The sequence below is a fragment of the Bacillus sp. 3103sda1 genome, from assembly GCF_024159135.1.
Taxonomy (GTDB): Bacteria; Bacillota; Bacilli; order Bacillales; family Bacillaceae_G; genus Bacillus_A; species Bacillus_A rhizoplanae.
The window spans coordinates 32,501-90,000 of sequence record NZ_JAMYWS010000001.1 but is presented as its reverse complement, the minus strand read 5'-3'; the positions used below and the strand labels follow the sequence as shown (position 1 = coordinate 90,000).

The following is a 57,500-nucleotide window of genomic DNA, read 5'->3' as shown; positions in this document are numbered from 1 at the left end:
CGGCGTTGCTCCGTCAGACTTTCGTCCATTGCGGAAGATTCCCTACTGCTGCCTCCCGTAGGAGTCTGGGCCGTGTCTCAGTCCCAGTGTGGCCGATCACCCTCTCAGGTCGGCTACGCATCGTCGCCTTGGTGAGCCGTTACCTCACCAACTAGCTAATGCGCCGCAGGTCCATCTATAAGTGACAGCCGAAGCCGCCTTTCAATTTCGCACCATGCGGTGCAAAATGTTATCCGGTATTAGCCCCGGTTTCCCGGAGTTATCCCAGTCTTATAGGCAGGTTACCTACGTGTTACTCACCCGTCCGCCGCTAACTTCTTAAGAGCAAGCTCTTAATTGGTTCGCTCGACTTGCATGTATTAGGCACGCCGCCAGCGTTCATCCTGAGCCAGGATCAAACTCTCCAATAAAGTGTTTGTCTAGCATCATAAATAAAAATTGACGTTTCACGTTGTTTGTTTCGTTCAGTTTTCAAAGAACTTTGGTGGAGCCTAGCGGGATCGAACCGCTGACCTCCTGCGTGCAAGGCAGGCGCTCTCCCAGCTGAGCTAAGGCCCCATTATTTTAAAACTATCGGGAAGACAGGATTCGAACCTGCGACCCCCTGGTCCCAAACCAGGTGCTCTACCAAGCTGAGCCACTTCCCGAAAAGAACGCGCCCGAGAGGACTCGAACCCCTAACCTTTTGATCCGTAGTCAAACGCTCTATCCAATTGAGCTACGGGCGCATATGGTGCCGAGGGCGGGGGTCGAACCCGCACGGTGGTCACCCACCGCAGGATTTTAAGTCCTGTGCGTCTGCCTGTTCCGCCACCCCGGCATGTCATATTGAAAATTGGAGCGGAAGACGGGATTCGAACCCGCGACCCCAACCTTGGCAAGGTTGTATTCTACCACTGAACTACTTCCGCAAGACATATATGACTTATTCAATTTAAAGTGCGGGTGAAGGGAGTCGAACCCCCACGCCAAAGGCGCCAGATCCTAAGTCTGGTGCGTCTGCCAATTCCGCCACACCCGCATACTATATTTTTAAAATGGTGAGCCATGAAGGACTCGAACCTTCGACCCTCTGATTAAAAGTCAGATGCTCTACCAACTGAGCTAATGGCTCTTACTAAAGTGGTGCCGGCTAGAGGACTTGAACCCCCAACCTACTGATTACAAGTCAGTTGCTCTACCAATTGAGCTAAGCCGGCATATGGTGGAGGATGACGGGATCGAACCGCCGACCCCCTGCTTGTAAGGCAGGTGCTCTCCCAGCTGAGCTAATCCTCCATTTGCCTGGCAACGTCCTACTCTCACAGGGACAAAGTCCCAACTACCATCGGCGCTAGAGAGCTTAACTTCCGTGTTCGGTATGGGAACGGGTGTGACCTCTCTGCCATCATTACCAGACTTTTATTATTATACACATTCTTTTCAGAATGTCAACAGGAATTTTTAAAAATATATTCCTTCAAAACTAGATAACATTTGCTTCATATTATATGGTTAAGTCCTCGATCTATTAGTATTCGTCAGCTCCACATGTCACCATGCTTCCACCTCGAACCTATCAACCTGATCATCTTTCAGGGATCTTACTAGCTTACGCTATGGGAAATCTCATCTTGAGGGGGGCTTCATGCTTAGATGCTTTCAGCACTTATCCCTTCCGCACATAGCTACCCAGCTATGCCCTTGGCAGAACAACTGGTACACCAGCGGTGCGTCCATCCCGGTCCTCTCGTACTAAGGACAGCTCCTCTCAAATTTCCTACGCCCACGACGGATAGGGACCGAACTGTCTCACGACGTTCTGAACCCAGCTCGCGTACCGCTTTAATGGGCGAACAGCCCAACCCTTGGGACCGACTACAGCCCCAGGATGCGATGAGCCGACATCGAGGTGCCAAACCTCCCCGTCGATGTGGACTCTTGGGGGAGATAAGCCTGTTATCCCCGGGGTAGCTTTTATCCGTTGAGCGATGGCCCTTCCATGCGGAACCACCGGATCACTAAGCCCGACTTTCGTCCCTGCTCGACTTGTAGGTCTCGCAGTCAAGCTCCCTTATGCCTTTGCACTCTACGAATGATTTCCAACCATTCTGAGGGAACCTTTGGGCGCCTCCGTTACTTTTTAGGAGGCGACCGCCCCAGTCAAACTGCCCACCTGACACTGTCTCCCGGGTCGATAAGACCCGTAGGTTAGAATTTCAATACAGCCAGGGCGGTATCCCACCAGCGCCTCCACCGAAGCTAGCGCTCCGGCTTCAAAGGCTCCCGCCTATCCTGTACAAGCTGTACCAAAATTCAATATCAGGCTACAGTAAAGCTCCACGGGGTCTTTCCGTCCTGTCGCGGGTAACCTGCATCTTCACAGGTACTATAATTTCACCGAGTCTCTGGTTGAGACAGTGCCCAAATCGTTACACCTTTCGTGCGGGTCGGAACTTACCCGACAAGGAATTTCGCTACCTTAGGACCGTTATAGTTACGGCCGCCGTTTACTGGGGCTTCAGTTCAGAGCTTCGCTTGCGCTAACCCCTCTCCTTAACCTTCCAGCACCGGGCAGGTGTCAGCCCCTATACTTCGCCTTACGGCTTCGCAGAGACCTGTGTTTTTGCTAAACAGTCGCTTGGGCCTATTCACTGCGGCTTTCCGTTAAGAAAGCACCCCTTCTCCCGAAGTTACGGGGTCATTTTGCCGAGTTCCTTAACCAGAGTTCTCTCGCACACCTTAGGATTCTCTCCTCGCCTACCTGTGTCGGTTTGCGGTACAGGCACCTTTTATCTCGCTAGAAGCTTTTCTTGGCAGCGGGGAATCAAAGACTTCGCTCCATAAGGAGCTTCCCCATCACAGCTCAGCCTTTGCGGTAAGCGGATTTGCCTACTTACCAGCCTAACTGCTTGGACGTGCACAACCAATCGCACGCTTCTTCTATCCTTCTGCGTCCCTCCATTGCTCAAACGATAAAGAGGTGGTACAGGAATATCAACCTGTTGTCCATCGCCTACGCCTGTCGGCCTCGGCTTAGGTCCTGACTAACCCTGAGCGGACGAGCCTTCCTCAGGAAACCTTAGGCATTCGGTGGACGGGATTCTCACCCGTCTTTCGCTACTCATACCGGCATTCTCACTTCTAAGCGCTCCACCAGTCCTTACGATCTGACTTCACAGCACTTAGAACGCTCCCCTACCACTGATACCATAGGTATCAATCCGCAGCTTCGGTGGTGTATTTAGCCCCGGTACATTTTCGGCGCAGAGTCACTCGACTAGTGAGCTATTACGCACTCTTTAAATGGTGGCTGCTTCTAAGCCAACATCCTAGTTGTCTAAGCAACTCCACATCCTTTTCCACTTAATACACACTTTGGGACCTTAGCTGGCGGTCTGGGCTGTTTCCCTTTTGACTACGGATCTTATCACTCGCAGTCTGACTCCCAAGGATAAGTCATTGGCATTCGGAGTTTGACTGAATTCGGTAATCCGATGAGGACCCCTAGTTCAATCAGTGCTCTACCTCCAAGACTCTCACACTTGAGGCTAGCCCTAAAGCTATTTCGGGGAGAACCAGCTATCTCCAGGTTCGATTGGAATTTCTCCGCTACCCACACCTCATCCCCGCACTTTTCAACGTGCGTGGGTTCGGGCCTCCATTCAGTGTTACCTGAACTTCACCCTGGACATGGGTAGATCACCTGGTTTCGGGTCTACGACCACGTACTAAACGCCCTATTCAGACTCGCTTTCGCTACGGCTCCGCCTCTTCAGCTTAACCTCGCACGGGATCGTAACTCGCCGGTTCATTCTACAAAAGGCACGCCATCACCCGTTAACGGGCTCTGACTATTTGTAGGCACACGGTTTCAGGATCTCTTTCACTCCCCTTCCGGGGTGCTTTTCACCTTTCCCTCACGGTACTGGTTCACTATCGATCACTAGGTAGTATTTAGCCTTGGGAGATGGTCCTCCCGGATTCCGACGGAATTTCACGTGTTCCGCCGTACTCAGGATACATTCAAGAGGGAACGAAGTTTCAACTACAGGGTTGTTACCTTCTATGACGAGCCTTTCCAGGCTGCTTCGTCTACCTCGTTCCTTTGTAACTCCGTATAGAATGTCCTACAACCCCAAGAGGCAAGCCTCTTGGTTTGGGCTAGATTCCGTTTCGCTCGCCGCTACTCAGGAAATCGCATTTGCTTTCTCTTCCTCCAGGTACTTAGATGTTTCAGTTCCCTGGGTCTGTCTTCTTTACCCTATGTATTCAGATAAAGATACCATACCATTACGTATGGTGGGTTTCCCCATTCGGAAATCTCCGGATCAAAGCTTACTTACAGCTCCCCGAAGCATATCGGTGTTAGTCCCGTCCTTCATCGACTCCTAGTGTCAAGGCATCCACCGTGCGCCCTTTCTAACTTAACCAAAATTAAAAAAATATGAGCTACACTGTTATCTAGTTTTCAAAGAACATATATTTTCGAGAGATAGTTCTCTCAAAACTGAACAAAACGAAACACGGAAACTTATATTGATGAACAGCGTTCATCAATTCTCCATAGAAAGGAGGTGATCCAGCCGCACCTTCCGATACGGCTACCTTGTTACGACTTCACCCCAATCATCTGTCCCACCTTAGGCGGCTGGCTCCAAAAAGGTTACCCCACCGACTTCGGGTGTTACAAACTCTCGTGGTGTGACGGGCGGTGTGTACAAGGCCCGGGAACGTATTCACCGCGGCATGCTGATCCGCGATTACTAGCGATTCCAGCTTCATGTAGGCGAGTTGCAGCCTACAATCCGAACTGAGAACGGTTTTATGAGATTAGCTCCACCTCGCGGTCTTGCGACTCTTTGTACCGTCCATTGTAGCACGTGTGTAGCCCAGGTCATAAGGGGCATGATGATTTGACGTCATCCCCACCTTCCTCCGGTTTGTCACCGGCAGTCACCTTAGAGTGCCCAACTTAATGATGGCAACTAAGATCAAGGGTTGCGCTCGTTGCGGGACTTAACCCAACATCTCACGACACGAGCTGACGACAACCATGCACCACCTGTCACTCTGCTCCCGAAGGAGAAGCCCTATCTCTAGGGTTGTCAGAGGATGTCAAGACCTGGTAAGGTTCTTCGCGTTGCTTCGAATTAAACCACATGCTCCACCGCTTGTGCGGGCCCCCGTCAATTCCTTTGAGTTTCAGCCTTGCGGCCGTACTCCCCAGGCGGAGTGCTTAATGCGTTAACTTCAGCACTAAAGGGCGGAAACCCTCTAACACTTAGCACTCATCGTTTACGGCGTGGACTACCAGGGTATCTAATCCTGTTTGCTCCCCACGCTTTCGCGCCTCAGTGTCAGTTGCAGACCAGAAAGTCGCCTTCGCCACTGGTGTTCCTCCATATCTCTACGCATTTCACCGCTACACATGGAATTCCACTTTCCTCTTCTGCACTCAAGTCTCCCAGTTTCCAATGACCCTCCACGGTTGAGCCGTGGGCTTTCACATCAGACTTAAGAAACCACCTGCGCGCGCTTTACGCCCAATAATTCCGGATAACGCTTGCCACCTACGTATTACCGCGGCTGCTGGCACGTAGTTAGCCGTGGCTTTCTGGTTAGGTACCGTCAAGGTGCCAGCTTATTCAACTAGCACTTGTTCTTCCCTAACAACAGAGCTTTACGACCCGAAGGCCTTCATCGCTCACGCGGCGTTGCTCCGTCAGACTTTCGTCCATTGCGGAAGATTCCCTACTGCTGCCTCCCGTAGGAGTCTGGGCCGTGTCTCAGTCCCAGTGTGGCCGATCACCCTCTCAGGTCGGCTACGCATCGTCGCCTTGGTGAGCCGTTACCTCACCAACTAGCTAATGCGCCGCAGGTCCATCTATAAGTGACAGCCGAAGCCGCCTTTCAATTTCGCACCATGCGGTGCAAAATGTTATCCGGTATTAGCCCCGGTTTCCCGGAGTTATCCCAGTCTTATAGGCAGGTTACCTACGTGTTACTCACCCGTCCGCCGCTAACTTCTTAAGAGCAAGCTCTTAATTGGTTCGCTCGACTTGCATGTATTAGGCACGCCGCCAGCGTTCATCCTGAGCCAGGATCAAACTCTCCAATAAAGTGTTTGTCTAGCATCATAAATAAAAATTGACGTTTCACGTTGTTTGTTTCGTTCAGTTTTCAAAGAACTTATCTGCCGCTCGAAGCGACTTTAATAATATAACATTTCGTTTCTTTTCTGTCAACAACTTTTTTCTTTCGAAGTTGTTTTCCTTGTTGCCGTTCGTGACAACGAATATAAATATATCAGTTCACAAATTAAATTGCAATAGTTTTTTTAATAAAATTTTTCACCTTATAAAATAATATAAAAATACAATAAAAAGAAAAGCTTTGGAGAAAACTCCAAAGCTTAGTCTTGTTTATGTCTCATTGCCGGGAATAGTAATACATCACGAATAGAAGGTGAATTTGTTAATAACATAACAAGACGATCAATACCGATCCCTAACCCACCTGTAGGAGGCATACCATACTCAAGCGCTTCAATATAATCATCATCCATCATGTGCGCTTCATCATTACCTTGTTCACGCTCTTTTAACTGCGCTTCGAAGCGTTCTTTTTGATCAATTGGATCATTTAACTCTGTAAATGCATTCGCATGTTCACGAGCGACAATAAATAACTCGAAACGATCTGTAAAGCGCGGATCTTCTTCATTCTTTTTCGCAAGAGGAGAAATCTCCACTGGATGACCATAAATAAATGTAGGTTGAATTAAATGTTCTTCTACTTTTTGCTCGAAGAACTCATTAATAATATGACCAACTTCCATTGTATCCTTAATTTCTACATCATGCTCTTTCGCTAATGCACGAGCTTCTTCTACGCCCATTGGGCTCCAGAAATCTGCTCCAGAATATTGTTTGATTGCATCTACCATGTGTAGTCTTGTCCACTCTGGCTCTAAATTAATTTCATATTCACCATATTGAACTGTCGTTGTACCTAAAACTTCTTTCGCAATATGAGCAACCATGTTTTCTGTTAGTTTCATGATATCCTTATAATCCGCATATGCTTCATATAATTCAATCATTGTAAATTCTGGATTATGACGAGTTGATACACCTTCGTTACGGAATACACGCCCAATTTCATACACTTTCTCTAATCCACCCACAATTAGACGTTTTAAATGCAGCTCAATTGCAATACGCATATAGAATTCCATATCTAACGCATTGTGATGTGTAATAAACGGACGCGCAGATGCTCCGCCTGCAATAGCATGCAACATCGGTGTTTCTACTTCAAGATAACCATTGTTATCTAAATATCTTCTCATCTCACGAATAATTTTACTGCGAGTTACAAACGTTTCGCGACTTTCCATACTCGTAATTAAATCTAAATAACGTTGACGATAGCGCTGTTCAACATCTTTTAGGCCATGATATTTGTCAGGAAGCGGACGAAGAGATTTTGTTAATAATGTAAAGCTAGTCACTTTAATTGAAAGTTCTCCAACTTTTGTCTTAAATACTTTACCTTCAATCCCTACTAAGTCACCTAAATCTGCCGCATTAAATAGTTCGTACTGCTCATCACCAACCGCATCTTTACGAACGTAAATTTGAACTTGTCCATGTAAATCTTGAATATGTGCAAAACCAGCTTTTCCTTTACCGCGTTTTGTCATAATACGACCAGCTATAGAAACAGGAATTTCTTTCTCTTCTAATTCTTCTTTAGAAAGTTCTCCGTACAAGCTGAATAATTCTTTTGTTGAATGTGTACGTTCAAAACGTTTACCAAATGGGTCCATTCCTTGTTCTCGTAAGTTATGTAGCTTCTCGCGACGAACGAGCAATTGATCATTTAATTCTTCGTGGTTCATGTTATCCATGGTATTGATATCACTCCAGCTCTATTAAATTTTACAATATATATAGTATAGCATTTTCTATCCAACTAGAAAAACTGCCAGCAACGCGCTGGCAGTTCTTATTTCTTAGACGTAATTATAGGTAGTAAGAACAGGAATGTCAAACACCCCTTCTATTTCCTTCTATTATCCAACTTGAATAGATTTTTGTTTCGCTTCTACCTCTTCTACAAATGTTGTCAATAAAGAAGCAAGATCTGCACGTGTATTACAACTATTAATTCCATTACGCACTCTTGCATTACCGCGAACACTCTTTAAATACCATGCAGCATGTTTGCGCATTTCTCGAACTGCAATGTCTTCATTCTTTAGATCAATAAGACGATCTAAATGCAACATACATACATCAATCTTTTCACGCACAGATGGCTCCGGCATTAATTCACCAGTTTCTAAATATTTTACTGTACGGTAAATCATCCACGGATTACCAAGCGCTGCACGGCCAATCATTACACCATCTACGCCAACTTCATCTAACATGTGCTTTGCATCTTGCGGCGTTTCTACATCACCATTTCCGATAACCGGAATATTGACAGCTTGTTTTACTTGCTTAATGATATTCCAGTCTGCTTTCCCTTCATACATTTGAACACGAGTACGTCCGTGAACTGCAACCGCCTGACCTCCCGCACGTTCAACTGCCTGAGCATTTTCAATTGCAAAAATGTGGTCTTCATCCCAACCGATACGCATTTTTACTGTAACTGGCTTCTCGACCGCATCTACCACCGCGGCTACCATTTCGTACACCTTGTTCGGATCAAGCAACCACTTTGCACCTGCATCACATTTTGTGATTTTCGGTACTGGGCATCCCATATTAATATCAATAATGTCTGCTGTTGTATTTTTATCTACATATTTTGCCGCTTCTACAAGCGTTTCTTTTTCCCCACCAAAAATTTGCAGACTTAATGGCTTCTCTCTCTCATCAATATATAACATGTCTAGCGTTTTTTGATTGTTAAATAAAATCGCCTTATCACTTACCATTTCCGCACATACTAATCCTGCACCAAATTCTTTTACCGTTAAACGGAATGCAGAGTTACATACTCCTGCCATTGGCGCTAGTACAACCGGATTTTTCATTTCAATGTTTGCAATCTTTAACACTCGATTACCTTCCTTCGTTATTCCTACTTCGGCATTAATTCTTCTATTGAAACTTTTAATGTCTTCGCAACTTCTATAACAAAATCGTGAGACGGAACTCGATTCCCTCTCTCCACTTCACCTAAAACAGATACAGATACCCCTAATTCTTTCGCAAACCCTTCTTGTGTATAGCCTTTTAATTTGCGAAAAGCGCGAATGCGTCTTCCCCATTTCTCTGCTTCCATACCGTTACTCCCTCTCGCCTTTTCATTTCTTCTACTTGTGAACGTGAAATGTTTCGGTTAATTTCTTGATTAATTTCCATCAACGGAACGATAACAAAAGCTCTTTCAAACATCCGCGGATGCGGAACAATAAGATTCTCTGCTTCAATATTTTCGTGATTATAGAGCAAAATGTCAAGGTCAATGGTACGAGGCCCCCATTTGATTTTCCTTTTTCTTCCTAGCTCATTCTCCACTTTTTGTGTCACCATTAATAATTCTTGAGGAAATAAATTGGTAGAAATTTTTATAACTAAGTTTAAAAATTGCTCTTGATCTGTATATCCAACTGGATCCGTTTCATAAACAGATGATACATCCTCAACCTCAATAGCCGGATGCTTACGCAACAATTCTATCGCTTGTGATAAATACGTATAGCGATCATCCATATTCGAACCCAAAGCAATATAAACTACATTATTCATGAGCGCCCTCTCTCAATCTCAACCGCCACCGCACGGTAATGTCCCGGAATTGGCGGATCTGGTTTAATAACTTTTACAATACAATTCATAATGCAATCGTACCGCCCTAATATATCCCTTGCAATATTTTCTGCAATACTTTCCAAAAGCTTATATGTTTTCTCTTCTACAACACTTCTACATAACTCGTATAATTCTCCATAATTTACAGAGTGCTCTAAGTTATCAGTTGTTCCCGCTCGCTTTAAATCTAACTCTACAGTTAAATCCACCTTAAATCGCTGCCCTAACTTATTTTCTTCAGGAAATACACCATGATAACCGTAGAACTCCATATCATGAACAAAAATTTTATCCAAATCTTTTACCCCCTTAACATAGCATCCATCATCTTCGCCATGCGGGACATCTCTTTCACATCATGCACGCGTACGATTTCACAACCTTTTTGAATACCAAGACAAACCGTCGCACCAGTCCCTTCTAAGCGTTCTTCTACCGGCAAATCTAATGCATGGCCAATAAACGATTTTCGAGAAGTTGCGAGAAGGAGCGGATACCCCAAAACTTTCAACTGTTCTAGATTTCGCATTACTTCTAAATTTTGCTCAAACGTTTTCGCAAACCCAATACCCGGATCTAAAATAATATTCTCATCGCGCACACCTGCATGTTTCGCAATTGTAATACTTTCATACAGATCAGCAATCATATCCGCCATGAGATTTCGGTAGTTTGTATTATCACGATTATGCATCAGAATAATTGGCACGTCGTAATGTGCTGCTACTTTTGCAATTTCCGGTTCTGCTTTCGCACCCCAAATATCATTAATAATATGTGCTCCGGCTTCAATAGCTTGTTTTGCAACCTCCGCTTTGTACGTATCAATAGATATAGGTATATCTACCGCTTCCGATACAGCTCGAATCATTGGTAAAACACGTCGCAATTCTTCTTCCTCTGACACTTTAGCAAAACCAGGACGAGTAGACTCTCCGCCAATATCAATAATATGCGCTCCGTCAATTACCATCTCTTTTGCATGACGGACAGCTGCTTCCACCTCATTGTAATTACCACCATCAGAGAAAGAGTCAGGCGTAACATTCAAAATCCCCATAATGAATGTCTTTTCATTTAAATTCAAGGCATATTCACCACACTGTATCTCATAACTCCATTGCATATTAGCCCTCTCCTCTTAACAATTCATTTCGACTCCATAGCTTTTCACGGTATGTTTCATATACACGTATAAGCTGATTTGTAACAAATCCTTCTTTACCTGGAAAATGCACTTCTCCGATGCAACAAAGCGGCACAATTTCCTGAATGGAATTCGTAACAAACACCTCATCAGCCGCAAACAGCTCTTCTTTTAAAAATAACCCTTCTCTCACCTCAAGCCCTAACATTTCAGCGGCTACCAATATAAAAGCACGAGTAATCCCATTTAAAATTCCAGTCTGTAATGACGGTGTATGCAATATGCCATTTTTCACGAAAAAAATGTTCGAAACAATCCCTTCCGCAACATACCCTTCTTTCGTAAGAAAAATTCCTTCTTTCGTAGTTGTATTCCCAATCTCACGTTTTCCTAAAATATTATTTAAATAATGATGTGACTTTAAACGAAACTCTCCCTCTGGCGTATTACGGGTTTGCCTTAAAACCACTCCTTCTTTTTCAATTACATCTTCAGGAGCTTGTAAAGGCTTTATAAAAATAATAATAGAAGGCTCTTCGTAAATCTCCGTCTGCAAACCGATTTCACCAACACCAGCAGACACATTCAAACGAACATACGCATTTTGCAAATGATTCCTTACCATTAACTCTTTTAAAATGCTTTTCACATCATCTTTTGTCATTTCCCATGCAATATGCAGCGACGAAAGAGCGGTAATAAGCCGCTCATAATGATCATCTAATAAGAACGGATGTCCGTTGTAAATACGAAACGTCTCAAACACACCAAGACCATATAAATATCCGTGATCATACGGAGATATTTTAGCTTCACTCGCCTCTACAAATGAACCATTCACATAAATTAGCATGTAGAAGCACTCCGGCTATAATGACGAATGAAATTTTGCAGCAATTCCTTACCATGGGAAGTCATAATGGATTCCGGATGGAACTGCACACCTTCAATTGGTAATGTTTTATGACGAAGCGCCATAATTTCTCCTTCCTCTGTCCAAGACGTTACTTCCAAGCACTCTGGTAATGTTTCTTTTTTGACAATTAGAGAATGGTAACGCGTCGCTGTAAACGGATTTGGAATATCAGTAAAAATCGTTTTCTCATTGTGATGCATCAAGGACGTTTTCCCATGCATTAAACGATCGGCACGAACAACATCTCCCCCAAATACTTGAGCAATCGATTGATGCCCTAAACAAACACCAAAAATCGGGATTTCTCCTGCGAAATGTCGAATTACATCCATACTCACCCCGGCTTCATTCGGGCTGCACGGCCCCGGAGAAATCATTAAGAAATCGGGCTGCATTTGTTCAATATCGTCAATTGTAATTTCATCATTACGCTTGACGATAAGTTCTTGTCCTAACTCTCCAAGAAATTGTACTAAATTAAACGTAAAGGAATCATAATTATCAATCATTAATATCATTTCGCTCACCTAACCGTTTCTTCGCTACTTTCTTTCGCACTCCATAAAGCTATTGCTTTCTTTAACGACTCTTTATACTCATTTTTCGGATTAGAATCAATAACAATTCCCGCACCTGCTTGTACATACGCTTGTCCATCTTTTGCAAGTAATGTGCGAATAACAATGTTTAATTCCATATCCCCCGAATAACCAATCCACCCAATCGAACCTGTATAAATACCACGGCGAACCGGTTCTAACTCTTCAATAATTTCCATCGTACGAATTTTCGGCGCCCCGGTAATCGTCCCACCTGGAAATACAGCCTTTACACCATCAAAAGCATCTTTTCCTTGCTGTAATTCTCCGCGTACATTTGAAACGATGTGCATAACATGGGAATATTTCTCAATCACCATGAATTCATCTACTTCTACCGTTCCATACTCACAAACACGCCCTAAATCATTTCGCTCTAAATCAACAAGCATAACGTGTTCTGCACGCTCTTTTTCATTTTCAATTAACTCTTTTGCAAGTTCTTGATCTTCTTGCTCATCTTTCCCACGAGAGCGCGTACCCGCAATTGGACGCGTACTCATTTCATTTCCTTGCTTTTTAATCAACAACTCTGGTGAAGCACTTACAATTTGGAAATCTCCAAGTTCTAAATACCCCATGTATGGTGATGGATTAATTTCACGAAGCTTCGTATAAACTTCCAGCGGATGCGTTTGCAATGTTTTTTCTTGTCTTGTAGACAAGTTCACTTGAAACACATCTCCCGCTCCAATATACTCTTGAATTCTTTGAACAGCTTCCATAAACTCTTTTTCTGTAAATGAAACTGCTTCTTTATTTGTTTCAGGACGAGTAAACGACATCGTCACTTCTGGCACTTCTTGTAACCAAAGCCCTTTTAATTCATTCAGATGTTGTTCAGCTTGTTTCTTATCATTTGTATAATGGGTAATAATCCATAACATTTGTTCTTTCTGATCATAAACAAACACATCATCAAACAATAAGAAAAATATATCCGGTACATTCACATCATCTTTTGCAAGAGAAGGAATTTTCTCAATATAGCGGATGCAATCATAACTAAAATAACCAATCGCACCACCTTGAAATGGCGGATACGCATCATTATGTTCCGTTTTCCATTGTTCCATATATCTTTGCATAAGGTGCAATGGATTCCCCTTTTCTATTGTTTCCTCTCCACTTTCCCATATATATAATGTGTCATCTTTCCCACGAACGATTGCTACAGGATCAAATCCAGCAATACTATAACGCCCTCCACGACCACTTTCTAAAATGATATGATGAGGTTTATTTTGTGAAAGAAATTTATATTGTTTAAAAAAGTCTAACCGATACGGAACTGAAATAGCTAAAGATTTTCGTCGCTGCATATAAACACCTCGTTTTATTTTATCCCGCATTAACAGGCAGTAAGACCCCCACCTCAAGATTCAGAGACAAGCGAAAAAGATAGGCGGGGGATAACTGTCCGTAAAAGCCCATTTAGTTTAACTAATACTTATTTTACATGAAGTTTTCTAGTCATTCACTCTTTTCCTATTTTCAAACGAAAAAAGAAAAGCATCCCTTTTTCGAGGAATGCTTTTCATACATTAAGCTTATGATTCAAATTGATAAAGCGGTGTACTTAAGTAACGCTCACCATTACTTGGAATGATAACAAGTACTTTCTTTCCTTTTCCAAGTTTTTTTGCAACTTCTGTCGCTGCATAAATAACCGCTCCAGAAGAGATACCTACTAAAATACCTTCTTCGCGAGCTACTCTTCTTGCATATTCAAATGCTTGTTCTGTTTTTACCTGAATCACTTCATCATACACATCTGTATCTAACGTTCCAGGAACAAATCCAGCACCGATACCTTGAATTTTATGAGGACCCGGTTTTCCACCTGATAGTACCGGAGAATCAGCAGGCTCTACTGCATAAATTTTGATATCTTTATACCTCTCTTTTAACACTTCACCAGCACCCGTAATCGTTCCGCCTGTACCAACTCCTGAAATGAATGCATCTAATTGATCACCCATTTGTTCAACAATTTCCGGACCTGTAGTTAAACGATGAATTTCTGGATTTGCATCGTTTTGAAACTGTTGAGGTATAAAGTAGCCATGTTCTTTTGATAACTCTGTTGCCTTGCGAATTGCACCGCCCATTCCTTCCGATCCTGGCGTTAACACTAATTCTGCTCCATAAGCACGCAATAAATTACGACGTTCAACACTCATCGTTTCCGGCATAACCAGAATTGCCTTATATCCTTTGGCCGCCGCTACCATCGCTAAACCAATCCCAGTGTTTCCACTTGTCGGTTCAATAATTGTATCGCCTTCTTTTAATAGCCCTTTTTTCTCAGCATCTTCAATCATCGCTAATGCAATTCGATCTTTTACACTGCTTCCAGGATTCATGAACTCTAGTTTTAAATAAATCTCTGCACTACCTTCTTCTACGATGCGGTTCAATTTAACAATTGGCGTTTTTCCGATTAAATCTGAAACTGATTGTGCCACTCGCATCTCCGTCACTCCCAACACCAAGTATTTTTATTGGATTTATATACATATTGTCAAAGAAAAGGTTATTTGTCAACCTATTTAGATGATTCGAAATAGACAAATAACCCTTTTCTTCCTTACAAACTTTCTATTAAGTTTGTTATGTCTTCTTTAGAGAACTTGTATCGTTCGTTACAAAAATGACAATGTACTTCTGTCTCTTCTTCCTCATCACGCACTTGCATTAATTCTGTTTTCCCTAAACTCATTAATACGCCTTCAATACGCTCACGAGAACATGTACAGTTAAATTGTACATCCATCGTCTCTAAAATCTTCACATTATCTTTCCCTAATAACTCATATAGCAACTCTTCTGGAGTTAGACCTTGTTCAACAAGCTTAGAAACAGGCGGAATTTTTTGTAGGCGCTCTTCAAGAATTGAAATTGTCTCTTCTTGCGCATCAGGCATGATTTGTAAAATAAATCCACCCGCAGCTAAAATACTATCATCACCATTAACAAGAACTCCAACACCAACAGAAGAAGGCGTTTGTTCAGAAGCAGCGAAATAGTATGTGAAATCTTCTCCTAATTCACCAGAAACAAGCGGAACTTGACCAATAAATGGTTCACGCATACCAATATCTTTAATAACTGTTAAAAAACCTTCTGTTCCTACAGCTTGGTATACACGTAGTTTCCCTTGCTCTGTCGCTTCAAAATCAACATGCGGATTCGTTACATAACCACGTACATCTCCATTTGCATGTGCGTCTACTAAAACCGGACCAAGAGGACCATTGCCTTCTACTTTAATTGTAAGTTTCTGATCACCTTTAAGCATTGCACCCATCATTGTACCTGCCGTTAAAGAACGACCGAGTGCCGCAGAAGCAGTTCTCCATGTATCGTGACGTCTTTGCGCTTCACTCACCGTATTTGTTGTGTGCACACTATAAGCACGAACTTCTCCATTAAACGCTAGCGCCTTTACTAAATAATCTTTCATTCGCATTTATTCACCTTTCTCGTGTTGTAAATTGGCATTACGCTCATATAACATATATAGACCTTTAAGCGTTAAAAATGGATCGACAATATCAATAACATTCGATTCCTCTGCAATTAATTTTGCTAATCCACCTGTCGCGATAACAGTCGGTTCTTGTTTAGCTTCCTCTTTCATTCGCTTTACAATACCTTCTACTTGTCCCACATAACCATATAAGATACCAGCTTGCATTGCACTTACTGTATTCTTTCCAATGATGCTACTTGGTCTTGTAATTTCAATACGCGGAAGTTTCGCTGCCCTATTATATAAAGCTTCAGCTGAAATCATAATACCTGGTGTAATGACACCACCCATATACTGTTTATGTTCGTCGATATAACAATATGTTGTCGCCGTTCCAAAATCGACTATAATAAGCGGGCTTCCATACATTTGAATACCAGCTACCGCATTTACAATGCGGTCAGCCCCTACTTCGCGCGGATTTTCATACTTAATATTTAAACCTGTTTTAATCCCAGGCCCCACCACAAGAGGCTTAATTTTAAAATACTTCTCACACATACGCTCTAAAGCAAACATAATAGGCGGTACAACAGAAGAAATAATAATTCCTTTTATATCATGAAAAGCAATTCCTTCGTGTTCAAGTAATTGTTTCACGAGCATTCCATATTCATCTTCTGTTTTATGACGATCTGTTTCCATACGCCAATGTTGAAGAAGCTTACCATTTTCAAACACACCAAGCACTGCATTTGTATTCCCTACATCCAATACGAAAATCATATTCTCACCACTTATCTTATTTAATGTATATTTGCGCAATATGTACAGAACTTATCCTTCTACTTTTAGGCAGTAAGATCCACACCTCAAAGTTTAGAGAAAGCTAAGAGGATAACTGCCCGTAAGAGCCCGATTAGTTCCACTAACCATCAGCCAGACATGAAGAACCTTCCACTGATAGAAGTTTCACTTTATAACCTCATCATACCATATTTATACACATGTTCAGCTTTTCCATCCTCACCATTTTACAAAAATCCATTTCCCTTTTTCAATGTTTAAGTCCAGTTATATCGCAAAGAAAAAAAGGAGTGACAATTGTCACTCCTTCGGTTCTTCTTTATCCCCTGACGCTTCATCTTCTTTTTTCATTGTGATGTTTACCTTTACATCACTGTCAGAAGATGTTTTACGCTCTGGTAATGTACCGTGTTCATATAAATGGTTGATTTGCTCTGCATCTAACGTTTCCACTTCAAGTAACGTTTTTGCGATAATATCAAGCTTATCACGGTTTTCAGTAAGAATTTGTTTTGCACGAGCATAACATTCTTTCATAATGCTTTGCATTTCCATATCAATTTCATGCGCAATTGCATCACTGTAGTTTTGCTCAGAATGGAAGTCTCTTCCTAAGAATACTTGACCACCCTGTGAGCTACCAAATTGCATCGGTCCAAGCTTATCACTCATACCGAACTCTGTTACCATGCGTCTAGCTATTCCTGTCGCACGTTGGAAGTCATTATGAGCACCTGTACTTACTTCTCCAAATACAATTTCCTCAGCCACTCGTCCACCAAGTAGACCAGTAATTTTATCAAGTAATTCTGGTTTTGTCATGAAGTAACGATCTTCTTTCGGAAGCATTACTGCATATCCACCAGCTTGACCACGTGGCACAATTGTTACTTTATGAACGATATCTGCTTCGTCAAGTACTACACCAATTACAGTATGCCCTGCTTCATGGAATGCAACGATATTTCGTTCTTTCTCAGAGATAACACGACTTTTCTTAGCTGGACCTGCAATAACGCGGTCAGTCGCTTCATCAATGTCACTCATATCGATCTTCTTCTTATCTTGTCGTGCTGCTACAAGAGCTGCCTCGTTTAATAAGTTTTCAAGATCAGCACCAGAGAAACCTGGTGTACGCGTTGCTATAGCACGTAAGTTAATATTTTCATCAAGCGGTTTGTTGCGGGCATGCACTTTAAGCACCGCTTCACGACCGTTTACATCTGGACGATCTACCGTAATTTGACGGTCAAAGCGTCCTGGGCGTAATAACGCTGGATCAAGAATATCAGGTCGGTTTGTTGCAGCAATGATAATAATACCTTCATTTGCTCCGAAACCATCCATCTCTACAAGCAATTGGTTTAATGTTTGCTCACGCTCATCGTGACCACCACCAAGACCTGCCCCACGTTGACGACCTACCGCATCAATTTCATCAATAAAAATGATACAAGGTGCGTTTTTCTTTGCATTTTCAAATAAGTCACGTACACGAGAAGCACCGACACCGACGAACATCTCTACGAAATCAGAACCACTAATAGAGAAGAACGGAACGCCAGCTTCACCTGCAACAGCACGTGCAAGCAATGTTTTACCTGTCCCTGGAGGTCCAACTAATAAAACACCCTTCGGAATACGAGCACCAACCTCCGCAAACTTACGAGGGTCTTTTAAGAACTCTACAACCTCAACAAGCTCTTGCTTCTCTTCATCCGCTCCAGCTACATCTCTAAAACGGACTTTTTTCTTATCATCATTGTATAACTTCGCCTTACTTTTACCAAAGTTCATAACACGGCTACCGCCGCCTTGTGCTTGGTTAAGTAGGAAGAAGAATAGGATGAAGATAATTACAAAAGGAATGATGGAAGTGAAGAACGTTACCCAAGCACTTGTTTCTTCTGCTGGTTGATATTTCACTTCTGTACCTGGTGCTTTGTCATTAATTTTCTTTTGTAATTCTTCAGTGTTAGGTGCATAAGTTATAAATTGTTGTTCTTGACTATCTGTACTGAATTGTCCTTTTACTTCAAATACACCATTTTTCGGTTGAAGTTGCACATTACGAACTTCACCCTTTTCAAGTTTGGTAATGAATTTATCGTAGCTAATTGGTTTCGTTTTTTGTGTTGAACCATTAAAGTAACTTACAATACCAATTACCACTAAAAATATTAGTAAATAAAAGATGGTATTACGGAAGATCCGATTCATCCCTAACCTCCTCTCACAGCATACAAACTATAATAGTAAATAGTACCATAGAAAAACTTTCCTATCCAATTGTAATGCTTATATTATTAATTTGAATATACGCTCGGTTTTAATACACCAACATAAGGAAGGTTACGATATTGTTCCTTATAGTCTAATCCATATCCCACAACAAATTCATGTGGAACAGTAAATCCAACATAATCCGCTTGAAGATCAACTTTTCGACCAGACGGCTTATCCAATAATGTTACAATCTTCACAGATTTTGCTTTACGATATTTAAACAAATCTACTAAGTAGCTCAATGTAAGACCGCTGTCGATAATATCTTCTACGATTAAAATATCGCGTCCTTCTACAGAAGTATCTAGATCTTTTAAAATTTTCACTTCACCAGTTGAAACAGTAGAATGACCGTAGCTAGATACAGCCATAAAATCCATTTCAAGATATGTATCTGTTCGCTTTAATAAATCTGCCATAAATGGCATTGCACCTTTTAATACCCCGATTGCAAGAGGTACTGTATTTTTATAATCCTCTGCAAGAATTGCACCTAATTCCCTTACCTTGTCTTGTATTTGCTCTTCAGAAATTAATACTTTTTCAATATCTTGATTCATCATTTGATTATCCTCCTGGAAGACTCCTTGCTTTTGTAATGAATAATAATATATGTATCCTTATCTACTGTTTCTTGCGAAATAGCAAATGCAGATCGTTTCAACAATGGAACCCAAATAATATTTCCGCTGGCATCACAAACAATTGGCCAGTCTGCTCTTTTTTCCTTCGGTACTTTCGCCTCAATAAAAATGGACTTTATCTTCTTCGTGCCATTCATACCTTGCATCGACATGCGATCCCCGTTTTCTCTCGAACGAACAATAAGTGGATATGCTATTTCATTATGCTTTGCAATAAACGTCATATCATTCATCATAATAGGCACACAATTGCTAATCTCCACTTCGAGCTCATCACCATTTACTAATGTTACCTTTCCCGGTACTTGTAACACACAAGGAGAAAAAATAACTTTTTCTTCTCTAAATCGGAAACTACATTCTTCATATGTACGAACAATCTCCAATCCACCAGGAAAATGAAGCATACCAGAAGGATGGGTTCGTTTGAAAAACTCAATCACCTTGTCAATATGTACAGAAGAAAGTGAAGATGGAATCTTATATTCATAAAGATAGTTTAATATTAGTTGAATCCCTCTCCTTTGTAAAGGTATAGGCATAGATTCAAATGCAGGAATTGATAAGACCATTCTTTTTGCGTCTTTTTCCTTAATTACTTTATTCATTTTTTCAAAAGCTAATTCCTGCAAATATGCTTCATCCTCTTGCATGGACGTACTAAAAGCTTGAAAACGCTCATGAACATTTGGATTCTCCTGCTTTAAATGAGGAAGAACGTGCTTTCGCAATCGATTCCGTGTATACGTTTCCTTTTTATTACTAGGGTCAATGCGAGGTTCAACATCTTTTCTGTTGCAATAATCAAGAATTTCTTCTTTCGTTACTGCCAGCAAAGGCCGAATCAAAAAGCCTTTATTGAAAGCGCGCTTTGCAAGAATTCCAGCATAACCTTGCGGAGTACTTCCACGTACAAGACGCATTAAAATTGTCTCAACCTGATCATCACCATGATGACCCAGAGCTAAATACTGTGCATTATACTTTCTCATTATTCTTTCCAAAAATGCATATCGACATTCTCTTGCTGCAACTTGTGCACTCATTCGATTTTGTTTTTGATATCGCGTCACATCAATTTGTGTTGTTTCACAGGTAACATTAAGATTGTCACACAACTGTTTCACAAATTGTAAATCTTCCTGTGATTCCTCGCCGCGAAACATATGATCAACGTGAGCGACTACAATTTGCAACTGCTTCTCTTCACGCTTCTCCAACAAATAGAAGAAAAGCGCTAAAGAATCTGGCCCTCCTGATACACCTACAACAACAGTAGAATGTGCCTCTAACAAATCATGCCTTTCTACAAAAGCATCTACCTTTTTAACAAATTCATCTTTCAATGCTGCAATCACCTTTCATTGAGCTAAAACGATAGCATACCTTGATATAATGGTACAACTTTTACAGACTTTCTGCAAAACAAAGATGTATAAATTTCACAATTTATCTTACATATAAATTTTTTCTTCAGACTCGGAAATAAGTAAAATTAAACATGCGAATATATAACAAACAGGCCTCAGGTATATTCCTGAGCCCTGCTCCAACAAACAGTAAGACCCCCACCTCAAGATTAAGGAAGATAGGCAGGAGATCACTGCCGGCATTCGCCCGATTGGTTCAACTAACTATCAACGAAGATAAAACCTCATTAATAGAAGTTTCACTTTATTGTGCTTGTTTACTAACAATAGGAATTGTCGCCCATTTCGGCATATTCTTTTTTATCTTCGCTACCACAATTGTCATATCATCATTAATATATCCATTGTCAGTGCGAATTACATCTTCCATAATAATATCAGCAATCTCTTGTGGATCTTCCGTTTCCAATTCTTTAATCTTCCGCTTCATCCACACTTCATGATTCTCTACATGTTTTGCACCTTCAAAAATCCCATCACTCATCATTACTAAAATATCACCGGATTTCAATTGTTCACCGACAACATCTACTTCAAAATCTTCAATAATTCCCATCGGTAAATTACTTGCTTCTATTTTAAATACCTGATTGCCACGTTTTATAAAACTTGGAGTAGAACCAATCTTTAAAAATTTAGCATTTGCATCACGTAAATCAATCATCGCTAAGTCTAATGTTGTAAACATTTCTTCTGTCGTTCGCAATGAAAGAATGGAATTAATCGATTTAATTGCAATTTCCTCATCAATACCTGATTGCAATATCTTTTGCAGTAACTTAACCGTTTCTTTACTTTCCATATGTGCACGCTTTCCATTCCCCATTCCATCGCTAATAGCAAGCGCATATTTCCCTACACTTAATTCCATCATGGCATAGGAATCACCAGATACAAACCCTCCTCCTTTAGCCGCCGTAGCAAGCCCTGTATCTACAGAAAATGTTTTCGCTGAACCAAACGACACTGTACTGTAACCATTCGGATATGCCGATTGTTCTTCATGTTTCACAACAACTGTTTCTCGTAAAATATCAGACAACATTGGAGCAACAAGTTTTTCGCACTCCCCATGCTGATTACATGCAGCAGGAATCATCATTTCAATGTCAACGCTCCCTCGATCTAAACAATAAATATCAACGTGTTCAATCTCTACTCCAAAGTCACGAAATGCTTGTAAAATTTGTTCCTCTTGTGCTTGATGATTCTCCCTTTCCTTTTGAATCTCTTTAGAAAAATCCGCCATTACTTTCGAAACACCCATAAGTTGTTCTGCAACAATTCTACGATTATCTCGCATTTGTTTCCTTAACTTTTGTCCTTCATAAAAATGCCCTAATTCACCTTCTATTAAACCTGCTACTTTTGTTCCTCTCACACAATATTTTTCAAAATCACGAAGCAGTTTACGATTATGCTGCAATGTACCTTCCTCTGTTTCATCCATAAGTTGCCTCATATAATCGTATGTTTTATCAAAATTCACAACCCAACATTGATCCTTCTTAAAGCATGTTTGGCATGTCTTGGCGGTAATTGTACTTAAAAATAAATCCGTCTCCGTATCCTTATCCTCATCTTCTACATATCCGTATACAGAAAAACTATTAGATAACGCTTCAAACACATTTGCAAACTGATTAATTTTGTTTGCCGTTACATCACGCATTCTTCGCAAATATTGCTGTTGGTCATTAGAATGCTCCTGTGTTCCCGGCATATATTTAGAAAGACGTTCAATGATAAATTTAGGCATCAATAAAAATAAAGCAATTGCTACACCCGATTCTAACAAAGTCGTCACAATACTTGCTTGTTTATCTACGTATAACGTAATTAAACTTGTGCCAATTAACAAACCTAAACTTACACCTATTCGCCTTCCTTCTTTCAATAACCCTCCTAACAGCCCAGAAAACGCCAATAAACTCAATTGATATAAGCTTGCTACATTCGCTAAGCTTAAAATTAAACCTGTTACAACACCCACTGTAGAGCCTGTTGCTGCTCCTGCTACAAAGGCAAACACTAATACTAAATATCTCGTAAAAATATGCTGAACTGATAAATCGTAAATAAACCAATCTGTTGTACCTGTTAGTACAGATGCCAGCAATATAATTAAACAAACAATTTCCTCTGTTTCTAATGATTGTTGTTTTCCTTTTCGCTCTATTAAAAGTGGAACACTTTGCAAGAAAATCATCGTTAGTACGAAGCTTAATCCTGCTTCAATTGTACTAACCAGCAAATCATACATACCAATTGCGCCTTGCGCGAAATAGACAACGATGAGATGAGCCGTTAACGCAGAAATAAATACTTGAAACGGTACAAGCCCAATCGTCTTATTTGTAAAACGACTAAAGAAGATATTATAGACGAAGAATGTAAATATAGATGCAAAGGCAAAGAATAGATTTTCTAATGAAACTGAAAATGCACCAGCCATTACTGCGAGGAATGCAAGAGCCATTTTATCGCGTTTCATCACATATACAGCAGCGAAAAACGGCAAAGCAAAAGGTAAAATGTTCGTTAAAATATATGCTCGTCCTAAAAGAAAACCAACTAACGCAACTACAAATCCCCACCGAAAGAAAATTTGTTCCAGTTTCACTTTTAATTTGCTTATCCACTTTACAGTTGTCATTTGCCCACGACCTATAGCAAGCGTACTAGAATTCGAATTGACAGTATTCCTTCCTGCTCTTGGCATATTTTGAACACCACCCGCATATTTTATTACTTGTAATTATAAAAGGAATTTTACGGAATTTTTGTCAAAATAACAGTTTGTAGTCCAATAATTGTTCGACTTTTTATACAAAATAGCACCATATATATACAGGCTTACACTTAAAGACCTTATTAGGTGATTGAATTTTCAGAAAATAATAGTTGTTTTTGTAGAAGAAACGCATAACATTCACAATTTCTCAACACAAAAAAAGATCATGCATATTTGCATGATCTTTTTCATTTATGACCCGTACGGGATTCGAACCCGTGTTACCGCCGTGAAAGGGCGGTGTCTTAACCACTTGACCAACGGGCCGTTAAAAAATATAGCGGCGGAGGGGATCGAACCCCCGACCTCACGGGTATGAACCGTACGCTCTAGCCAGCTGAGCTACACCGCCATGTCGTATTTAACGGACAATTAGTATGATATCTTAAATAGCATTTAAAGTCAACGTATTTTAAATATTTTTTTATTCTTTTTTCTACACACTGTTTTCACCATAAAAAAGCACCCTGAGTGAACACTAAGGGTGCTTCTCTTTATTTTAAAATAAACAGCAAGTTTTATCCGCGACGAGCGCCACGGCCGCCACGTTTTGACTCCGTATTACGCTTTAAAGAAGTTAAACGGTCTTCACTGTCTTTTAAAAAGCGAGCCATCTTTTGCTCAAATGTTTCTTTTTGGTTGCGGTTATCACTGCCACCACGATTATCTCTGTTAAAAGAGCGATTGCGTTGAGGACGTCCAGCGCGTTGATTATCACGTTGATTATCGCGTTGATTATCGCGTTGTTCACCTTCTGCTCTTTCACGTTCTTTCGCTTTTTTAATAGATAAACCAATTTTACCGTCTTTCTCAACGTTAATAACTTTTACTTCTACTTGATCACCTACTTTTAAGTGATCATTAATATCTTTTACATAATTATCAGCAACTTCACTAATATGAACAAGACCTGTTAAGCCTTCTGGCAGCTCTACAAAAGCCCCAAAATTCGTAATACCTGTTACTTTACCCTGTAACTTGCTGCCTACCTCGATTGACATAAAAAAAACGCTCCTCCTTAGTGGTTAAAAAGTCAAATTTTATTTCATTATATATAATCTTAAAATATAGTGTCAATACGACACCCACTACTTAGAAATAGGAAAAATTATCTCTTCAGGCTTTGAGAAGTAATAATCTCTTCTAGCAATCTCTAAAACATAGTCCTCGTCATGTAACTTTTGGACTTCATCTTTCAGCTTTTTCTCTTTCGTCGTTAACGTATCCATTTCTTTTTTTAACTCTTTTACTTTTGCTTCTTTAGCATTAATCGCACTATTTTGTTTATAAAACGTCACACTGACACTTACAATAATTACAAAAGCAAACACAAAAAACAAAGCTAATCGACGATACAAGCGCTTCTTACTGTCGTTCGATTGTATTATATGTTCGTTGGCGGAGATTGGATTCTGTTCCGATACATATCTTTGCCTTAGTTCCCTCATTTCCGAGGTCCCCCTAACTTCTTTTTTATACGTTCCCAAATTAGGAATATATGCTTCTTCATTTTCTTGACATATTTTAAAAGTCCTGCTTGTCTCTTTATAAAAATTTTAACACGGTTAGGGAGAAGTTTCCATATAACAAAAAAAACAAATCGAACAGGAATAAGAATACTTTTCCATATTAAACGTAATATTGCTATAATAAATCGCCACAATCCCATTCCAAATCCAACCAAAAGACGAAATAAAAATAAAGCAAGCGCTATAATTAAATGAATCAAAACTGTAATTGGCTTAACAATAAATAATTGGAAAACACGAACACAAAAATAAAATGTTTGAACAAAAATGTGAATCAGAAAATTTAACACTTTCATGTACAATGACTTTAACAAACTTTGATATGCAGCAAACCCACAAAGCAATGCTAGAAATACGTACATACGTAACTCTGCTTCATTTACAAGCAATAGCACATAGAATACAAAAAGAGCTTGGACAATCCAAAATAAAATATCATAAATAAATACAAGCCAACGCTTTCGCTCTCCGCGTTTCAAAAAACGATGATACGTATCTAAAGCTGCTCCAAGCGAAGCGCCCATTCCAATCATCGAAAGCATTGTATATAGTTGAATAGTTAGGCTCATTTAAACAACTTGCTAAAGAACCCTTTAGCTTTCTCCCCTTGATGCTCATCAATGTAAGCCATCTCATATATTTTTCCTTTAATGGATACAAGTCCTTTTTCAACATCAAGGTTTTTCATTTGCAGATTTTGACCACGTATTGTTAAAAATCCCATAACTGTTTCTAATAAAAATTCTTCGCTATCAAAACTTTCTACTTGCTTGACTCCTGTAATATCGAGAATGCGTCTTCCTCTCATTACGACATCATGTTCTACAGTAACATTTTGTTGATTAGAAGACGACATTGAATAGCCTTTGTTCACGTCCATCCCCCCATAACTTTATACTAGTACCAATGTATGAGGAGACAAAATTATTTAGAACAAGCTATCCTCTGCTTTTACTTCGACTTTCTCTTCACGAACAACAGTGTATAAATTTGCAGCATCTTCTTTTTTGGTTGTTTCTTTTAGTTCATTAATTTCCACAGTAACAATTTTTTGGCCAAAACGAATTGTTAATTCGTCTTCTACCTTTACAGTTGAACTAGCTTTTGCAGCTTGGCCGTTAATCATAATGCGGCCTTGATCCGCAACTTCTTTTGCTAACGTTCTTCTTTTGATAAGACGAGATACTTTTAGAAATTTATCTAAACGCATGACGGCTCCCCCTTATTCGTTCTCTATTCGTTTTGCCTCTTCCCATAGTGCATCGAGCTCTTTTAAAGAAAGATCTTTCATTTCTTTCTCCATACTAGCAACCTTTGCTTCCATGTATAAAAAACGACTCATAAATTTTTCATTTGTTTTATGAAGCGCTTCTTCTGGATTGATTTTATAGTAGCGGGCAATATTTACAAATGCAAATACTAAGTCACCAAATTCCGCTAACATCTTCTCTTCATCCATAGCTGTCACTTCACGTTGAAATTCTTCCCATTCTTCTCCTACTTTTTCCATCATTGGCTCGACATCATCCCAATCAAAACCAACCTTTGCTGCTTCTTTTTGAATTTCATAAGCGCGCATTAGCTGAGGTAAACTTTTAGGAATGCCTGATAAAATAGACTCTTTTATATTTCCTTTTTCCTGTTTTTTAATTTCTTCCCAATTCACAACAACATCAGCAGCAGTCTCTACACTAACATCTCCGAACACATGAGGATGACGACGTACCATTTTTTCAGACAACGTACGAATTACATCATCAATTGAGAACCAACCTTCATCTTCGCCAATTTGTGCATGAAGCATAACTTGTAAGAGAACATCACCAAGCTCTTCAACAAGATGATCATCATCTTCCTCATCAATAGCCTCTAACACTTCATATGCTTCTTCAATTAAATATTTCTTTAACGATTGATGCGTTTGTTTTTTATCCCACGGACATCCATTTGGTCCACGCAACTCTGCAATAATATTTCGCAATACATCAAATTGTTGGTATAACGATTGGCGATTTAACACAGGCGGCACGTACACACTCGTTAAATTGTTAAGTTCTGCCTCATGATCTAATAAATAAAGCGGTACTTTTTTCACTTGTTCAAATGATGTTCCAGCTGCGGTTACAATATATACTTCATAATCATCTGGAAGCATTTCCATTAACGTTAGTTTGACTTCAGATGCTATAAACGCATCGTACACTTGGCAGAAAATCAAGTGCTGACGAAGTTCTAATTGTCCTCGCTCGAACGACGTTGCATCAATCAACTGAAACCCTTCAATCGGGTCGATTTTCAAACTTGCAAACATTGGATCTAAAAAGCTTTGTCCACCTTCGATACGCACATCAATATTCTCTTTTTCTCCTTTTTGCAGCAAAAGTTGTACAGTACGCTCTGCCACAAGCGGATGCCCTGGAACTGCATATAAAATATCAGTATCCTTAGCTTTTTCAATCAATGTGTTAGAAATTGTTTCATACACTTCATCAAATGTATCATACGCTTCGTATACGGCATCAAAAGATGTATATAATACACCTTCTTTCTCGAGTTCCATTATAACTGGATGCTCTTTTGTTCGAACGTACATATGTGCCGCTTCTTTTACTTTGCGATATACGCCCATTGTAAGCTGATCTAATTCACCAGCCCCTAATCCTAAAATCGTAATTGTTCGTTTCATAAAATCCACCTCTATCCACTCTTCTTCAACGAAGTTTGTACTTTTTCATGTTTCATAACTGATCCAAGTTCCTGCGCTGTAAATACACGGAACTTTAAAATAAGAAATACATATAGTAGGCCACCGACACCGATACCGAGCAGCGCTTGAATCATTGCGATACCTCTATGTTCATCGGTAGCTTGTAACCCCAGCCAATCAAACATATACATAAATCCAGCGAGCACTAACACCATACTTAAAGCTCCAATTGTCATACCTACAATGGACTTTCTCTGCATAAGCGACTCATTAACAACTCGAATCAGCAACATGCTATTCAGTAATGCAATGCACATCAATGCAGCCACAGTTGCAATCGCTGCACCGATTGCACCAAAATGCGGCATGAGTATACAATTGAGTAATAATTTCACACATGCACCAATTACAACAAATAAAGCTGGCTTTACCGTTTGTCCCAATCCTTGCAAAATAGATGCCGTTGTAATTGCGAGCGAACTAAACAAGATAGAGATAGATAAAACCCCTAGCACATCGGAGCCGGCGCTATTCTCAAATAGCATAATATTTGCAGGCCGAATGATACTCGCGAGTCCTAATGATGCAGCAAGTCCAATCACAAATGTAATTTTCATTGCTAGCTGTACTTTTTCGCGAATAAATACATAATCTCCTCTCTCTTTTGCCGCTGTAATCATCGGAATTAAAGAAAGGGAAAACGATGTTGTCACGACTGTCCCGAGCTGCATAAGAGGAATGCCACGATCGTATATACCTTTTAGCATTTTTGCTATTTCTACCGACTCTCCGTTCTGAACAAGTAAACTATAAAATGAAACAGAATCCGCCATTTGCATAAAAATTAAAACTAAATTACTAATACAAATAGCAATTCCTTGCCAAAACAATGTACGAATAATGACCTTTTTATTACGAATCGCTTTAAAACTTTGCAAAAAAATAGCACGAAAATCTTTTCGCAAATAAAAAAACAATACAATTACACCGATCAAGCCACCTGCTATAGAACCAAACATAGCGCCTGCTCCCACCGTATATAAATCAAATCCTTTTGTTATAAGGAATAATGATAGAAATACAATAATGGATACACGAATCGTTTGTTCTATTACTTGCGATACAGCTGTCGGCACCATATTTCCAAATCCTTGAAAATAACCACGTGCTACAGAAAGAAATGGCATTAATAAAAAAGAAAATGCAATCGTACGAATTAACTTGTCCAAATGAGCATCTCCCATTAAAGATGCAATTGTATGTGCCCCAAAAAACAATACAATAAACCCAATGCTTCCGATAGCTAATAAAAACCAAAAAGAAATACATATAATGGACTCTGCTTCTTTTCGTTCTCCTCGTTCTAAACGCTCTGCAATCATTTTTGAAATTATGATTGGGAAACCATATGTCGCTAAAATTAAACAAAACCCGTAAAACGGGTAAATTTGCTGATAAATGTAAAAGCCAATGTCACCAGCTATATTTTGATATGGAATACGGTAAAAAGCGCTTAATACTTTTGTAACAAAGCTCGCAATTGTTAATATAATCGCTCCGCGCCAAAAAGCGTGGTACTTCTTCGTCTCCATGACCATACAATCTCCCTTTTTTCTATACTCATCCTACGTATTATATCACAAAGAAAAAAGCGGTCTTCGACTTTGAATACTATCACGTAAAAAAGGTAGCAAAATGCTACCTTTACACAAATATATAATTTCATTTCAACAGGCGGTATGTTAAGGCGTATCGCAAAGCACGACCGCCTGCACGAGCCCAATTTGCGGGCTAACCATGAGTAAGAAGAACGTCACTTTATTGCTCCATCTGTTTTGCTAAGAAGCTTGCTGCTGTATCAACAGCTTTGTGTTCTACATCACTAATGATGGCTTCTTTTGAAAAAATGATAACAGCTCCAATCGGGTCACCATTTGCGATAATTGGACCAATTGTATAAGATTGTATCTTCTCCGTTACTCCATCGATAATGGAAATTTCGCTTTCATCTGTCATTACGACTGATTTGCGTTCTTCCATTGCTTTCTCAATTAGATCTCCAACACTTTTATTTAAGTATTCTTTTTTTGACACGCCAGCGACAGCAATAATTGAATCACGGTCGCAAACAAGCACGTTATGTCCTAAACTATCATATATAGCATCTGCATATTCTTTAGCAAAATCACTTAATTCGCTAATCGGAGAATATTTCTTTAAAATAACTTCTCCATCGCGATCAACAAAAATTTCTAACGGGTCGCCTTCCCGAATACGGAGAGTTCTGCGAATTTCTTTCGGGATAACAACCCTTCCTAAATCATCAATTCGACGTACAATTCCAGTTGCTTTCATTCTAATGCTGCCTCACTTTCTACTGATGATAAAAGTCGTGATTTTACCTGTTCATGTAAAAATCACCAACTATTAAGCATAGTATTTTACACATTAGTTCTTCTATACACGCCGAATTGTATTTTTTACCCTAATTTAGGCATTTATCTCTTCTTTTTTCACATCTTTTAAGCCTTTTAGTAAATTTTCGGCAATTGTGAGCCACTTCGATGTTTCTATTTCACGAACGTTCATCACAATTTTCAAACGAGAACCTTCCATACCAAGACCAATCATACGTCCAAAACTGCTGCCAAGCATAAATAATTTTCCGCCATCAATATTTTGACTAGCCTTTTCAGAAAATAACATCGTAACTTCTTGTTTCGTTTGTTTAATTAACTCAATTTTCTCTTGCATTGCTAACACTTTAATATTTGCAATTTGCAGTAAGTATCCGACTTCTTGCGGATAATCGCCGAAGCGATCAATCATCTCTTCTTGTAATTCCTCAATATCCTCAATAGTAGAAACGCCCCTAAATTGCTTATACATCATAATTTTTTGTTTACTATCGGAAATATACGCATCCGGTAAGTATGCATCTACTTCAAGGTCAATTTCAATATCAAGCGCTTGCTCTTCCATGTTCGTACCTCTACGCTGCTCGATTGCATCTTTTAACATTTGTGAATATAAATCAAAACCAACAGAATCAATAAAGCCATGCTGCTCTGCACCTAATAGATTACCAGCCCCGCGAATGGATAAATCGCGCATTGCAATTTTAAACCCAGACCCGAGCTCCGTAAATTCTTTAATGGCTTGCAAACGTTTTTCTGCAACCTCAGATAGCACTTTATCGCGTTTATAAGTGAAATATGCATAGGCAACGCGATTTGAGCGTCCTACTCGACCACGCAATTGATACAACTGCGATAAACCCATACGATCTGCATCAAATACGATTAATGTATTTACATTCGGAATATCAACACCTGTTTCAATAATCGTTGTACTTACAAGTACATCATGTTGCCCCTCTAAGAAGGAAAGCATAACAGATTCTAATTCACTTTCATTCATCTTTCCATGCGCAAAGGTTACCCGCGCATCAGGAACAAGCATTGAAATTTCATCTGCTTTTCGCTCAATATCTTCAACACGATTATATAAAAAGTATATTTGACCACCTCGTGCAAGCTCACGTTCAATTGCCTCGCGCATTAACGCCGGATTATATTCCACAACGTACGTCTGCACTGGGAAACGATTTTCTGGCGGTGTTTCAATAACAGATAAATCGCGAACACCTAACATAGACATATGAAGTGTACGTGGAATTGGCGTTGCTGTTAATGTTAGTACATCGATATTGGCTTTTAGTTGCTTAATTTTTTCTTTATGTGTCACACCAAACCGTTGTTCTTCATCAATAATAAGTAGTCCTAAGTCTTTATATATGACATCTTTCGATAAAAGGCGATGTGTGCCGATAACAATATCAACGGTACCGTCTTTTAATCCTTTAATCGTTTCATTTTGCTGTTTTCTCGTACGGAAGCGACTTAATAACCCAATATTAATTGGATAATCTTGAAAACGCTCTCGAATTGTTTCATAATGTTGCTGCGCTAAAATTGTCGTTGGTACTAAAATCGCAACTTGTTTTTCATCCATAATTGCTTTAAAGGCAGCACGAATTGCCACTTCTGTTTTTCCATATCCAACGTCACCGCAAAGTAGGCGATCCATCGGACGACCGCGCTCCATATCCTTTTTAATTTCTGTAATTGAGCGTAGCTGATCTTCTGTTTCTTGATAAGGGAAAGACAATTCAAATTCCTGTTGTTCAGAAGTATCCGGAGTAAAGGCGTATCCTTTTGAAGCCTCACGCTCTGCATACAATTTAATTAAATCATCTGCAATATCTTGGACAGATTTTTCTACCTTTGTCTTAACTTTCTTCCAATCATTTCCACCAAGTTTATAGATTTTCGGATCTTTCCCTTCAGATCCTACATACTTCTGCACTTGGTCAATTTGCTCAATTGGGACGTATAATTTATCGTTTCCTTGATATTTGATATGCAAATAATCTTTATGAACACCATTAATCTCTAGCGTTTCAATCCCTAAAAATTTACCAATACCATGGTTTACGTGAACAACATAATCACCAACTTTTAGTTCAGAGTAGCTTTTAATTCTCTCTGCATTCGAAAGTTTTTGCTTACGCTGTGATTTTTTTACCTTTTTATTAAATAATTCTTTTTCAGTAATAATCGCAAGCTTTTGCATCGGCATTTCAAAACCTGCATGTAGGTCACCCACAGCAATTTGAACACGCCCCGGAAGCAATACATCCGTTCCCTCAATAATATCTGCTTCAATATCATAATCATTTAAAATATGTTGCAATTTCTTCGTTCGCTCTTCATTTGCGCCTAGTACAACCGTTGTAAAATGACTTTTCGTCCATCTATCAATTTCTGTTTTTAATAAATTCATTTGACCATGAAAGTCTTGCATTGTTTTACATGTTAAATTCACAATATTTTGCGGATGTGTATGCGGAATATGGCGTAAAAATAAATTTAAGTATAAGAAACTTCGTTTTTTATGGTGCAAAAATTGTGCAAAATTATGAGAAAAAGATAAATCTTGAACAATTGCACCTTCCCCAAGAAGCGATATATACCATTCTGCTTCTTCTGTTTCTAAATGATCCGCTGTTTCTTGAATTCGAGAAACCTCATCCAGAATAACAACACCATTTTCTGGTAAATATTCTATTAGACTAGCAGGTTCATTATAAAATAAAGATAAATATTTAAACATCTGCTCGATGGTCTGTCCATTTTTTAATAATTCTAGCTCATATGTTACTGTTTCTAATATCGTCGTTTTTAATTTCTCATCGGATACTTTTTTTAATGTATTAGCTAAGCTTGATTCTAACTTCTGCACACCAAGTGCGAGTTCTTCTTTAGAAAATACAAATTCCGTGGCAGGGCCAAATGATACGCTTTCTATCTTCTCTTGCGAACGCTGCTCTTCTACAGTAAAGGAACGAATAGAATCTACTTCTGTATCAAAAAACTCAATACGAATTGGCAGTTCTTCCGTTAATGGATAGATATCTAATATCCCACCGCGAACACTAAATTCTCCAGGTGCCTCTACCATAGATTTACGTTCATATCCCATGGTCGTTAACACACGAAGCAATTCATCAAGATCAATTTCTTGCCCCATGTTTAATTCAATTTGCTGTTTCTTCCACATCTCTTTTGTTGGTAGAAAACGACGTAAACCTGCAACAGGAGCCACAATAATTCCCTTTTCCCCAGCTGCTAAGCGGTTCAATACTTCAATGCGCTGCGCCTTCAGTTCCGGACTTGCAACACCGATTTCTGATGCAATCGATTCATTGACAGGATATAACCAAATATTCTGCTCTCCAATTAATGAAACTAAATCTTCATATACTTTTTGCGCTTGATATAAATTATGTGTTATGACAAGCTGTGACTGCTGTGTTTTTTTATATAAACTAGCCATTAACAATGAACGAGAAGACGTTGCCATCCCCGAGATAAGCTGTTCTTTTAATCCTTCTTGTAACCCATCTATAATCGTTCCTATTTCTTTATTTTCGTAAAACTGCTCTAGTAAACCTATCATTTTTCAAGACTCCTCTCAACATAAAGAGCAAGCTATTATATTTTATGCAAATATTTTGGAAAAAGAAAACAGAAAAATGCTTTGGACAAGCCAAAGCGAAAACATTGCATCCCATCCTCTATAAGCAATAAGCCTTCCATCTCCATATTTAGAAAAAAGGAGGATAGAAGTTTACCTATAATCGTTCAACTAACTATCAGTGGGGAAAACATACTCTGATAGAAATTTCATTTTTATTGTAAGAACAGTTCATATTCATAGTACTCAGGATAGGATGCGAGCGTTTTTTGACACGATTCACAAATTGTTTTTATATATATATTTCCGTTTTCATCAAAATGAATCATTTCTAATCGCTCTTGCTCTGTTAGTTGACCCAATACAAAGCCATATACTTTTTCTGCTGCAATACTACCTATCTTACATCCACAATGTCTGCAGTGATAATGTCCGTCCATAAATTCCTCCTAGCCGTACAATTACTACTATTATGGATATAAGTACAAGAAAATATTCCATTTCCAAAACGTTAGTTATTAAAAGTATTCATAACTTGTAAAAATGGAGTTTTCAGCCATTCTTCACATGCACCTGCACTTTTTTCAATTGCTCGCTCTACCTCTGGCATCTCATCTACTGTAAAACGACCTAAAACATAATCGACTACCTTCATCCCATTTTTAGGACGATCGATCCCCATACGAATACGTTGAAATTCCTGTGTCCCTAAATGTGCAATTGTTGATTTTACACCATTATGACCACCAGCACTACCTTTCATACGAAGACGTAATTTCCCAACCGGAATATCTAAATCATCGTACATCACTACAAAATCTTCAATATCAATTTTATAGTAATCCATAAGTGGACGAATACTTTCTCCAGATAAATTCATATATGTAAGGGGCTTTAATAAAATAACTTTTTCTCCATTCACAAAACCCGCACCAAATAACCCTTTAAATTTCTGTTCATTTAACGGTATATTCCAACGTTTAGACAATTCATCGATAGCCATGAACCCAATGTTATGCCTTGTTAATTCATATTCTCTCCCTGGGTTACCAAGTCCTACTATTAATTTCATTGTAACACCACTTTCTTTTTTCGATACGAAAAGACGTAACCAAAATTGGTTACGTCTCATTCTATCCAATTAATTAAATAGTACACTTACAGATTCTTCTTCGTAAACACGAATAATTGCTTCTCCAATTAATGGAGCAACAGAAAGTTCTTGTACTTTATCAATTTTCTTCTCTTCTGGTAATACGATAGAGTTTGTTACAACTAACTCTTTAATGTTTGAATTTTGAATACGTTCAATTGCTGGACCAGATAAAACTGGATGTGTACAGCAAGCATATACTTCAGAAGCACCGTTCTCTACAAGAGCGTTTGCTGCTAATGTAATTGTACCAGCTGTATCAATGATGTCATCAATTAAAATTGCTGTTTTACCTTCGATATTACCTACGATATTCATTACTTCTGCTACGTTTGGACGCGGACGGCGTTTATCGATAATAGCGATTGGTGCTTTTAAACGATCTGCCATTTTTCTCGCGCGCGTTACACCACCGTGGTCAGGAGATACAATTACGATATCCTTAAGACCTTTCTTCTCAAAATAATCAGAAAGAATAGGTACACCCATTAAATGGTCGATTGGAATATCAAAGAATCCTTGAATTTGTGGAGCATGTAAATCTAGAGTAATTACACGGGTAGCACCCGCTGTTTCAAGTAAGTTTGCAACAAGCTTCGCTGTAATCGGCTCACGAGAACGCGCTTTACGATCTTGACGTGCATAGCCATAGTAAGGAATAACAATGTTAATTGTTTTCGCAGATGCACGTTTTAACGCATCAATCATAATAAGCAATTCCATAATATGCTCGTTTACTGGGAAGCTTGTAGATTGGATGATAAATACATCGCAACCACGAATACTTTCTTCAATGTTAATTTGAATTTCTCCATCACTAAAACGTGCAACAGAACATTTTCCTAATTCTACTCCAATGTGCTTTGCAATTTGCTCAGCGAGCGCCTTGTTAGAGTTTAAAGAAAACACTTTCAAATTAGAATTTAGATATTGATTCGACATCTAGATTAACCCTCCACATTATGATTTTTTCTTGTTCAGCAATTGAGAAACATAGTCTTCTTTGTTAACTTGACGTGCACGTGCAATTGATAATGCTTTTGATGGAACATGCTCTGTAATTGTAGAACCTGCCGCAACATAAGCACCATCTTCAACTGTTACAGGAGCAACAAGGTTTGAATTACAACCAATAAATACGCCATCTCCGATAACCGTTTTAAATTTATTCTTGCCATCGTAGTTCACCGTAATTGAACCGCACCCAAGATTCACGTCTTCTCCAACTTGTGCATCCCCGATATAACTTAAGTGTGAAGCTTTACTTCTATTACCAAAGACAGTCTTTTTAATTTCCACGAAGTTTCCAACACGTACTTCATTACCAATAACAGATTGCGGGCGGATATGAGCGAACGGCCCAATTGCAACATCAATACCAATCTTACTATCATGAACTGTAGATTGGCGAATTGTTGTATTATCCCCCACTTCACTATCACGGATTACTGTATGCGGTCCAACTTCACAATTTGACCCAATAACAGTATAACCTTCAATAATTGTCCCCGGATAAATAACCGTATCATTACCGATTTTTGCATCGACAGAAATATACGTGTTGTTCGGATCAATAATTGTAACACCATTCACCATGTGTTTACGGTTAATACGTTTTTTCATAATGTCTTCCGCTTGCGATAGAGCGACTCTGTCGTTAACTCCTAACGTTTCATCAAAATGCTCCGTTTGATAGGCAGATACAATATGACCTTCATTTTTCAAAATCTCAATTACATCTGGAAGGTAATATTCCCCTTGCACATTTTCATTAGAAACTTTAGAAAGAGAAGCAAATAGCGCTTTATTATCAAAACAATACGTACCTGTATTAATTTCTTTAATAGCTCGCTCTTCTTCGTTTGCATCTTTATGTTCGACAATTTTTTCAACGTGACCATTTTCATTACGAACAATTCGTCCATAACCAGCAGGTTCCCCAATGCAGGCTGTTAGTACCGTTGCCTTTGCACCTGCTTCCTCATGCTGTTTTAACAGAGCTTCCATTGTTTCCGCTGTAATAAGAGGCGTATCACCACAAATTACTAATGTTGTTCCTTCTTCATTACCCAGTGCATCAGCTGCTTGCATAACGGCATGTGCTGTTCCTAGCTGCTCTGTTTGCAATGCAAATTCACTGGCACTTCCTAATTGATCTTGTACCTTTTCAGCGCCGTGTCCAACAACCGTAACAAGCTTCTGCACTTCTAGCTGAGAGACTTGATCAACTACATGCTGTACCATCGGTTTCCCACATACAGGATGAAGCACTTTGTATAGACTTGACTTCATACGCGTACCTTTTCCTGCAGCAAGAATCACTGCAAATCTTTTTGACATATAGACCCTCCATCGCAACCTATTTATCCATTAAAGATATTATCTTAAATAATTATATATTTCAAGAAACACTGCATAACTATTAAATTTTACCATAACTTTTATGTAATGTTTTAGTATTTAGTATCTTTTTTTATGAAATAAGCTATACTATTTCTTTTTAAGAGGAGATTGAAGAAGAAAGTATATAAAGGGAAGCTTCCATCGTCGGGAGTCTTACTGCCCGCGAATAGTGGGATAAACAAAAACAAACTCCCGTAAATACTTACAGGAGTTTGCCAAAATTATAGAGCCCTTATTATAGAGCTCTTCTTCTTCGAATTTTACGAAGCTCCAGCTTCTTCAAACTCAACTTCTTCTAACTCGCCTAAACGATGATACTCAGTTAAAACCGCATCTTGAATTTTAGAACGAGTATTAGAATTAATTGGATGAGCAATATCACGGAACTCTCCATCTGGAGTACGTTTACTTGGCATTGCTACAAATAACCCATTATTGCCATCAATTACACGAATATCATGAACAACAAACTCATGGTCTAGTGTAATAGAAGCAATCGCTCTCATGCGGCCTTCTGTGTTTACGCGGCGTAATCTTACGTCAGTCACTTCCATCTTGTGTTCACCACCCTTTTTCTAAATAAGCGATATATTTCTATAAATTCCACAAATTTTCTATTTTTCCTTCAATTTTTTAAAAATTTTTAAGATAAAAATTTTTATTTTAATTGAATATAAAAATAAACGGACGTTGTCGCTTACAAATTCTTACTTCACAAGGGCAATGACTTCAATTTCAACCGATACATCTTTCGGTAATTTTGCTACCTGTACACAAGAACGTGCTGGTTTATGTACAGAAAAATATGTACTATATACTTCATTTACCGCATCAAAATCATTCATATCTTTTAAAAATACAGTTGTTTTTACAACTGTTTCAAACGATGCTCCAGCTTCTGTTAATACTGCCTGTAAATTTCGAAACACTTGCTCTGTTTGTTCCTTTACATCTCCAGTCAAAAGTTCACCAGCTACTGTTAAAGGAATTTGTCCAGAACTGTAAAACATATTATTTACAATCATACCTTGTGAATATGGGCCGATCGCCTGTGGTGCTTCATTTGTTTGAACTACTTTCATCGTTTTTCACCCTTTAATATTTTTTATCCCACTTTCGTAAACTACTCCCAATAGGGGAACTGCAGTTTTAGCAGGCGGTAAGCCCCCCAGAATTGGGAGCCTACCGTCTACTAAAACCCATCGATTGCAATCGATCAAGAATCCCCAGAATAAAAAAATTAGGTGAGAGCTTATTATCAATAAGAATGAACTATCCTTATTGATAATAGTTTCACTTTACAAAAAAAGATAAAGCAGTTGCTTTATCTTTTCTCTACTCTAGCGAACAACATCTTCGTTAAATCAATCTATTGAGAAGGTTGTTTCTTCCGCTACTCGCAACCCGATTGGTAAGAACTTTTCATCAGTGAGGGCTAAAAACCCTCTACTGATGAAAGTTTCACTTTATCTTACTCAGTTTCTCCAATCATGTCAGCAAACGGACTTAAAGAGTAATTTCCTTTTTCCACTTGAATCGTCTTTTCTTTCACATCTACTTCAGACAAACGAATTAACGAAACAAAGTCATCAACAAGTCTTTCCTCAATATCACTTGATTCCACTAAAACACCAATACCTACTACATTTGCATTAAATTCCTCAAGCATGCTCATCATACCTTGCACAGTTCCGCCAGCTTTCATAAAATCATCGATGATTAATACATTTGCGCCTTCTGGAAGGCTGCGCTTTGCTAATGTCATCGTTTGAATACGCTTAGAAGAACCTGATACATAATTAATACTTACTGTTGGGCCTTCTGTTACTTTATTATCTTTTCTAGCAATCACAACCGGAACATCTAAGTAATTGGCTACTGCATATGCCAAGGGAATCCCTTTCGTTGCAACTGTCATAACAGCATCAATTGGCTGTCTCGCAAATACAGAAGCAAAGAGTCGCCCTGCGCCATTAATATGGCGTGGGTTACTTAAAAGGTCCGTCATATATAAATAACCGCCTGGAAGAATACGATCAGGATTCTCAAATAATTTGCAAAGCTCATTAATAATTTGCGTTGCTTCCTCCTGGCTTATATATGGGATATATTTCACTCCTCCTGCTGCACCTGGTACCGTTTGTAATGTGCCGACTCCTTGTTGTTCAAACGTTTGTTTAATAATGACTAAATCTTCACTAATAGAAGATTTAGCAGATTGATACCGTTCAGCAAAAAAAGTGAGAGAAACTAACTGACGAGGATTCTGAAGCAAATAATAAGTCATATCGACTAACCTTGTACTTCGTCTGATTTTCACGCTCTCACCTCAAATTACGAATATTTTAAACAAATCATAACTTATTATACGTCTTTATTCAAGACTTTCTCGCTCTCCTAATAAACGTACTGCATATACTTGATCACAAAATCCTTTTAATCCGTTATAAATACGGTGCATGCGTGAATCATGACGAACTAGACCAAAAACCGTTGGCCCACTACCACTCATTAAAACTGCATCTGCACCAAAACGTTTCATCTGTGCTTTAATATGTGCAACTTCAGGATGCATTGAAAATGTTACATCTTCTAACACATTACCGACTGTATGACAAATTCCTTCGTAGTCACCATTTTGAATCACTTCCACCATACGATCTACATTTGGGTGTGTTACACGATCTAATCGTAAATTTCCATATACATCCGCTGTTGATACACCAATATGTGGCTTTGCCAAAATAACCCAGAAAGAAGGCGGTGTCTTAATATGTTCAATTTTCTCTCCACGGCCTGTTGCAATGGCAGTCCCACCATATACACAAAATGATACATCTGATCCAATTTCGGCACCTAATTCTGCAAGTTCATCAATTGTAAGTCCAAGATTCCATAATTTATTCAAACCTCGTAATGCTGCAGCCGCATCGCTGCTTCCACCTGCTAGTCCCGCTGCAACTGGAATCGTTTTTTCAATTGCAATGGATACTCCTCTTTTTACTTGAAAGCGTTCCTTTAACAGCTTTGCCGCTTGATAAGCTAAATTTCTTTGGTCGTCTGGGACATAGCGATTATGAGATACGATTTCAATCCGGTCTTCAGATAAATCTGTTAGTTCTAACCGATCTGCTAAATCAATTGTTGTCATAATCATTTTAACTTCATGATAACCGTCCGGCCTTTTTCCTAGTACATCTAACGACAAATTAATTTTTGCTGGTGCTTTAACTAGTAGCTTCAATCTATTCACCTACTCTATGTACTCAATCTTTTATCGTTTATTTTACCATAAATTTATAGTAGAACGATGACACTTCCCTAATTATAACGAAAAGCATCAAGAATGAAACTACTTATACCACTTTTTCGCGTGCAAAAAGCCGAGGAGCATCTCCTCGGCCACCGTAGCATAGAAGTATCTTACCGTTACTGGTTTTGTTTCATCAATTGCTGCTCTGCAATTTCAATTGCACGCTTGACCATGTTACCAGCATCTTTCGCACGAATTCCGCCCCATCCCTCTTTTTGCACAACATCATAAAATCCAAGTTCTTTCGCAAGCTCTTCTTTAAATTGATTTGACATGACTCCTCTTCGTCTACTCAATGCAAGCCCCCCTTTATAGCTACGGTACATTTAGTATGTGACACTGCCACTTTCTTCAATTCCGGAAAATATATGTAATCAAACAAAGACCATTTTTAAACAGACTGTTCCCCTAACATGACCTCATTATCTTGCGCATCATAAAATGTAAGCTCAACTGTTTCTGTTAATACGTCTGCATAACTGTAAGAAACACGCTGAAATGTATCTTCTTGTTGGTCAAGTTGAACTACAAAAACAGAACGGTATGTTTCTGCTAACACACCAGATCGTTCTATCGTTTTTCTTCGTCCACTATTCGCTTTTAGCATAAGCCTCTGACCAAGATGATGGTCCAGTGCACTTTTGATTTCGTCTAAACGTTTCGACATATCGTGCTACACCTCGCTGTAATTGGGATGGAAAGTATAAAAGTATAAATCATATATGTATAGTCTGTACGTTCTTATACTTTTTTATCCAAATTTCCAAAAGCAAGCATATGAAAAGCAAGGCAAATGCTTACCTTGCTCACTCGTCATAATATTGAAAAGGCAATCCCGTTCGCAAAATCCCTTTCGTTTCAATTCCGCCAAGCCCCTTCTCACCAGTTACTGTATTGCGTATGACATCCCATACATTGACCCGTTCCATAAAAGAAGTAAAGCTCACCTTTGCTACAACATATACCGGATCTAACGCATGAATATTAATACGAGACGGCGAACTTGCAAAATTGGCTCCGGCTCGAATAAGGGCTTCAAAATGCGATTGACACGCCCCAGCAAAAATAACAGGATGATCTAATGAGGGGTACTTCTTTCGTACTGTACGTACAGCCTGTACAAAGTGCTTAGAATGACGATAAGCTGCTAAATCTCCCATTTCCCCTTTTGACTTTGTATAGGCATCATGCCCAGTAATTACCAAGATATCAGGACGAACATGTTCAATTAAATCTAGAACCTTCTCGTGCATCTCTGTTTCTTTACAATGAATACCCTGTACTGGCACACCGATTTTCGTATATAAATCTAAACATTTTCTTAAATATAAAGGATCCCCGTCAAGGTGAAGCACTTTTCCTGGCATTTGAAAGTAATTTACTTCATTTGTATAACCACCTGTTGATTGATATTCATTACGTTGCCTCATTAATACGTAATCCTGTTGGAATAAACGATATGTCTTTTCCATTGTTTCTCGTTCCTGCTTTACCCTTTTCGTATAATCCCGTTGATCAACAAGAACTAAATCTTCTATTGGTGCATCTGCTACGAGCCGAAATTCTTCCCCAAACAAAATTGCTATCGTATCTTTTATTTCTGTTACTCGAAAAAGAAGATCGCGCTGATAAGACTTTCTCTCCACTAAATCTCCAACGTGTACAGCCATTCTTCTACCTCCAAACTCGTAGGGACATATAACTCACTACGTTCTTTTGTAGCCTATGAACTTATAGAAAAAAGGGTGACAAAAAAGGCAGCTCAGAACGAGCTACCTTTTACATTTTATATGAAAATAAAGCGTTACTTAGCTTTGCAAACTCTTCAATTGATAATGTTTCTCCTCTTCGTTTCGGATCAATTTCAACTTCTGCTAATATACGCTCAAGTAATATTTTATCCTTTGGAAAACCATTTAAGTTATTAGATAGGTTATTCATTAATGTTTTACGTCGCTGCGCAAAGCTAGCTCTCACCACTTCAAAGAAGAATGCTTCATCCTTTACCTCTACAAGTGGCTTTGGACGTCTTAATAAACGAATAACTGCTGAATCTACATTTGGCTGTGGTACAAATACTGTACGCGGAACCGTCATCACTGTTTCAGGTTCTGTATAATATTGAATGGCAATTGATAATGAACCATAATCTTTTGTTCCTGGCCGAGCTGCTAAACGATCAGCTACTTCTTTTTGCATCATGACCACAAAACCACGCACTGGTAATTGTTCTTCTAATAACTTAAATAAAATTGGCGTTGTTACATAGTATGGCAAGTTTGCTACTACCATTACATCTTGGCCCTCTTCAAAACGCTCTTGAAATACTTCATTTACATCAGCTTTTAAGATATCCTTATTGATTACCGTTACGTTATTATAAGGCGCTAATGTCTCTTCCAAAATAGGTAAAAGACGTTGATCAATTTCAAACGCTACAACTTTCTTAGCGCGTTTTGCCAATTGCTCTGTTAACGCTCCAATACCAGGCCCAATCTCAATTGCCCCACTCTCAGATCCAATTTCTGCGTAATCCACAATACGATTTAACACATTTGTATCAATTAAAAAGTTTTGCCCTAAACTCTTTTTAAATGAAAATCCATACTTTTCAACAATATCTTTCGTACGATTTGGTGTTGCGATATCTTTCATTTCTTTTCCTCCTGTAATACTTGCTCATACGCTTTTGCAAAATCCTGCTTTGAAATCTGGAACATTTGCAAACGTTTATGTAACTGTTTTGCATTTGTATAACCGATCTTTAATAGCTTACCCATTCGTTCTCTGCGACTTTTTGCTTTTTCTCCGCCAACGAGTCCGGCTTCTACTAAGTCAATCCAATCAATTTCGCTCGTGTATGCTTCCATCTCCCCGTGTAAATTTTCTAAAGCACGTCGAATAGATTCATTAGAAGCATGCTCAATTCCCACACCCTTCTTTCGCTTCGCTAATGCTTCTTCTTTCGGTAAGAAGGCGTGTTTACACCCTGGTACTTTCTCAGAAATAATTTTACGAATACGCTCTCCTGGGTAATCGGGATCTGTAAAAATAATTACACCTCGTGTTTGCTGCGCCAATTTCACCTGTTCAATAACATGATCTCCAATCGCTGAACCGTTCGTTTCAATTGTATCTGCATCTACTGCACGCTTAACGGCAACCGTATCATCCTTACCTTCTACAACAATTATTTCTTTAATCTTCATAACTTCCTCCACACTCATTTCACATCTCTAATTAGTAAAACAAAAAAACGCCTACTTTTCCATTATTATTTTCCTATTAATACAATTTAAAAAGCAGAGGAGAAAAAATTCCTCTGCTTACAATATTATTGTAACACTTTAATTTTCACCTGTTTTCTTCCCCAAGAGTATGCTTGTGATTCCGTTGGCATAAGAACATCGATACGATTTCCTTTAATCGCTCCGCCCGTATCACCAGCAACTGCATATCCGTATCCTTCTACCCATACCCTTGTTCCGAGCGGAATAACGCTTGGATCTACTGCAATTAATTTCATATTGGGATTTGCCATATAATTATAGCCTCCTGCACTTACACCTTCGCAGCCCCCACAGTACGGAGAATATGCTGTTGCTTGTACATAAAATTCTTTGACAGCTACACCTTCTTCACCATCTGAAGTATGCTCTTCTTCTTTTTTTGTACCAACAGCTACAATACGATTTTTCACTTCTTGCACCACTTCTTCTTTCTGCAAGTCTCTTGAGACTTCATTTCCGTCCTCTTTTACAACTTCAAATATTTTCTTCTTTTTTCCTTCTATTCCTTCTTGAATCACTTTTTCAGTTCCCGTTAAGAGTGAAGAATCTTCTTGTCTTACTTCCGTAAAGGGAATTGGTTCTTCCACTGCATCGCTGACTTTTTCTACTCGAGTTACCTTGACCTTCATATTTCGTTGCATCACTTCCTGCAAAGCGGGTTCCACTTTATCTATTTCACTTAGTGACACTTGTCGTTCTTTCAAAAAGTCAGCGACAGTAGTCGAAGTTGACCATACTTGCTGCTCTTGACCGCTAACAGTTAACGTAACCGGGAATGCTTTTTGAATCATGACTTTTTTCGTACCCTCTAAATCTGTATGCAAACTAGGGTATATTTTATCATGTTCATTAATTTCGATATGTTCTTCTACTAACAAATCTTTTACTGTCTTTGCTGTTGATTGTACTTGTTTCTCTTTCCCATCGACCATAATCATAAATGGCCTTGCTTTTTCTACATTCACCTTCATTTCACCCTTAATTTTTGTAGAAAGTGCTGGATATATATGATCTTTTTCTGTTACTTGAATCCCTTCGTCTTGTAACAATTCACTTACAGTATTTGCATGCGTATAAATTTCTTGTTTCTTTCCATCTACTTCAATAACTATTTTATCCGTTGTCCCTGCGTAAGCTACGGTCCCAACAGACCCTGAAATGATTAATGCACTCGTAAATTTTACTGCTAATTTTTTGCTCGCTTCTAACCTGGATAATAAATTCCTTGCATTTACAATCACAATAAAGTGCCCCCTTTGTCCCTGTCTAGATCAGAATTACTGAATCTCATTCTCCTACTATTTCAAGTAGTATTACTCATCTGAAGACAAACATAGGTGAAGGAAGAAAAAGTGAGAGGAGGGATTCCTCCTCTACTTCTCATTATTGAATGCCGAATAGTCTTTTTGCATTTTCTGTTGTTTTTACCGCTACTTCTTCATAAGATAATCCTTTTAATTTTGCAATTTCCTCCGCAACAAGCTTTACGTAGCTCGGTTCATTTCGTTTTCCACGAAACGGATGAGGAGTTAAATACGGACAATCTGTTTCGATTAAAAGTTGTTCCATTGGAATTTCCATCGCAACTTCTTTTGGTTTCTTTGCATTTTTAAAAGTTACTGGCCCACCTAATGAAATAAGGAAATTCATATCAATACACTGTTTTGCGACTTCAACACTACCGCTAAAACAATGCATAATTCCTCCTACTTCAAATGCGTTTTCTTCTTTTAAAATATCTACGATGTCTTGCGTTGCGTCGCGATTATGTATGATGATTGGTAATTTCACCTTTCTCGCTAGTCTAATCTGTTTACGAAATACTTCCTTTTGCACATCTTCCGGAGACTTGTCCCAGTGATAATCTAAGCCCATTTCACCAAGTGCAACAACTTTTGGATGATTTGCTAACTCTTCTAACCATTTTAGGTGCTCTTCTGTCATATCAATTGCATCAACAGGATGCCAACCAACAGCTGCATAAATAAAGTCATATGTTTCTGCTAATTCGATTGCCTTTTTGATTGTCACTTCATCAAAACCAACTACAACTGTATAAGAAACACCAGCTTCTTTCATTCTTGCAATTACTTCCTGTAAATCCTCTTCAAATTGCTCTGCATTTAAATGTGAATGTGTATCAAACAACATAACAATAACTCCTTTTATTTGAAATAAATTCTATCATAGGTAAAAATTACTTTCCTAACAACGTAATAACAACCATATTACAATTTTGATACAAAAAAGGAAATTTTAGAAAGATTTTCGACAAGAAAAAAGATGTTTCACGAATGTTACACGTGAAACATCTCTCATTTTGTCGTTATTACTTAATTTTTGTACCATTTGGTAAGTTTTGATCGACTGTTGCTAACGATAATTTTCCATTTTCTTCGCCTGCCAAAATCATACCTTGTGATAATTCACCACGTAGTTTTACCGGTTTTAAGTTGGTAACACAAATGACCTTTTTCCCTTTTAATTCTTCTGGAGAATAAAATTTAGCAATTCCAGATACAACTTGTCGTTTTTCTGTTCCTAAATCAAGTTGTATCTTTAACAGCTTGTCTGCTTTTTTCACAGGTTCTGCATCTAACACTTCTGCTACACGTAGATCTACTTTAAAGAAATCGTCAATTGTAATTTCTTCTGCCTTTGGCTCCGCTTCTTTCTTCTCTTCTACTTTTGGAGCAGCGCCTTTCATTTGTTCTTTAATATACTCTACTTCTACTTCTACTTCTAAACGCGGGAATACAGGCTGCCCTTTCGCAACTTTTGTGCCAGTTGGAATGCAACCAATTGTAGAAAGGCTGTTCCAAGTTTTATATTCTTCATCTGTAATCCCAATTTGTTCAAAGATTTTTCCTGGTGTTTCTGTTAAAAATGGCATTAACATAATCGCTGTTTGTCGAAGTGCTTCTGCAAGATGCGCCATAACAGAAGCGAGTTTCTCACGATCACTTTCATCTTTTGCTAATACCCAAGGTTGTGTTTCATCTATATATTTATTTGTACGGCTAACAAATTGCCAAATTGTGCTTAGTGCTACCGAAAACTCCATGTTTTCCATTGAAGCTTCTACTTTTTGCAATGTATCTTTTGCAAATGTTACTAAAGTTTCATCAAATTCTGTTACATTTGCTTTGTAGGCTGGAATTTCCCCACCAAAATATTTATCAATCATTGCTACTGTGCGATTTAATAAATTTCCTAAATCATTCGCAAGATCGAAGTTAATACGCTCAACAAATCCCTCTGGTGTAAATACACCATCTGATCCAAATGGTACCTCACGAAGTAGGTAGTAACGAAGTGCATCTAAACCGTAACGATTAATTAATGTGACAGGATCTACTACATTTCCTTTTGATTTACTCATTTTTCCATCTTTCATTAAAATCCAACCATGTGCAAATACTTTTTTCGGAAGTGGTAAATCAAGAGCCATTAAAATAATTGGCCAATAAATTGTATGGAAACGAACAATCTCTTTTCCTACTAAATGAACATCTGCTGGCCAATATTTTTTATACTTTTCTTCATTCGCTGTTCCGTAACCTAATGCCGTAATATAGTTAGATAATGCATCTACCCACACGTAAATAACATGCTTCGGATTACCCGGTACACGAACACCCCAGTCAAAAGAAGTACGAGAAACAGCTAAATCTTCTAATCCTGGTTTAATAAAATTATTAATCATTTCATTTTTGCGTGATTCTGGTTGAATGAAGTGTGGATTATCTTCATAGAACTTTAATAGTCGATCTACATATTTCCCCATTCTAAAGAAATATGATTCTTCACGAACAAGTTCTACTGGATGACCACTATCTGGGCTCTTTCCACCAATTACTTTTCCATTTTCCATCACTGGGTCAACAAGTTGATGCTCTGTATAGAATGTTTCATCTTGTACAGAATACCAACCTTCATATTCATCAAGATAAATATCACCTTGATCAACAAGTTGCTTAAAGATTTTTTCTACAACTTCTTTATGACGATCTTCTGTTGTACGGATAAAATCATCATAAGAAATATCCATTTTTCCCCACAACTCTTTAATTCCTGCTACAATGTTATCAACATACGCTTGTGGTGTAACATTTAATTCTTCTGCTTTCTTTTGAATCTTTTGTCCATGTTCATCAGTGCCTGTTAAATAGTAGACATCATATCCTTGCATACGTTTATAGCGTGCCATTGCATCCCCCGCTACCGTCGTATAAGCATGTCCGATGTGAAGTTTTCCACTTGGATAATAAATCGGAGTGGTAATGTAAAAGGTCTTATTTTCCTCTGTCATTGTTTTGAACCTCCCAAATGACCTCATATGTATTTATAAACAGTATATCAAAAACTTAGGTATAAAGACGAGTGAATGCTCTATATCTTTATCATCTATTACTCATATTAAGAAAAAATATACATTTTAACACTTCGGAATTATCAATAAAATTAAGATAATAAAATAAATCTCTCTATACATCTATTATTTTTTAGTATATATAATAAGTAGATGCGAAAATCTACAAAACTTTTATAAATTTTACAATTAAAGAATTGACGGAAATGTCAATGATTGGTATCATATGTGCATAGGGTATTTTGTCGAAAAATGACGAATTCAAATAGATGTACAAACTTGCAAAATATGAGGAGGAGAAACAAATATGAAATCTACTGGTATCGTTCGTAAAGTTGATGAATTAGGCCGCGTTGTAATTCCAATTGAATTACGCCGCACACTAGGTATTGCAGAAAAGGATGCTCTTGAAATCTACGTTGATGACGAGAAAATTATCTTAAAAAAATATAAGCCAAACATGACTTGCCAAGTAACTGGTGAAGTTTCTGATAGTAACCTTTCATTAGCTGAAGGTAAAATCATTTTAAGCCCAGAAGGTGCAGAGCAAATCTTAAAAGAATTACAACAATTTATCGCAGCAGCAAAATAAAGCTTCTCTAATAGAGAAGCTTTTATTTTTTAAACATGGTATGCTTGATATACATCTCGTTTCGACATATTTCGATCTTTTGCAACTATTTTAATTGCTTCTTTAGAAGAAAGACCTTTCTCCTCTATGTAGTATTCAACATGTCCCTCAACAGTTAACGTTTCCCACCACGCTTCTTCATCTACAGCTTCTTCCGTAGAACCTTCTACTAGAACACAAAACTCTCCGCGCACTTCATTTTCCTTTGCCCAATGAATGACTTCCTCTAAGGAACCACGAATAAATTCTTCAAATTTCTTCGTAAGCTCACGACACAATACAACATTTCTATTCCCTAACACATCTTTCATAGAAATTAATGTTTCTCCTAATCGATGTGGCGCTTCGTAAAACATCATTGTATTTGGAATATAGCGTAACTTCTCTAATTCTGCTTTACGCTCTTTTTTATGTCTCTGTAAAAATCCATAGAAATAAAAGTGCTTTGTCTCTAATCCAGAGGCAATTAATGCTGTAAGCGCAGCATTTGGACCAGGAAGGGGCACAACTGAATACTGCTGCTCTACTGCTTGTACAACGATGTCATAACCAGGATCCGAAATACATGGCATACCTGCATCACTGACAATTGCTACCGTTTTTCCTTGTTCTAACATATCTAAAATTTTTCGACCGCTCACTTCTTTATTATGCTCATGATAACTCATTACCGGTGTTTCAATTTCAAAATAATTACATAGTTTTTTCGTTTGCCTTGTATCCTCTGCTGCAATAAAGTCTGCTTCTTTTAATATACGAATCGCGCGAAATGTCATATCTTCTAAATTTCCAATTGGAGTTGGAACTAAATATAATGTTCCTCTCTCATTCATTTGAAAGCTTTTTTGCTGCCACATAATAGTCTCCTTTTTGTATATACTCATCTTTTTGTTTTCGTTTTAACTGCTTAAAACGATATTCTGCCTGCATTGCAGTCCTTTTTTCTTCATAAGTTTCAAAGTATTTTAACCTAACAGGACGCCTTGCTCTTGTATAGCGTGCTCCTTTTCCGCTATTATGAGCTTCAATTCGCTTCTCTAAATGGTTTGTATATCCCGCATAGTAGCTCCCATCGGCACATTCAACAACATAAAAATAATGCTTATTCTGCTCCATATAAAATCGCGTTCATTTCTTTCGTATATTCGTTATTATCTTCATATACAAAAAGAGGCGGCAAAATTTTCAAATCAGCATTCCCATCTTTAATACCTTCAATTAATAACGTATTGGCTTCTTTACCTACTTTTGGATATACAAATTGGAGGCGTTTTGGTTCAATTTTATATTTTCTCATAAGCGTTACAATATCAAGTAAACGGCCAGGACGATGTACAAAGGCCACTTTTCCCCCTTGCTTAACAAGTTGGCTGCTAACACGTACAACGTCTTCTAACGTACACATAATTTCGTGACGAGCAATCGCTAAATGCTCATTAAAATTTTGTTCAGAAGGTTTTGGTGTTTGAAAGTATGGTGGATTGCATGTAACAACATCAAACTGATGTCGCCCTATTTGCTCTGGCATATGCTTTAAATCACCATGAATAAGCTGTATTCTCTCTTCTAAATCATTATATTGAACACTTCTAACACCCATGTTGTAAATACGCTCTTGTATTTCAACTCCCGTAATCTTCCCTTTCGTACGGGAACTTAATAAAAGAGGAATCACTGCATTTCCTGTGCACAAATCTAATATATTCCCTTTCTGAATTGGCATCCACGCAAAGTTTGCTAATAATACTGCATCTAATGAAAAATTAAATACTGACGGACTTTGAATAATTTTCATATCTTTTGATAGTAAATAATCTAAACGTTCATCTCCATACAATTGCATATATTTCTTTCCTTCCTCATCATTCAAGCTTATTTTAACAGACGTTAAGACAATCTATGCTATGTTCATAACAGTCTAATCTGTTTTACTTATATTTTGGTTATATGTACAAAAAATTACCTTTCCAATTTATTGGAAAGGTAATTTTATTTTTTATTTAAAAAGGATAAACAGAATAAACAATCCCCTTCTTTACGTACACTTCCATAATGCAAATTACAAATATGAAAACCCTCTTGATACAGGCGTGCCAAATTATCATATCCTTCACCGATATCTATTTTAGGCTTTATCTCTTTTCGTTTATTCGACTTTTGTTTCTGCTTATTCTGAATTTCTTCAAAACGATTTCGCAAATTTTCATTTTCCATTTTAATATGTTGGTTTTCTTCAAGTAGCTCTGCGAGATGCTGCTTTAGCTCTCCCAACTGTTTATAGAGATATCCAATTTGCTCTTCCATACTAGAAACCGCTGCAAAAATATCTTTTTTCTCCACAAGCACCCACCTCATTAATCTGTGGTTTGACTCGAAACGACCCCTTTATTTATTAATTCATCTAACGTATATTCTACTATCCGTTCCTTGTCTACTAATTCCACTTGAATTAATCTTTCTAAAATATTTAACCCGATTACACGACCAAGACCATGCGGTGTTTGTATTTTTTCATCTAAATCTGGAAGCTGCTCTTTTGCTGCTTCATATTCATCATTTTCATACTTTAAACAACACATCAGTCGACCACATAACCCAGAGATTTTCGCAGGATTTAATGATAAATTTTGATCTTTTGCCATTTTAATGGATACAGGTTCAAAATCCCCTAAAAAAGTAGAACAGCACAGCATTCGACCGCATGGACCAATACCGCCAAGCATTTTTGCTTCATCACGAACACCAATCTGTCTTAACTCGATTCTTGTCCGAAAAATAGCGGCTAAGTCTTTTACAAGCTCACGAAAATCAATACGACCATCCGCTGTAAAATAAAAAATAACCTTATTGCGATCAAATGTATACTCCACGTCAACAAGTTTCATATCAAGATCATGCTCGACTACTTTTTGCTGACAAACTTGATACGCTTCTTTTGCTGCACGTTTATTTTCCTCAACAATTGTACGATCATTTTCATCTGCGATACGAATGACTTTCTTTAATGGGAGTACAACATCATTTTCATCGACTTGTTTCTTCGTGATGACAACTTTCCCATATTCAATTCCCCGTACTGTTTCCACGATCGCAAATTCATTTTCTGAGATATCAAATTGATTTGGGTCAAAGTAATACACTTTTCCGGCCTTCTTAAAACGAACACCTACTACATCATACAAACGGTCATCCCTCCTGCAACCGCAACACTAACTGTTCGAACACAAGCTGCGCATTTACATTAGCGTTGATTCTATTTTTTGCTTCTAATATATTGAAAAGAGCCGATACAATGCGCTTTTGAGAATAGGAAAAAGATTGGAATAACCCTTTTTGGTCTTGAAAAACTAGACGATCTTCTTCTCCCAATTGAACATATAATAAATCCTTATAAATAAGGAGCAACATATCTAATCCTAACTGTAATTGTTCTTTCTCTCCAAAATGCTTCACCCACTTCTCCTGTACAAAAAAAAGAGACGTGGTATCTTTCTCTAGGGCTTCACATAATTTTATCACTAAAGTTCGTGCTTGTGCAAACCATTCATCACCACAAAACGATAACGCCTCATCAAAACTATTTGTAAGTTCAGCCGCAAGATTCCCTAAAGAAAAACTTACTTCTTCCCTTTGTAACCGATTTACCAGAGCATCTTTTGGAAGAGAGCGAAATGTAACAATTTGACATCGTGATAGAATGGTACTTAAAATTTGATGACTTTGCTCCGTTAATAAAATAGCTGTTGTATCACTGCTCGGTTCTTCTAAAAATTTAAGCAATGTATTTGCAGCATTTGTCGTCATCTTATCTGCATGCTCAATAATATATATTTTTTTAGTTGCTTCTAAACCGGTTTTAGAAAATTCTTCTTGCAATTCATGGATTTGCTGCTTCTTAATTGATAACCCATCTGGTGTAACGGTATATACGTTTGGGTGATTGCCCGAATGAATACGCCGGCAATTCGTACATGTATGACAAGGCTCTACTCCATTTCGCTGCAAACAAAGAAAGCTTTTCGCCATTTGTATAGCTGTTTCAAGCTTCCCTGTTCCTTTTGGCCCTTCTAACAAATAAGCGTGGGATATACGCTCTTTTGCAATACTATTCATTAACATTTTTACAACAATGGGTTGTATAAGAGACAGTTGTTCCCACGTCTTCGTCATGTTTCATACCTCACTTTTTATACTTTCTTCTATTATAACAACTTTTGTTCAATAAGCTGAGTAACTTCTTCTACAACGGCTTCCATTGGTTGATCTGCATTTACAACGACGATGCGATCCGCAAATCGATCTACTAATTGTAAATATCCTTCACGAACACGTTTATGAAACTCCATACTTTCTAAATCTAAACGGTTTACTTCTCTATTATCATCTTTTCTAATACGTGCTAAGCCAACCTCTGGATCAATATCTAAATAGATTGTAATATCTGGCATACAATCTTCTGTTGCAAAACGATTAATTTCAAACACCTTGTCGACACCAAGACCTCTTGCATATCCTTGATAAGCAAGGGAGCTATCAATAAAACGATCACATATTACAATATAACTATCTTCTAAGGCTGGCATGACTTTCTCTACTAGATGTTGTCTGCGTGCTGCAGCATATAATAATGCTTCTGTACGTGCTTCCATCATTGTATGCTCTTTTTTATGTAAAATGGTACGAATTTCTTCTGAAATTGTAATACCACCTGGTTCGCGTGTTGCCATTACTTTTTGTTCCTTCTTCTCAAAGTACGGCAATAATTTTGTAATTAATGTAGATTTTCCTGATCCTTCTGGTCCTTCAATTGTTACAAACAATCCCTTCATCTATAAAAACCTCTTTCTCTATATATCATATACAGTAATATTTTTTGTATTTCCTTGAAAACGTGCACTAGTCTCTTCTAAATAAGAAATTTGATTTATATGCTCTAACGTAATTTCTTCTCCATACATAAGCAAAGGAATCCCTGGTGGATACGGTATAATCATCTCGGCCGCAATCATACCTAACGCCTCCTGTAAAGGTACAACTTTTTTCTTATACTTCTCCAACTCCTTATATGTAAACGATAAAGAAGATAACTTTTCTTTATCAGGATAATAAATACACGGCCTAGTATCTTCTACATCATATGAGCATAGTGCACCTTGTAGCCTATCAATTACTTTTATATAATCCTCATTTACTTGGAGTGGTAAGATAAGTAAAACATTATAGGGATCTGCCATTTCAACATACATACCGATCTCTTCAAATACACGTTGTAATTCATATCCAGAGAGCTTACAGCGTGTTTGCACTGTTACTTTTAATGCATCTTGTATTGGATACTCTAAAACAGCAAATTGTGGAATACGATTTAATGCTGTACGAATTTGCTGAGTAAATGTAGCAATCTCCTTACAACCTTCTTCTTTTATCTTCGCTAATGCAAAACGGGCTATATCTAATGAAGCCATTATTGGATAAGACGGACTACTAGATTGCAATATATTTAAATAAGAAGAAACCCTTTCTTCATCAACGAGAGTGCTATTTACATGTAAGTATGATCCCATTGTCATTGCTGGTAATGTTTTATGTGCTGAATGAACAACGATATCAGCTCCGTATGCAAGTGCCGATTTTGGAAAAGGCTCTCCAACACAAAAATGCGCTCCATGTGCCTCATCTACCAAAACAGGAATACGATGTGCATGTGCTAATGCAACACTCTTTTCTAAATCTACACCCATACCATAATAATTGGGATGCGTTAAAATAAGAGCTTTCGCTTGTGGATATTGTTGAATTGCAGCTTCAATCACTTTATAAGGAACACCCACTGGGACACCATATTTTTCATTAATCCATGGCTCTAGAAAGACAGGACGTGCCCCAGCTAATTTAAGACCATTCATAATGGATTTATGAGCATTTCTTTGTACAAGAACCGTATCATGTTCATTACAGCATGCTAACAGCATAGCTAAATTCCCAACGGTTGAACCATTGATTAAAAAATAACTTTTTTGTACTTCATATAACTCTGCTAATAATTGTTGTGCTTCTTCTATACATTCAAATGGACTATGAAGATCATCCAGTCCAGTAAGCTCTGTTACGTCAATAGAAAGTATATCATGAAAATACTCCTGTGCTTCATCTGGAAAATTCGTTCCACTTTTATGACCTGGAACATGAAAGGATACTGGCTTCTTACTTACAAAGGTCTTTAATGCTTCATATAAGGGCATTTTTCTTTGATCCATACTCACTCTTCCTTATTATTCATTCTCTCTACATTATACCGAGATTTGTACAAAAAAAATAATAGGCAAATATGCCTATTTTCTAACGCGATACTTGTATCTTTCGCAATTGCTGTAAATAAAACATATACTTCGGATTATTTGTACTTGTTTCTATCATTTCTCGCTCACATGATTCACATATAAAACTCGTATACAAATGAATTCCACTATCCTTCTTATGTTCACACACAATACAAATCTCTTCTTTTGTTGTAACGTACCCCATATATTCGCTTATTTATCGTAGTCTATCTAACCATCATTATATAAAACTAGACAAACGATAATTAAGCCTTCCTCCCCTCTATACGAAATGAAACAATACATTTATAAGCGTTAACACTTTTTTAAAATATATACGTCCTTTTACACTTTTAGTGTATGAATCATTTCTAGGCAAAGTGTCTGTCTGAGAAATAGTTGAATCAACCTGCCCTTATAGACGGTACCCCATCTATTTCTTAAGAGTGAATCCTACTACTCGAGAATACCGGGGTAAAAATAAAAAGACGAGTCCAATGACTCGTCTTTCGTTTGCCTGGCAACGTCCTACTCTCACAGGGACAAAGTCCCAACTACCATCGGCGCTAGAGAGCTTAACTTCCGTGTTCGGTATGGGAACGGGTGTGACCTCTCTGCCATCATTACCAGACTTATGAAGGTATATTCCTTCAAAACTAGATAACATTTGCTTCATATTATATGGTTAAGTCCTCGATCTATTAGTATTCGTCAGCTCCACATGTCACCATGCTTCCACCTCGAACCTATCAACCTGATCATCTTTCAGGGATCTTACTAGCTTAACGCTATGGGAAATCTCATCTTGAGGGGGGCTTCATGCTTAGATGCTTTCAGCACTTATCCCTTCCGCACATAGCTACCCAGCTATGCCCTTGGCAGAACAACTGGTACACCAGCGGTGCGTCCATCCCGGTCCTCTCGTACTAAGGACAGCTCCTCTCAAATTTCCTACGCCCACGACGGATAGGGACCGAACTGTCTCACGACGTTCTGAACCCAGCTCGCGTACCGCTTTAATGGGCGAACAGCCCAACCCTTGGGACCGACTACAGCCCCAGGATGCGATGAGCCGACATCGAGGTGCCAAACCTCCCCGTCGATGTGGACTCTTGGGGGAGATAAGCCTGTTATCCCCGGGGTAGCTTTTATCCGTTGAGCGATGGCCCTTCCATGCGGAACCACCGGATCACTAAGCCCGACTTTCGTCCCTGCTCGACTTGTAGGTCTCGCAGTCAAGCTCCCTTATGCCTTTGCACTCTACGAATGATTTCCAACCATTCTGAGGGAACCTTTGGGCGCCTCCGTTACTTTTTAGGAGGCGACCGCCCCAGTCAAACTGCCCACCTGACACTGTCTCCCGGGTCGATAAGACCCGTAGGTTAGAATTTCAATACAGCCAGGGCGGTATCCCACCAGCGCCTCCACCGAAGCTAGCGCTCCGGCTTCAAAGGCTCCCGCCTATCCTGTACAAGCTGTACCAAAATTCAATATCAGGCTACAGTAAAGCTCCACGGGGTCTTTCCGTCCTGTCGCGGGTAACCTGCATCTTCACAGGTACTATAATTTCACCGAGTCTCTGGTTGAGACAGTGCCCAAATCGTTACACCTTTCGTGCGGGTCGGAACTTACCCGACAAGGAATTTCGCTACCTTAGGACCGTTATAGTTACGGCCGCCGTTTACTGGGGCTTCAGTTCAGAGCTTCGCTTGCGCTAACCCCTCTCCTTAACCTTCCAGCACCGGGCAGGTGTCAGCCCCTATACTTCGCCTTACGGCTTCGCAGAGACCTGTGTTTTTGCTAAACAGTCGCTTGGGCCTATTCACTGCG

Annotated in this window: 51 protein-coding genes, 11 tRNA genes and 6 rRNA genes (2 of these 68 running past the window's edge); 1 reads left to right on the top strand and 67 read right to left on the bottom strand. The window is 38.7% G+C overall.

Annotation, left to right across the window (positions count from 1 at the left end):
* The 56 genes from NKR74_RS00500 to metG form a co-directional block, all read right to left on the bottom strand.
* Positions 1–410, bottom strand: a 16S ribosomal RNA gene (locus NKR74_RS00500) (it extends 1,142 nt beyond the left edge of the window).
* A 72-nt stretch (positions 411–482) separates the two neighbouring features.
* A tRNA-Ala gene (locus NKR74_RS00495) sits at positions 483–558 on the bottom strand.
* Between the two features lie 15 nt (positions 559–573).
* Positions 574–647, bottom strand: a tRNA-Pro gene (locus NKR74_RS00490).
* Positions 648–654: 7 nt separating this feature from the next.
* Positions 655–728, bottom strand: a tRNA-Arg gene (locus NKR74_RS00485).
* A gap of 3 nt (positions 729–731) precedes the next feature.
* Positions 732–820: transfer RNA gene (locus NKR74_RS00480), tRNA-Leu, on the bottom strand.
* Between the two features lie 16 nt (positions 821–836).
* Positions 837–911 (bottom strand) — tRNA-Gly (locus NKR74_RS00475).
* A gap of 29 nt (positions 912–940) precedes the next feature.
* Positions 941–1,021: transfer RNA gene (locus NKR74_RS00470), tRNA-Leu, on the bottom strand.
* A gap of 17 nt (positions 1,022–1,038) precedes the next feature.
* A tRNA-Lys gene (locus NKR74_RS00465) sits at positions 1,039–1,114 on the bottom strand.
* 9 nt (positions 1,115–1,123) lie between these two features.
* Positions 1,124–1,199 (bottom strand) — tRNA-Thr (locus NKR74_RS00460).
* Between the two features lie 3 nt (positions 1,200–1,202).
* A tRNA-Val gene (locus NKR74_RS00455) sits at positions 1,203–1,278 on the bottom strand.
* Between the two features lie 4 nt (positions 1,279–1,282).
* A 5S ribosomal RNA gene (gene rrf, locus NKR74_RS00450) occupies positions 1,283–1,398 on the bottom strand.
* 92 nt (positions 1,399–1,490) lie between these two features.
* A 23S ribosomal RNA gene (locus NKR74_RS00445) occupies positions 1,491–4,412 on the bottom strand.
* A gap of 137 nt (positions 4,413–4,549) precedes the next feature.
* A 16S ribosomal RNA gene (locus tag NKR74_RS00440) occupies positions 4,550–6,101 on the bottom strand.
* Together the 16S, 23S and 5S rRNA genes with 9 tRNA genes alongside form the textbook arrangement of a ribosomal RNA operon.
* Positions 6,102–6,394: 293 nt before the next feature.
* The gene (gene lysS, locus NKR74_RS00435; RefSeq protein ID WP_253628351.1) at positions 6,395–7,894 is read right to left on the bottom strand and encodes a lysine--tRNA ligase; all 1,500 of its coding nucleotides are present in this window, start codon (positions 7,892–7,894) and stop codon (positions 6,395–6,397) included.
* A 165-nt stretch (positions 7,895–8,059) separates the two neighbouring features.
* Positions 8,060–9,058: a tRNA dihydrouridine synthase DusB gene (dusB, locus tag NKR74_RS00430; protein WP_253628350.1), complete on the bottom strand. Its 999-nt coding sequence runs from the start codon at positions 9,056–9,058 to the stop codon at positions 8,060–8,062.
* A gap of 23 nt (positions 9,059–9,081) precedes the next feature.
* Entirely contained in the window at positions 9,082–9,285 is a 204-nt protein-coding gene (locus NKR74_RS00425; protein WP_098304942.1) for a helix-turn-helix domain-containing protein, read from the bottom strand.
* On the bottom strand, positions 9,237–9,752 hold the full coding sequence (folK, locus tag NKR74_RS00420) for a 2-amino-4-hydroxy-6-hydroxymethyldihydropteridine diphosphokinase (protein WP_253628349.1): 516 nt from the start codon (positions 9,750–9,752) through the stop codon (positions 9,237–9,239). The genes NKR74_RS00425 and folK overlap by 49 nt, the downstream gene beginning before the upstream one ends.
* Positions 9,749–10,111: a dihydroneopterin aldolase gene (gene folB, locus NKR74_RS00415; protein WP_098304946.1), complete on the bottom strand. Its 363-nt coding sequence runs from the start codon at positions 10,109–10,111 to the stop codon at positions 9,749–9,751. The genes folK and folB overlap by 4 nt, the downstream gene beginning before the upstream one ends.
* Positions 10,112–10,116: 5 nt before the next feature.
* Positions 10,117–10,941 (bottom strand): dihydropteroate synthase, encoded by an 825-nt coding sequence (folP, locus tag NKR74_RS00410; protein WP_253628348.1) that lies wholly within the window; start codon positions 10,939–10,941, stop codon positions 10,117–10,119.
* A gap of 1 nt (position 10,942) precedes the next feature.
* Complete coding sequence (gene pabC / locus NKR74_RS00405) at positions 10,943–11,815, bottom strand: aminodeoxychorismate lyase (protein WP_253628347.1); 873 nt, start codon at positions 11,813–11,815, stop codon at positions 10,943–10,945.
* Entirely contained in the window at positions 11,809–12,396 is a 588-nt protein-coding gene (gene pabA / locus NKR74_RS00400) for an aminodeoxychorismate/anthranilate synthase component II (RefSeq protein ID WP_253628346.1), read from the bottom strand. The genes pabC and pabA overlap by 7 nt, the downstream gene beginning before the upstream one ends.
* Positions 12,397–12,401: 5 nt before the next feature.
* Entirely contained in the window at positions 12,402–13,799 is a 1,398-nt protein-coding gene (gene trpE, locus NKR74_RS00395; protein ID WP_098305030.1) for an anthranilate synthase component I, read from the bottom strand.
* Positions 13,800–14,027: 228 nt separating this feature from the next.
* Positions 14,028–14,951, bottom strand: a complete 924-nt coding sequence (gene cysK / locus NKR74_RS00390; RefSeq protein ID WP_253628345.1) for a cysteine synthase A — start codon at positions 14,949–14,951, stop codon at positions 14,028–14,030.
* A gap of 116 nt (positions 14,952–15,067) precedes the next feature.
* Positions 15,068–15,943 carry an Hsp33 family molecular chaperone HslO gene (gene hslO / locus NKR74_RS00385; protein WP_253628344.1) on the bottom strand — a complete coding sequence of 292 codons (876 nt, stop codon included), beginning with the start codon at positions 15,941–15,943 and terminating at the stop codon, positions 15,068–15,070.
* A gap of 6 nt (positions 15,944–15,949) precedes the next feature.
* Complete coding sequence (locus NKR74_RS00380) at positions 15,950–16,738, bottom strand: type III pantothenate kinase (protein ID WP_253628343.1); 789 nt, start codon at positions 16,736–16,738, stop codon at positions 15,950–15,952.
* 321 nt (positions 16,739–17,059) lie between these two features.
* A complete protein-coding gene (gene ftsH / locus NKR74_RS00375; protein ID WP_253628342.1) occupies positions 17,060–18,979 on the bottom strand; it encodes an ATP-dependent zinc metalloprotease FtsH in 1,920 nt (639 codons plus the stop codon).
* An 86-nt stretch (positions 18,980–19,065) separates the two neighbouring features.
* Positions 19,066–19,608, bottom strand: coding sequence for a hypoxanthine phosphoribosyltransferase (gene hpt / locus NKR74_RS00370; RefSeq protein ID WP_098304960.1), 543 nt, complete (start codon positions 19,606–19,608; stop codon positions 19,066–19,068).
* Positions 19,605–21,035, bottom strand: coding sequence for a tRNA lysidine(34) synthetase TilS (gene tilS, locus NKR74_RS00365; RefSeq protein WP_253628341.1), 1,431 nt, complete (start codon positions 21,033–21,035; stop codon positions 19,605–19,607). Before tilS ends, hpt begins: the two co-directional genes overlap by 4 nt.
* Positions 21,036–21,363: 328 nt before the next feature.
* Complete coding sequence (gene spoIIE, locus NKR74_RS00360) at positions 21,364–23,841, bottom strand: stage II sporulation protein E (RefSeq protein WP_253628340.1); 2,478 nt, start codon at positions 23,839–23,841, stop codon at positions 21,364–21,366.
* Between the two features lie 267 nt (positions 23,842–24,108).
* Positions 24,109–24,180: transfer RNA gene (locus tag NKR74_RS00355), tRNA-Glu, on the bottom strand.
* 11 nt (positions 24,181–24,191) lie between these two features.
* Positions 24,192–24,265: transfer RNA gene (locus NKR74_RS00350), tRNA-Met, on the bottom strand.
* Positions 24,266–24,431: 166 nt separating this feature from the next.
* On the bottom strand, positions 24,432–24,914 hold the full coding sequence (locus NKR74_RS00345; protein ID WP_098304964.1) for a S1 domain-containing RNA-binding protein: 483 nt from the start codon (positions 24,912–24,914) through the stop codon (positions 24,432–24,434).
* Positions 24,915–25,001: 87 nt separating this feature from the next.
* Positions 25,002–25,361, bottom strand: a complete 360-nt coding sequence (locus NKR74_RS00340; protein ID WP_253628339.1) for an FtsB family cell division protein — start codon at positions 25,359–25,361, stop codon at positions 25,002–25,004.
* Positions 25,358–26,011 carry a spore cortex biosynthesis protein YabQ gene (gene yabQ, locus NKR74_RS00335; protein WP_098304968.1) on the bottom strand — a complete coding sequence of 218 codons (654 nt, stop codon included), beginning with the start codon at positions 26,009–26,011 and terminating at the stop codon, positions 25,358–25,360. The genes NKR74_RS00340 and yabQ overlap by 4 nt, the downstream gene beginning before the upstream one ends.
* Positions 26,008–26,316 (bottom strand): sporulation protein YabP, encoded by a 309-nt coding sequence (gene yabP, locus NKR74_RS00330; protein ID WP_098304970.1) that lies wholly within the window; start codon positions 26,314–26,316, stop codon positions 26,008–26,010. Before yabP ends, yabQ begins: the two co-directional genes overlap by 4 nt.
* 54 nt (positions 26,317–26,370) lie before the next feature.
* The gene (locus NKR74_RS00325) at positions 26,371–26,652 is read right to left on the bottom strand and encodes an RNA-binding S4 domain-containing protein (protein WP_253628338.1); all 282 of its coding nucleotides are present in this window, start codon (positions 26,650–26,652) and stop codon (positions 26,371–26,373) included.
* A 12-nt stretch (positions 26,653–26,664) separates the two neighbouring features.
* Positions 26,665–28,128, bottom strand: a complete 1,464-nt coding sequence (yabN, locus tag NKR74_RS00320) for a bifunctional methyltransferase/pyrophosphohydrolase YabN (RefSeq protein ID WP_253628337.1) — start codon at positions 28,126–28,128, stop codon at positions 26,665–26,667.
* Positions 28,129–28,139: 11 nt separating this feature from the next.
* Positions 28,140–29,741, bottom strand: a complete 1,602-nt coding sequence (locus NKR74_RS00315; RefSeq protein WP_098304976.1) for a putative polysaccharide biosynthesis protein — start codon at positions 29,739–29,741, stop codon at positions 28,140–28,142.
* 226 nt (positions 29,742–29,967) lie between these two features.
* Positions 29,968–30,504 carry a stage V sporulation protein T gene (gene spoVT / locus NKR74_RS00310; RefSeq protein ID WP_098304978.1) on the bottom strand — a complete coding sequence of 179 codons (537 nt, stop codon included), beginning with the start codon at positions 30,502–30,504 and terminating at the stop codon, positions 29,968–29,970.
* A gap of 135 nt (positions 30,505–30,639) precedes the next feature.
* Complete coding sequence (gene mfd / locus NKR74_RS00305; protein ID WP_253628336.1) at positions 30,640–34,170, bottom strand: transcription-repair coupling factor; 3,531 nt, start codon at positions 34,168–34,170, stop codon at positions 30,640–30,642.
* Positions 34,171–34,403: 233 nt separating this feature from the next.
* The gene (locus NKR74_RS00300; protein WP_098304982.1) at positions 34,404–34,628 is read right to left on the bottom strand and encodes an anti-sigma-F factor Fin family protein; all 225 of its coding nucleotides are present in this window, start codon (positions 34,626–34,628) and stop codon (positions 34,404–34,406) included.
* A gap of 71 nt (positions 34,629–34,699) precedes the next feature.
* Positions 34,700–35,260, bottom strand: coding sequence for an aminoacyl-tRNA hydrolase (gene pth, locus NKR74_RS00295; RefSeq protein ID WP_098304984.1), 561 nt, complete (start codon positions 35,258–35,260; stop codon positions 34,700–34,702).
* Between the two features lie 69 nt (positions 35,261–35,329).
* Positions 35,330–36,283, bottom strand: coding sequence for a ribose-phosphate diphosphokinase (locus NKR74_RS00290; protein WP_098304986.1), 954 nt, complete (start codon positions 36,281–36,283; stop codon positions 35,330–35,332).
* An 18-nt stretch (positions 36,284–36,301) separates the two neighbouring features.
* On the bottom strand, positions 36,302–37,681 hold the full coding sequence (gene glmU / locus NKR74_RS00285) for a bifunctional UDP-N-acetylglucosamine diphosphorylase/glucosamine-1-phosphate N-acetyltransferase GlmU (protein WP_253628335.1): 1,380 nt from the start codon (positions 37,679–37,681) through the stop codon (positions 36,302–36,304).
* Positions 37,682–38,004: 323 nt separating this feature from the next.
* Positions 38,005–38,298: a septation regulator SpoVG gene (spoVG, locus tag NKR74_RS00280; protein ID WP_000454042.1), complete on the bottom strand. Its 294-nt coding sequence runs from the start codon at positions 38,296–38,298 to the stop codon at positions 38,005–38,007.
* A 153-nt stretch (positions 38,299–38,451) separates the two neighbouring features.
* Positions 38,452–38,826, bottom strand: a complete 375-nt coding sequence (locus tag NKR74_RS00275) for a RidA family protein (protein ID WP_098304990.1) — start codon at positions 38,824–38,826, stop codon at positions 38,452–38,454.
* A 389-nt stretch (positions 38,827–39,215) separates the two neighbouring features.
* On the bottom strand, positions 39,216–40,064 hold the full coding sequence (purR, locus tag NKR74_RS00270) for a pur operon repressor (protein WP_253628334.1): 849 nt from the start codon (positions 40,062–40,064) through the stop codon (positions 39,216–39,218).
* A 54-nt stretch (positions 40,065–40,118) separates the two neighbouring features.
* Positions 40,119–40,988: a 4-(cytidine 5'-diphospho)-2-C-methyl-D-erythritol kinase gene (gene ispE, locus NKR74_RS00265; RefSeq protein WP_141524939.1), complete on the bottom strand. Its 870-nt coding sequence runs from the start codon at positions 40,986–40,988 to the stop codon at positions 40,119–40,121.
* A gap of 185 nt (positions 40,989–41,173) precedes the next feature.
* Positions 41,174–41,353, bottom strand: coding sequence for an acid-soluble spore protein SspF (gene sspF, locus NKR74_RS00260; RefSeq protein ID WP_001985066.1), 180 nt, complete (start codon positions 41,351–41,353; stop codon positions 41,174–41,176).
* Between the two features lie 95 nt (positions 41,354–41,448).
* Positions 41,449–41,724, bottom strand: a complete 276-nt coding sequence (gene veg / locus NKR74_RS00255; RefSeq protein ID WP_098304996.1) for a biofilm formation stimulator Veg — start codon at positions 41,722–41,724, stop codon at positions 41,449–41,451.
* Between the two features lie 139 nt (positions 41,725–41,863).
* A complete protein-coding gene (gene yabG / locus NKR74_RS00250; RefSeq protein ID WP_098304998.1) occupies positions 41,864–42,727 on the bottom strand; it encodes a sporulation peptidase YabG in 864 nt (287 codons plus the stop codon).
* Positions 42,728–42,836: 109 nt separating this feature from the next.
* A complete protein-coding gene (gene rsmA, locus NKR74_RS00245; RefSeq protein WP_253628333.1) occupies positions 42,837–43,712 on the bottom strand; it encodes a 16S rRNA (adenine(1518)-N(6)/adenine(1519)-N(6))-dimethyltransferase RsmA in 876 nt (291 codons plus the stop codon).
* Positions 43,709–44,266, bottom strand: coding sequence for a ribonuclease M5 (gene rnmV / locus NKR74_RS00240; protein ID WP_098305002.1), 558 nt, complete (start codon positions 44,264–44,266; stop codon positions 43,709–43,711). The genes rsmA and rnmV overlap by 4 nt, the downstream gene beginning before the upstream one ends.
* 125 nt (positions 44,267–44,391) lie before the next feature.
* A complete protein-coding gene (locus NKR74_RS23990) occupies positions 44,392–45,588 on the bottom strand; it encodes a resuscitation-promoting factor (protein WP_253628332.1) in 1,197 nt (398 codons plus the stop codon).
* 142 nt (positions 45,589–45,730) lie between these two features.
* Positions 45,731–46,498: a TatD family hydrolase gene (locus NKR74_RS00230; RefSeq protein WP_253628331.1), complete on the bottom strand. Its 768-nt coding sequence runs from the start codon at positions 46,496–46,498 to the stop codon at positions 45,731–45,733.
* Positions 46,499–46,676: 178 nt separating this feature from the next.
* Positions 46,677–48,659 (bottom strand): methionine--tRNA ligase, encoded by a 1,983-nt coding sequence (metG, locus tag NKR74_RS00225; protein WP_253628330.1) that lies wholly within the window; start codon positions 48,657–48,659, stop codon positions 46,677–46,679.
* 367 nt (positions 48,660–49,026) lie between these two features.
* On the opposite strand from metG, the gene NKR74_RS00220 reads away from it, so the two are divergent.
* Positions 49,027–49,311: a transition state genes transcriptional regulator AbrB gene (locus NKR74_RS00220; protein ID WP_098305010.1), complete on the top strand. Its 285-nt coding sequence runs from the start codon at positions 49,027–49,029 to the stop codon at positions 49,309–49,311.
* A gap of 29 nt (positions 49,312–49,340) precedes the next feature.
* Here NKR74_RS00220 and rsmI read toward each other — a convergent pair whose 3' ends face one another.
* The 11 genes from rsmI to NKR74_RS00165 form a co-directional block, all read right to left on the bottom strand.
* Positions 49,341–50,207 (bottom strand): 16S rRNA (cytidine(1402)-2'-O)-methyltransferase, encoded by an 867-nt coding sequence (gene rsmI / locus NKR74_RS00215; RefSeq protein WP_098305012.1) that lies wholly within the window; start codon positions 50,205–50,207, stop codon positions 49,341–49,343.
* Positions 50,176–50,466, bottom strand: coding sequence for a GIY-YIG nuclease family protein (locus NKR74_RS00210; RefSeq protein WP_098305014.1), 291 nt, complete (start codon positions 50,464–50,466; stop codon positions 50,176–50,178). The genes rsmI and NKR74_RS00210 overlap by 32 nt, the downstream gene beginning before the upstream one ends.
* The gene (locus NKR74_RS00205; RefSeq protein WP_253628329.1) at positions 50,453–51,193 is read right to left on the bottom strand and encodes a tRNA1(Val) (adenine(37)-N6)-methyltransferase; all 741 of its coding nucleotides are present in this window, start codon (positions 51,191–51,193) and stop codon (positions 50,453–50,455) included. Before NKR74_RS00205 ends, NKR74_RS00210 begins: the two co-directional genes overlap by 14 nt.
* Positions 51,194–51,339: 146 nt before the next feature.
* The gene (yabA, locus tag NKR74_RS00200; RefSeq protein WP_141524940.1) at positions 51,340–51,690 is read right to left on the bottom strand and encodes a DNA replication initiation control protein YabA; all 351 of its coding nucleotides are present in this window, start codon (positions 51,688–51,690) and stop codon (positions 51,340–51,342) included.
* Between the two features lie 14 nt (positions 51,691–51,704).
* On the bottom strand, positions 51,705–52,532 hold the full coding sequence (locus NKR74_RS00195) for a PSP1 domain-containing protein (RefSeq protein ID WP_098305020.1): 828 nt from the start codon (positions 52,530–52,532) through the stop codon (positions 51,705–51,707).
* A gap of 4 nt (positions 52,533–52,536) precedes the next feature.
* Positions 52,537–53,520 (bottom strand): DNA polymerase III subunit delta', encoded by a 984-nt coding sequence (gene holB / locus NKR74_RS00190; protein ID WP_253628328.1) that lies wholly within the window; start codon positions 53,518–53,520, stop codon positions 52,537–52,539.
* 32 nt (positions 53,521–53,552) lie between these two features.
* Entirely contained in the window at positions 53,553–54,179 is a 627-nt protein-coding gene (gene tmk, locus NKR74_RS00185; protein ID WP_253628327.1) for a dTMP kinase, read from the bottom strand.
* Positions 54,180–54,197: 18 nt separating this feature from the next.
* Entirely contained in the window at positions 54,198–55,607 is a 1,410-nt protein-coding gene (locus NKR74_RS00180; protein WP_253628326.1) for an aminotransferase class I/II-fold pyridoxal phosphate-dependent enzyme, read from the bottom strand.
* An 82-nt stretch (positions 55,608–55,689) separates the two neighbouring features.
* Positions 55,690–55,875, bottom strand: a complete 186-nt coding sequence (locus NKR74_RS00175) for a sigma factor G inhibitor Gin (RefSeq protein WP_098305028.1) — start codon at positions 55,873–55,875, stop codon at positions 55,690–55,692.
* 310 nt (positions 55,876–56,185) lie between these two features.
* Positions 56,186–56,301: ribosomal RNA gene (gene rrf, locus NKR74_RS00170) — 5S ribosomal RNA — on the bottom strand.
* Between the two features lie 50 nt (positions 56,302–56,351).
* Positions 56,352–57,500, bottom strand: a 23S ribosomal RNA gene (locus NKR74_RS00165); it runs 1,774 nt beyond the window's last position.

What these genes read in the sequence shown, in the direction of transcription:
- lysS (WP_253628351.1), bottom strand. Translation starts at nt 7,894, where the DNA reads ATGGATAACATGAACCACGAAGAATTAAATGATCAATTGCTCGTTCGT.
- NKR74_RS00425 (WP_098304942.1), bottom strand. Translation starts at nt 9,285, where the DNA reads ATGGAAGCAGAGAAATGGGGAAGACGCATTCGCGCTTTTCGCAAATTA.
- folK (WP_253628349.1), bottom strand. Translation starts at nt 9,752, where the DNA reads ATGAATAATGTAGTTTATATTGCTTTGGGTTCGAATATGGATGATCGC.
- folP (WP_253628348.1), bottom strand. Translation starts at nt 10,941, where the DNA reads ATGCAATGGAGTTATGAGATACAGTGTGGTGAATATGCCTTGAATTTA.
- pabC (WP_253628347.1), bottom strand. Translation starts at nt 11,815, where the DNA reads ATGCTAATTTATGTGAATGGTTCATTTGTAGAGGCGAGTGAAGCTAAA.
- pabA (WP_253628346.1), bottom strand. Translation starts at nt 12,396, where the DNA reads ATGATATTAATGATTGATAATTATGATTCCTTTACGTTTAATTTAGTA.
- trpE (WP_098305030.1), bottom strand. Translation starts at nt 13,799, where the DNA reads ATGCAGCGACGAAAATCTTTAGCTATTTCAGTTCCGTATCGGTTAGAC.
- cysK (WP_253628345.1), bottom strand. Translation starts at nt 14,951, where the DNA reads ATGCGAGTGGCACAATCAGTTTCAGATTTAATCGGAAAAACGCCAATT.
- hslO (WP_253628344.1), bottom strand. Translation starts at nt 15,943, where the DNA reads ATGAAAGATTATTTAGTAAAGGCGCTAGCGTTTAATGGAGAAGTTCGT.
- NKR74_RS00380 (WP_253628343.1), bottom strand. Translation starts at nt 16,738, where the DNA reads ATGATTTTCGTATTGGATGTAGGGAATACAAATGCAGTGCTTGGTGTG.
- ftsH (WP_253628342.1), bottom strand. Translation starts at nt 18,979, where the DNA reads ATGAATCGGATCTTCCGTAATACCATCTTTTATTTACTAATATTTTTA.
- hpt (WP_098304960.1), bottom strand. Translation starts at nt 19,608, where the DNA reads ATGATGAATCAAGATATTGAAAAAGTATTAATTTCTGAAGAGCAAATA.
- spoIIE (WP_253628340.1), bottom strand. Translation starts at nt 23,841, where the DNA reads ATGCCAAGAGCAGGAAGGAATACTGTCAATTCGAATTCTAGTACGCTT.
- NKR74_RS00345 (WP_098304964.1), bottom strand. Translation starts at nt 24,914, where the DNA reads ATGTCAATCGAGGTAGGCAGCAAGTTACAGGGTAAAGTAACAGGTATT.
- NKR74_RS00340 (WP_253628339.1), bottom strand. Translation starts at nt 25,361, where the DNA reads ATGAGGGAACTAAGGCAAAGATATGTATCGGAACAGAATCCAATCTCC.
- yabQ (WP_098304968.1), bottom strand. Translation starts at nt 26,011, where the DNA reads ATGAGCCTAACTATTCAACTATATACAATGCTTTCGATGATTGGAATG.
- NKR74_RS00325 (WP_253628338.1), bottom strand. Translation starts at nt 26,652, where the DNA reads ATGCGTTTAGATAAATTTCTAAAAGTATCTCGTCTTATCAAAAGAAGA.
- yabN (WP_253628337.1), bottom strand. Translation starts at nt 28,128, where the DNA reads ATGAAACGAACAATTACGATTTTAGGATTAGGGGCTGGTGAATTAGAT.
- NKR74_RS00315 (WP_098304976.1), bottom strand. Translation starts at nt 29,741, where the DNA reads ATGGAGACGAAGAAGTACCACGCTTTTTGGCGCGGAGCGATTATATTA.
- spoVT (WP_098304978.1), bottom strand. Translation starts at nt 30,504, where the DNA reads ATGAAAGCAACTGGAATTGTACGTCGAATTGATGATTTAGGAAGGGTT.
- mfd (WP_253628336.1), bottom strand. Translation starts at nt 34,170, where the DNA reads ATGATAGGTTTACTAGAGCAGTTTTACGAAAATAAAGAAATAGGAACG.
- NKR74_RS00300 (WP_098304982.1), bottom strand. Translation starts at nt 34,628, where the DNA reads ATGGACGGACATTATCACTGCAGACATTGTGGATGTAAGATAGGTAGT.
- pth (WP_098304984.1), bottom strand. Translation starts at nt 35,260, where the DNA reads ATGAAATTAATAGTAGGACTTGGTAACCCAGGGAGAGAATATGAATTA.
- NKR74_RS00290 (WP_098304986.1), bottom strand. Translation starts at nt 36,283, where the DNA reads ATGTCGAATCAATATCTAAATTCTAATTTGAAAGTGTTTTCTTTAAAC.
- glmU (WP_253628335.1), bottom strand. Translation starts at nt 37,681, where the DNA reads ATGTCAAAAAGATTTGCAGTGATTCTTGCTGCAGGAAAAGGTACGCGT.
- spoVG (WP_000454042.1), bottom strand. Translation starts at nt 38,298, where the DNA reads ATGGAAGTGACTGACGTAAGATTACGCCGCGTAAACACAGAAGGCCGC.
- NKR74_RS00275 (WP_098304990.1), bottom strand. Translation starts at nt 38,826, where the DNA reads ATGAAAGTAGTTCAAACAAATGAAGCACCACAGGCGATCGGCCCATAT.
- veg (WP_098304996.1), bottom strand. Translation starts at nt 41,724, where the DNA reads ATGTCGAAACGTTTAGACGAAATCAAAAGTGCACTGGACCATCATCTT.
- yabG (WP_098304998.1), bottom strand. Translation starts at nt 42,727, where the DNA reads ATGGCTGTACACGTTGGAGATTTAGTGGAGAGAAAGTCTTATCAGCGC.
- rsmA (WP_253628333.1), bottom strand. Translation starts at nt 43,712, where the DNA reads ATGAAAGATATCGCAACACCAAATCGTACGAAAGATATTGTTGAAAAG.
- rnmV (WP_098305002.1), bottom strand. Translation starts at nt 44,266, where the DNA reads ATGAAGATTAAAGAAATAATTGTTGTAGAAGGTAAGGATGATACGGTT.
- NKR74_RS00230 (WP_253628331.1), bottom strand. Translation starts at nt 46,498, where the DNA reads ATGTTGTTTGATACACATTCACATTTAAATGCAGAGCAATTTGAAGAG.
- metG (WP_253628330.1), bottom strand. Translation starts at nt 48,659, where the DNA reads ATGACAGAGGAAAATAAGACCTTTTACATTACCACTCCGATTTATTAT.
- NKR74_RS00220 (WP_098305010.1), top strand. Translation starts at nt 49,027, where the DNA reads ATGAAATCTACTGGTATCGTTCGTAAAGTTGATGAATTAGGCCGCGTT.
- rsmI (WP_098305012.1), bottom strand. Translation starts at nt 50,207, where the DNA reads ATGTGGCAGCAAAAAAGCTTTCAAATGAATGAGAGAGGAACATTATAT.
- NKR74_RS00210 (WP_098305014.1), bottom strand. Translation starts at nt 50,466, where the DNA reads ATGGAGCAGAATAAGCATTATTTTTATGTTGTTGAATGTGCCGATGGG.
- NKR74_RS00205 (WP_253628329.1), bottom strand. Translation starts at nt 51,193, where the DNA reads ATGCAATTGTATGGAGATGAACGTTTAGATTATTTACTATCAAAAGAT.
- holB (WP_253628328.1), bottom strand. Translation starts at nt 53,520, where the DNA reads ATGACGAAGACGTGGGAACAACTGTCTCTTATACAACCCATTGTTGTA.
- tmk (WP_253628327.1), bottom strand. Translation starts at nt 54,179, where the DNA reads ATGAAGGGATTGTTTGTAACAATTGAAGGACCAGAAGGATCAGGAAAA.
- NKR74_RS00180 (WP_253628326.1), bottom strand. Translation starts at nt 55,607, where the DNA reads ATGGATCAAAGAAAAATGCCCTTATATGAAGCATTAAAGACCTTTGTA.
- NKR74_RS00175 (WP_098305028.1), bottom strand. Translation starts at nt 55,875, where the DNA reads ATGGGGTACGTTACAACAAAAGAAGAGATTTGTATTGTGTGTGAACAT.